Genomic DNA, 57,512 nt, shown 5'->3' on the forward strand with positions numbered 1-57,512 from the left:
CGACGACGTGACGGGGCACGCCGTCGACGCCGGCCACTTCCTGCCCGAGGAGGCCCCGGAGGAGGTCTCCCGGGCCCTCGACGCGTTCCTCGAACCGTGACGGGGGCGGTGCGGCCTACCGCCCGGCGAGGAACGCGAGCACGTCGGCGCGGCTGACGATGCCCGCCGGGCGCCCGTCGGAGATGACCAGCAGGCCGTCGCCGCCCTGCAGCTTGCCCATCGCGTCGGACAGCGCCTCGGAGATGCCGACGGTGGGGAGTGCCGGCGCCAGGTGGTCGGAGACCTTGTCGGTGAGCTGGGCCTTGCCGGTGAACAGCTTGTCCAGCAGGTCCCGCTCGGTGACCGCCCCGCGGACCTCGGCCATCATCACCGGCGGCTCGGCCTGCACGATCGGCATCTGCGAGACGCTGAACTCGCGCATGATCGAGACGATGTCCGAGACCGTCTCGTTCGGGTGCCCGTGCACGAGGTCGGGGATCGAGCCGTCCTTGAGCCGCAGCACGTCGCCGACGGTGTACTCCGTCGTGTCCGCGCCCAGGAAGCCGTAGGACTGCATCCACTGGTCGTTGAAGACCGTGTTCAGGTACCCGCGCCCGCCGTCGGGCAGGAGGACGACGATGACCTCGTCGGGTCCGAGCTCCTCGGCCAGCCGCGCCGCGGCCACCGTCGCCATCCCGCACGAGCCCCCGACGAGCAGGGCCTCCTCGCGACCGAGGCGCCGCGTCATGTGGAAGGAGTCGGCGTCGGAGACGGCGATGATGCGGTCGGCGATCCCGCGGTCGTAGGTCGCGGGCCAGAAGTCCTCGCCGACGCCCTCGACCAGGTAGGGCCGCCCGTCGCCGCCGGAGTACACCGAGCCCAGCGGGTCGGCGCCGACGACCTGCACCCGGCCGTCGGAGATCTCCTTGAGGTACTTCCCGGTCCCCGAGATCGTGCCGCCGGTGCCGACGCCGGCGACGAAGTGCGTGATGCGACCGCCGGTCTGCTCCCAGACCTCCGGGCCGGTCGACTCCACGTGCGACGCCGGGTTGGCCGGATTGGCGTACTGGTTGGGCTTCCAGCCGCCCTCCGTCTCGCGGGCGAGCCGGTCGGAGACCGAGTAGTAGGACTCGGGGTGCTCGGGCTCGACGGCCGCCGGGCAGACCACGACCTCCGCGCCGTACGCGCGCAGCGCGTCGCGCTTGGAGGGCGACACCTTGTCCGGGCACACGAAGATGCAGTGGTACCCGCGCTGCTGGGCGACGATCGCGAGGCCGATGCCGGTGTTGCCCGACGTCGGTTCGACGATCGTGCCGCCGGGCTTCAGCTCCCCCGAGGCCTCGGCCGCGTCGATCATCTTCTCGGCGATGCGGTCCTTCACGGACCCGCCCGGGTTGAAGTACTCGACCTTCGCCAGCACCAGCGGCGCGTCCGGCCCCGTCGGCACGACCTTGTTGAGCTTCACCAGCGGGGTGTGTCCGACGAGGTCGGCGATGTGCTCGGCGTACTGCATGGGCCCCATCCTGCCGAACGCGACCGACACGGACGTGGCTGTGCGGGGAATCACCGCCGTCCGGGGTGGGACCACCGGCCTATCGTGCTCGTCATGGCCACTCCCGACGCCGTGATCGTGTCCGCCGCCCGCTCCCCGATCGGCCGTGCCCGCAAGGGCACGCTCGCCGGCATGCGCCCCGACGACCTCGCCGCGCAGATGGTCCGCGCCGCCCTCGACCAGGTGCCGTCGCTGCCGCCCGGTGAGGTCGAGGACCTCATGCTCGGCTGCGGCCTGCCCGGCGGCGAGCAGGGCTACAACATGGGCCGCATCGTCGCGGTGCAGCTCGGCCTGGACACCGTCCCCGGCACCACGATCACCCGCTACTGCTCCTCGTCGCTGCAGACGGTGCGCATGGCGGCCCACGCGATCCGCGCCGGCGAGGGCGATGTCTTCGTCGCAGCCGGGGTGGAGACCGTCTCGCGCTTCGAGAAGGGCTCCTCGGACGGCCTGCCGGACACGCAGAACCCGCTGTACGACGAGGCCCAGGCCCGGACCGCACAGGCGGCCGCGGAGGGTGCCTCCGAGTGGCACGACCCCCGCGCCGACGGTCTGCTGCCCGACGCCTACATCGCGATGGGCCAGACCGCGGAGAACGTCGCCCTGGCCGAGGGCGTCTCGCGCGAGGCGATGGACCGGTTCGCCGTGCGCTCGCAGAACCTCGCCGAGCAGTCGGCCGCGGACGGCTTCTGGGCCCGCGAGATCACCCCGGTGACGCTGCCCGACGGGTCCGTGGTCGCCGCGGACGACTCCCCGCGCGCGGGCACCACCTACGAGGCCGTCGCCGACCTCAAGCCGGTCTTCCGGCCCGACGGTCGCATCACCGCCGGGAACGCGTGCCCGCTCAACGACGGCGCCGCGGCCCTCGTGGTCATGTCCTCGACCCGCGCCGCCGACCTCGGGATCACCCCGCTCGCCCGGGTCGTCTCCACCGGCGTCACCGGCCTGTCCCCGGAGATCATGGGGCTGGGGCCGATCGGGGCGTCGACGCAGGCGCTGGCGCGCGCCGGGCTCACGATCGACGACGTCGACCTCGTCGAGATCAACGAGGCCTTCGCCGCGCAGGTCATCCCGTCCGCACACGGCATCGGACTGTCGGACTCCGCGATGGAGGCCAAGCTCAACGTCCACGGCGGCTCGATCGCGGTCGGCCACCCGTTCGGCATGACCGGCGCCCGCATCGCGACCACGCTGCTCAACGGCCTGCGCACCAAGGACGCCACGATCGGTCTGGAGACGATGTGCGTCGGCGGCGGCCAGGGCATGGCGATGGTGCTCGAGCGGCTCTCCTGATCCTCCCCACGCACGACGAAGGGCCGCCCCGGGGTGATTCCGGGACGGCCCGTCGTGCGCGCCGCGACTACTCGCCGCGGAAGTAGCTCAGCAGCCGCAGGATCTCGATGTAGAGCCAGACCAGCGTCGTCATGAACCCGAACGCGAGGTACCAGGCGAACTTCGCCGGGACGCCCGCCTTCACGGCCTGGTCGGCCTGGTCGAAGTCCAGCAGCAGCATGAACGCGCCGACCGCGATGCAGACCAGCGAGAAGATGATCGCGAGCGGGCCGCCGTCGCGGAGCCCGATGCCGCCCGTGGTGAAGAACGACACCACGAGGTTGACCAGCATGAGCACGACGACGCCGATGGCGGCGCCGATGACCATCTTGGTCAGGCGCGGGGTCACCCGGATCGCGCCGGTCTTGTAGACCACGAGCATCCCGATGAACACGCCGACCACGCCGACGATGGCCTGGAAGCCGATGCCCGCGTAGCGGTTGCTCGACGCCTCGAAGAACCCGGTGATGGTGCCGAGCGCGAGGCCCTGCGACACCGAGTAGGTCAGGACGAGCGCCGGGTTGGTGCTCTGCTTGAAGATGATGATCAGGGAGACCACGAGACCGACGACGAAGCCGGCGATACCCAGGATCGGGCTCAGCAGCATCGCCGCGGCGATCCCCACCGCGATGGTGATGACGGCGTTCAGCGCGGTCTTCTGGACGACGTCGTCGACGGTCAGCGGCCGGTCCGAGACTCCTGCGGCCGGGGTCGGGCCCACGGGCCCGCCTCCGAAGGCACCGCCCAGGCCCGCCGGCGCGTCCCCGAACCGCGCGTACCCACCGGGTGACGTCGGCAGGTTGCGGAACGCCGGGTTGCTGCTGGTGCGCACTCGTCCTCCTCCACGTGCACCGAGGCGGCCACGTCGACCGCTCTCATCCGTCCCAACGCACGACCCGTGGACCGGGTTCCCGCGCGGGTAAAAGAATTTTTGCATCGAACGCGGCGATCCGGACACACCGGGCGGCGCACTGCGTGATCGGGTCCAGCGTACGGGGGAACGTGGGGGGCCCGATCGGCCCGGCGGTGCATGGATGACCGGGAACCGGGTCACTCTGCCGGGAGCAACAGGTCTCCGAGCACACCGGGAGGTTCGTCGTGGCAGGCCTCGGCGACATGGTGAACAAGGCCAAGGAATGGGCCGGGCAGAACCCCGACAAGGCCGACGGCTTCGTCGACAAGGGTTCCGACGCGGTCAAGGGCAAGTTCGCCGGTCATGATGAGCAGGTGGACCAGGCGTCCCAGAAGGCGAAGGACTTCCTGCACGGGCCGCAGGGCGAGCAGGCCCCGCCCCCGCCGCCGCAGGGCGAGCAGCCGCCGCCCCCGCCGCAGCAGTAGGAGCGACACCCAGCGACACCCACCGACGGCCGGCGTCCCCCACGGGGCGTCGGCCGTCGTCGTCTGCGGGGGGATCAGCTCAGGCGGATCGCGAGCAGCACCGCGTCGTCGCGCAGCCCCTCGGCGCCCATGACCTCGAGGATCCGGTCGCAGATGGCGTCCGCGTCGTCCACGTCGTCCTGCTCGGCGAGCGTCCGGACCAACAGGTCGGTGCGCTCGTCGGGGTCGAGCCCCGGGGCCTCGATCAGCCCGTCGGTGTGCAGGACGAGCAGGTCCCCCGCCTGCAGCAGCACCTCGGTGCAGTCCCGCTCGGCGGCTCGCGTCGCCCCGATGAGCGGCGAGAGGTTGCCGGTCAGGAGCTCGACGGACCCGTCGTTCCGACGCAGCAGGGGCGGGGGGTGCCCGGCGTTGCAGTACCCGAGGATCCAGCCCTCGCCGTCCGCCGGACGCTCGAGGCGACCGAAGACCGCCGTCGCCATCGCGGCCATGTGCATGCCCTGCACGAGGTCGTTGCAGCGGTCGATCACCGCGTCCGGCCCCAGCCCCTCCCACGCGTAGGAGCGCAGGACACCGCGCAGCTCGCCCATCGCCGCCGCGGCCCGCAGGTCGTGCCCCACGACGTCGCCGACCGCGATGCCGACCGCCCCGTCGGGCAGCGGCAGCAGGTCGTACCAGTCGCCGCCGACCTGGGCCCCGTCGGTCGCGGCCAGGTAGCGCGAGGCCACTGTGAGGCCGGGGACCTCCGGGACGGCCGGCAGCAGGCTGCGCTGGAGCGTCTCGGCCGCGCCGTGCTCGCGGGCGTAGAGACGGGCGTTGTCGACGGCGAGCCCGGCGCGGGCGGCGAGGTCGCTCGCCAGGTACAGGTCGCGCTGCGAGTAGCGCCGCCCGTACGGCAGTTCGGTCCCGAGCGTCAGGGCCCCGAGCACCTGCCCGCGGGCGCGCAGCGGCACCACGATCGCCGACCGGGGCCGGAGCTGCTCGTAGCGCTCCAGCAGGTCGCCGTCGTCGCGCAGCCCGTCCGGGCGCACCGGCAGTTCCGGCAGCAGCGACGGCGCCCCGCCGGCGAGGACCCGGTCGACGGGGTCGTCGCCGTCCTCGGTCGGGGTGATCCAGCGCCCGAGCGCGCCCACGGTGTCGGTCTTCGCGTCGTCGCGGTGGTTGACCGCCACCCGGTGCGCCGACGACGGGTCGCCGACCTCCTCGAGCAGGTCGACGCAGCAGTAGTCGGCCAGGGCCGGCACGACGATCCGTGCAAGCGCGCGGGCGGCGCCGCCCGAGTCCAGCGACGCGGTCATGGCGGCGGTGGAGTCGGTGAGCAGACGCAGCTGCTCCCGGGTCTCCTCGGCGGCCGCGAGCGCGGCCCGGCGCTCGTTCTCGACCATCACCCGCTCGGTGACGTCGGCCTGGACGCCGACGAAGTTGACCACGCGGCCGCCGCCGTCGAAGACCGGGGAGATCGACACCTGGTTCCAGAACGCGGTGCCGTCGCGGCGGTAGTTGAGCAGCACCTCGGTGATCGGCCGTTCGTCGGCCAGCGCGCTGCGGATGCGGGCGATCGACGTCGGGTCGGTGTTCGGCCCCTGCAGGAAGCGGCAGTTGCGGCCCAGGACCTCGTCCAGGTCGTACCCGGTGAGGCGGGTGAACGCGGGATTGACCCACACCAGCGGGTTCTGCGCGCGGTCCGGGTCGGAGATCGTGAAGGACAGCTCGGTGGCGACGACGGCGCGGTCGCGCATCATCTCGAGGTGGCGCTGGGCGCCCGCCCCGGAGAGCTGCAGGAAGACGACCAGCGCCAACCGGCGACGCTCGTCGTCCTCGGCCTCGGACAGCGGGAAGCCGGTCACCCAGAGCAGGCGCCCCTCGGCCTCCTCGCGTTCCTCGGCGGTGGCCTCGGACCCGCGGCGGGCCGCGTCGGCCACCGCGACCGGCTCCCCGGACACCGGCATGCCCTGGGCGACGCGGGAGAGCGGGGAGGCGGTGTCGCGCATCGGGCGGCCGGACAGGTCGGTCAGCCCCGCCGCCTCGCTCCAGGCGTCGATGTCCAGCGGCAGGCTCGCCTTGCCGCCGGTGAGGTCCTGCGCCGAGCCGTTGGCGTAGGTGACCGTGCCCGCGTCCAGGTCGATGAGCGCGACGGCGGCGGGGGCGGTGTGCAGCACCTGCGGCAGGTCACCGCCCCCCGCGTCCAGCGCGAGACCGTCGCGCACGGCGGCGGCCTCGTCGGCCATGTCGGCCATGCCCGCGGGCGCGGACGCCCCGTCACCCACTCCGAACGACGACGGGTCCACGGCGGCCGTCTCGACCGCCGACCCGCGCCACGCCCCGTCCCCCACGTCGTCGATCCCGAGTCCTCCCGTCGCGGTCCCGTCGCGGCCCCCGGCAGCACCCGCCGACGCGACCGCACCCTCGTCGGTGTGGCCGTCGCCGTTCGTCCTGCCCGTCACCCCGGGCAGCCTAGCCACCCGGAGCCCCGTCGGCCCGACACGCCCGCGTCGATACCCTCGGACCGGGCAGGTCGGGTGGGCGTCACACGAGGAAGACCTCGCGCGGGCCCGGGGCCCAGCCGTCGGGCAGCTCGGCGTCGTGCGCGGTCCGCCCGGCGCCACCGGCGGCGGAGAGGAACGCGGCGCTGGCCGCGTGCTTGCGGGCGATGACGGTGTCGGTGAGCAGCACCTGGCGGGCGCGCCGCCACGGCACCTCCGCCGAGTCCGGGCCGGCCCAGGTCCACGCCCGGTCCAGCCACCGCACCAGGCGCACCCGGTACGCGGCGGTGACCACCTCGGCCGCCCGGCCGGCGGCCTCGTGGTCGTCGTCGCCGTCCCCGGACCACGGCGCGAGCACGCACAGCCCGCCCGGATCGTCGGAGAACCCGACGATCTCGCTGATGGCGGCCACCACGTCCGACTCCGCCTGGGCCACCCCGCCGTCGGGCAGACCGAGCCGGTGCCGGCGCACGACCGAGAGGCCGAGCGCCCGGTAGGCGGCCTCGGCCGCCACCTCGTCCGGGTCGGCCTCGGGCTCGGCGTCCACCTCGTCGTCGGACACGTCGTCGTCCAGGGCGCCGGCCACGAGGTCGTCCAGGGTGAAGGCGGGGACGTCGGTGAGGTCGGTGGCGTCGGTGAGCCGACCGTCGGGCGCGGCGTCGGTGACCGGCGGGCAGCTCCACGTCGGCCGCTCGGTGAGGCTGAGCACGTCGACCTCCGCGTGCCGGGACCCGAGGCGGCGCAGCAGCCCGCCGGCGGCCCGGATCTCGTCCCGCGGGTGCGGGGCCACGACCACGATGCGCCGGCAGGAGCGCAGGGTCAGCGGCCGGAGGGCCTCGAGCGCGGACCACGGCCGGCGCATGTCACGACCGAGGACGTCCGGTCTCGACGCCGGGTCGGACCGCCCGTCGGAGTCAGCCACCTCGCTCACCTCCCGGACCCTGATTCTGGCGCACGGATCTCGCCCGTTCGGAGCAACAGCACGGTCGAACGCCGAGCGGTCCGGCGCGCGACGCGAGCGGTCACGACGCGCAGCGACCCGTGCACCCCCACCTCGACGATCCTGGCCCGCCCGGGTGAGATCGGTCCGACGGGGAGCGCACGCCGGAGCGACCATGCGACGTCCGGGGGATGTCGACGCGCCCGACACGGGGTCACCGGCGGATGAACACCCGGTGACCCACGTGCCCCCGGTGGGACTCGAACCCACACTGAAGCGATTTTAAGTCGCCTGCCTCTGCCGATTGGGCCACAGGGGCTCGGTGCCGGACCCTACTGCGCCGGGCCGGCCGCGTGGGCGGCGGCGGCCAGGACCTCCTCGACCATCGCCGGGGTGAGCCGGCCGGTGAACGTGTTCTGCTGGCTCACGTGGTAGCAGCCGAACAACTGCAGCGGCGGGTGGTCCGCGCGGCGGGAGGCCAGCTCGACCGTCACCCCGTGCCCGAAACGCGGGCGCGGCCGGGGCACGACCCACCCGTCTTCGAGCACCGGGAGGAGCGCCTGCCACCCGAAGGCCCCGAGCACGACGACCGACCGCACCCCGGTGAGCAGCGCGAACTCGCGCTCCAGGAACGGACGGCACGTGTCGCGCTCCGCGGGCGTCGGCTTGTTCTCCGGCGGCGCGCAGCGCACCGGCGCGACGATGCGCACGCCGAAGAGCTCCAGCCCGTCGCCCGGGCGGACCGCCGTCGGCTGCGAGGCGAGCCCCACCGCGTGCAGCGCGGCGTAGAGGACGTCGCCCGAGCGGTCGCCGGTGAACATCCGCCCGGTCCGGTTGGCCCCGTGCGCGGCCGGCGCGAGCCCGACGACGGCGACGCGGGCGTCCGCGGGCCCGAAGCCGGGGACCGGACGGCCCCAGTAGGTCTCGTCGCGGAACGCCGCGCGCTTCTCCCGCGCCACCTGCTCGCGCCAGGCCACCAGCCGGGGGCACGCCCGGCACTCGCTGATCTCCGTGTCGAGCGCGGCGAGGGCGCCCACCCGCGTCACTGGGCCCGGCTCGACCGCGCGCACTCCCGGGCGATGCCGTCGAGGATGTCGTGCTCGGAGACGACCAGCTCGGTGACGTCGGTGCGCTCCGCGAGCTCCTCGGCCAGGACGCGCACCACCAGCGAGCCGCCGCCGATGACGTCGACCCGCCCGGGGTGCATCGGCCCCAGCGCGGCGCGCTCGGACCGGGGCATCGCCTCCAGGCGCAGGCAGGTCTCGCGCACCTCGTCGAGCCCGAGCCGCGCCAGGTGGATCTTCTCCGGGGCGTAGCTCCGCAGGCCCATCGCGACCGCGGCGATCGTGGTCGCGGTCCCGGCCACCGCGACCCACGTCTGCACCTGCCCCACGTCCACCGCCTCGAACGCGGGCGCGAGCGTCTCGCGGGTGAACGCCTCGGCCTCGGCGACCTGCGCGGCCGACGGCGGGTCGTCGTGCAGGATCTTCTCGGACAGGCGCACGCACCCGACGTTCGCCGAGTACGCCGCCGCCACCTCGGCCGTCAGCGCGTCCCACGACCCGGTGACCAGCTCGGTCGAGCCGCCGCCGACGTCGGCGACGACGAACGGCCCCTCGTCCGGGTCGAGGTCGGCCACGGCGCCGGCGAAGGACAGCCGGGCCTCCTCCTCGCCCGTGACGACCTCGGCCTCCACGCCCAGGAGGTCGCGCACCATGGAGAAGAACTCGTCGCGGTTCTCGGCGTCCCGGGTGGCCGAGGTGGCGCACAGCCGGACGGTGGTGGTGGACGTGCGCCGCAGCATCTCGCCGTAGGCGAGCAGGGCCTCCTTCGTGCGCGCGAGCGACTCCGGGGCGATCCGGCGGGTCGCGTCCACGCCCTGCCCGAGGCGGTTGATCCGCATCTCCCGGTGGACGTCGACGAGCCACTGCGAGCCGTCCTCGCGGACGGTCACGTCGGCGACGAGCAGGCGGATCGAGTTGGTCCCGCAGTCGATGGCCGCGACGCGCGGCATGGGCACTCCCCGAGGTGGCGTGGACGACGCGCGAGAGGTTACGGCAGGAGCCCATGCCCGCCGTGCGGGAGGCGGGACGGGCTACCGGGCGGTGAGACGGCGGGTGTCGCCGCCCGGTAGCCGGTCCGTGCACCCGCGGGATCCGGCGGAGAATCCCGCGGTGTCCGGTGGGCCGTCCGCACCACCGGGAACCGTGGTCGTCATCACGACGACGGGTCCATCCTGGCCCCTGGAGCAGGTCGGGAGCAATCCGGGACCGGTTCCGACACCGGGCCGTGTCGTCGGATCACCGTGTCGTGCGCGCTCGCGACCCTGCGTGCGGTCCCGACTGTCCAACCGACCTGTCGAGAAGACACGGTCCGGTCACGAGCCGTCGTGGAGATTCACGCACCGCCCCGACGCCCACCAGTCCGGCAGCATCGCCAGGGTCTCGTCGCCGACCGGGTTCGCGCCCGGTCCGTGCGCGAGGGTGTGCGCGACGTGCACGTGCAGGCACTTCACCCGGTCCGGCATCCCGCCGGCGCTGACGTCGGTGCCGAGCGGCTCGATGGCGTCGCGCTCGGCGAGGTAGGCCTCGTGCGCCGCCCGGTACGCCGCGGCGAACTCCGGGTCGCGGTCCAGCCGCTCGGTCTGCTCGCGCATGACGCCCTCGGCCTCGAGGCTGCCGATCCGCGAGGTCAGGCGCGGGCAGGTCGCGTAGTACAGCGTCGGGAACGGCGTGCCGTCCTCGAGGCGGGGCGCGGTCTGCACCGTCGAGGGCAGCCCGCAGGGGCAGCGGTGCGCGATCGCGCGCAGACCGCGCGGCGCGCGGCCGATCTGCGCGGCGATCGCCTCGCGATCACCCTCCTGCACGGGTTCCATGGGTCAGGGCGCGCCCGCTCCGGTCCCCAGCGTCCCCCGGGCCACGCGGGTGTACCAGGGCAGCTCGGCCTCGGACGGCGCGAGCGTGGCGTCGGACGTGCTCGGCGTGCGGGCCGCGTCGCCGGGCAGCTCGACGCGGTAGGGCGTCTCCCCCGGGCGCGCGTAGCCCAGCCGCGCGCGGGCGAGGGCCTCGACGTGGGCCGGGTCCTCCATCGCCGCGCGCTCCCCGCGCAGCTGCGCCGCCTCGGCGTCGAGACGTCCCTGCTGGGCGGCGACCGCCGCGATCTCGTGGCGCTGCGAGACGTAGTTGCGCAGCGGCACGGCCACCGTCAGCGCGAGCGCGCAGACGACGACCGCGAGCAGCGCCGCCCGGCGCGCCGTCGACAGGCCGAGGGCGCCGCGGGTGGCGTGGACCGCCCGGGCCGCCGCCTGCGCCGCCGCCGGGGTGTTTCGTGAACGCCCGGACAGCGGGTGGCGCCGCAGCGCCGTCCGCTGTGGGTCCCGCCGCGGACCCTGGCGGGCCCGTTGCCGGCCCCGCGCACGCGACCCACCCGACGTCGGGACGGAGCCCGTCGTCGGCTGGTCGGGTGCGGGGGCGGCCATGCGCGGCTCAGGCCTCCGGGTCGAACCGGGGGAAGGCGAGGTCACCCGCGTAGCGGGCGGCGTCGCCGAGGTTCTCCTCGATCCGCAGGAGCTGGTTGTACTTCGCGACGCGCTCGGAGCGCGCCGGCGCCCCGGTCTTGATCTGGCCGCAGTTCGTGGCGACGGCGAGGTCCGCGATCGTGGTGTCCTCGGTCTCGCCGGACCGGTGGCTCATCATCGAGCGGTAGCCGTACTGACCGGCGAGGCTCATCGCGTCGAGGGTCTCCGACAGCGTGCCGATCTGGTTCACCTTGACCAGCAGCGCGTTCGCGGCGCGGCGCTCGATGCCCTCCTCGAGACGCTCGATGTTCGTCACGAAGAGGTCGTCGCCGACGATCTGCACGCGGTCGCCCACGTCGGCCGTCATGCGGGCCCAGCCCTCCCAGTCGTTCTCGTCGAGGGGGTCCTCGATCGACACGAGCGGGTAGGCGTCGAGCAGTTCGGCGTAGTACGAGCTCATCTGGGCGGAGGAGCGCTTCTGGCCCTCGAAGGTGTAGGTGCCGTCGCTGAACAGCTCGCTCGCGGCGACGTCGAGCGCCAGCACGACGTCGCGGCCGAGGGAGAGCCCGGCCTGGCCGACGGCCGTGGCGATGAGGTCGAGCGCCTCGCGGTTGTTCGGCAACGACGGCGCGAACCCGCCCTCGTCCCCGAGACCCGTCGAGAGCCCCTGGCGCTTGAGCACCGACTTCAGCGCCTGGTAGACCTCCGCGCCCCAGCGCAGCGCCTCGCGGAAGGTCTCGGCGCCGATCGGCGCGACCATGAACTCCTGGACGTCCACCCCGGAGTCGGCGTGCGCGCCGCCGTTGAGGATGTTCATCATCGGCACCGGCAGCACGTGGGCGTTCGGCCCGCCGACGTAGCGGAAGAGGTCCAGCTCGGCGGACTCGGCGGCCGCGCGGGCGACCGCGAGGCTCACGCCGAGGATCGCGTTCGCGCCGAGGCGCGACTTGTCCGGGGTGCCGTCCAGGTCGATCAGCTTCTGGTCGACGACGCGCTGCTCGGTCGCGTCCATCCCGACGATGCCGGGGCCGAGCTCGTCGAGCACGCCCGCGACGGCCCTCTCGACGCCCTTGCCCAGGTACCGGCCCTTGTCGCCGTCACGCAGCTCGACGGCCTCGTACTCGCCGGTGCTGGCCCCGCTCGGTACGGCCGCACGCGTCAGCGTGCCGTCGTCCAGCGCGACCTCCACCTCGACCGTCGGGGTTCCCCGGGAGTCGAGGATCTCCCGCGCGCCGACCTGCTCGATGACCGCCACGGAATTCCGCCTCCAGGATGTCGGGTTGGTCGCTGGCCGGGCGCCGATGCTAACCGCTCCGCGAGTGTGATCGAGGTGCGCCACGCAGCGTCACAGCGCGCGGCGGTCCGGGTGTCCGCTCTCGCGTCGGGGCCGATCGGGTCCTACCGTGCGGGAATGTCGTCGCCGAGCTCGTCCCAGGAGTCCGGAGTCGGTGCCTTCCGTCGGGCGGAGGAACTGCTCGAACGACGACGACCGCTCGACGCCCTGAAGGCCCTCGGCACGCTCCCCGAGACCGAGAGCGAGGCGGCCTCGGTGCAGCTGCTCGCCGCGCGGGCCTACCTCGCCTCCGCCCAGCTGCGCCGCGCCGAGGCGGGGTTCCTGCGGGTCCTCGAGATCGACCCGGCGGACCACTATGCGCGCTTCGCCCTCGGCCGTTGCCTGCAGCGCCAGTCGCGCCTCGAGGAGGCCCGCGCGCAGCTGCGCATGGCCGCCGCCATGGACCCGCGCCCGGAGTACCAGGAGGCGCTCGGGGAGGTCAGCGCGTCGATCGCGTACCGCCGCGGGGCGTAGCTCCCTACGGCGCGGTGCTGTTCGCGTACGCCTGCGCGGCCGCGTAGACCCGGCGGCCGTAGTCGTCGGAGTAGTTGTACGAGAGCACGGCGTCCCGCCAGCCCTCGCCGGTCGACAGGTCGCGGCCGCCCGCGCAGAGATAGCGCCCGGCGGCGAGGGCGGCGTCGAAGATGTTGTTCGGGTCGGCGCGGCCGTCGTCGTTGCCGTCCGAGCGCCACTTCGCCCACGTGGACGGGATGAACTGCAGCGGACCGACGGCCCGGTCGAGGGTGGGATCGCCGTCCAGGACCCCGCCGTCGGTGTCGGTGATCGTGCGGTTGCCGCTGGTGCCGTCCAGTGGCACGCCGACGATCCGCGGGGTGACATCGCCGCCGGGCGTCACCTGCGCGCCGCGGTAGCGCCCGTGGTTGGACTCGATGCGGGCGAGGCCGGCGATCGTCACCCAGCTCAGGTGGCAGCCGGGGTCGACCTTCTTCATCGCGAGGTCCGCCATGCCGTAGGCCTGCAGGGCGGCCGGCGGGACGTTCGTCCGCGACGCGAGGCCGTTCGCCCACGCCGAGATCGTCGGCGCGCGACCCGGCTGCGACGCGGAGGCCGTACCGGGGAGCAGCGCGGAGGGCGGGGCGAGGGCATCCGGCTGCCCGACCGTGTTCAGGTCGACCTGCGCCGGCGCCACCTCGAGCGCCGGGATCTCCTCCGCGCCGGCGTCGGTCCGCCCGAACTGGCTGCGCTGCTGGAGCACCACGACCGTCCCGACGACCGCCGCCACCAGCACCAGCACCAGCGCCAGCCGCCCGAGCGCCGCCGTGTGCTGCTTCGGCGGTTCCTTCGGCGTGCTCGGTGCGGGTGGCCCGCTGACGGGAGGGGTTCCCGACGTCGGGTCGGGCGCGGCGGCCGGGGTGGGTCGCGGACGCGGGGTCGGCGAGGGGCGTGCGGCTCCGGTGGCCGCAGCAGTGGTGGCAGCGGCGGTCGCGACGCCGTTCCGGTCGCCGTCCCGACCATGATCACCGGAACCAGGAGGATCCGAGGCCTGGGCGTCCGGATCCTCGTCGTTCCGGTGATCTTGGTGGTGCGGGCTCTCGGTGGCGCCGGGTGCGGCGGTCGGCACCCGCAGTCCGCGGGACCGACGGCGGGGCCGGGCAAGTTCGGCGGCCCGAGGCGCTGCAGCGTCATCGACGGGAGCGTCGGCCGGCGGCGCCTCCTCGACCCGGGACGCCGGGCCGGCGTCGAACCAACCGGCCGGACCCGCGCCCGACCTGTCGTCGGGAACGGGGAAGCGGTCGGTCGCCGTGTCCTCCGGCTCCGGACGACGCATCGGTGACGTGACGTCGTCGGGCTCGCCGTCCTCGCCGGACGGGCCCGCTCCGCGGTGGGAGTCGACGCTCGTGCTCATCGGTGGGGAAGGTTACGGGGCGGTCACCGCGCCCCTCCGCGGGCCCGAGGATGCGGTGTCCCGAGGGCGCTCAGGCCTCCAGCAGCGACTGACCCCAGTACGCGCCCTCGCCCAGCCCCGGCGGGCACGCGAACACCGCGGACCCGGTGTGCTCGATGTACTCCATCATCCGGTCGTACCGCGCGAGGGCGCTCTGCATCGGCACGAACTGGCGCTGCGGGTCGCGCATGAACGCGAGGAAGAACAGCCCTGCGTTCAGGTGGCCCGCCCCGTCGCTGCCGTCGACGAAGTTGTAGCCGCGGCGCAGGATCCGCACGCCGCCGAGGGCGGAGGCGGACGCGAGCCGGATGTGGGCGTCGTCGGCGATCAGCGGGGCGGTGAGGTCGATCGGGGCGAACTCGTCGGCGGCACCGATCGGGGCACCGGTGCCCTTCGTGCGGCCGGTGAGGGACTCCTGCTCGGTCAGCGAGGTGCGGTCCCAGGTCTCGACGTGCATCCGGATCCGGCGGGCGACGAGGTAGGTGCCGCCGGCCATCCACGGGGGCCCCTCGCTGCCGGGGACCCACACGTGCTGGTCGAGGGCCGCGGTGTCCTCGGCCTTGAGGTTGTTCGTGCCGTCCTTGAACCCGAACAGGTTGCGGTGGGTCTGCTGCGCGGTCGAGGTCGACGAGGTCCGCCCGAACCCGAGCTGGGACCAGCGCACGGCCGTCGTCCCGAACCCGCTGCGGACGAGGTTGCGCACGGCGTGCACGGCGACCTGCGGGTCGTCCGCGCAGGCCTGGATGCAGAGGTCGCCGCCGGAGAGCGCCGGGTCGAGCTGGTCGCGCTGGAACGGCGGCAGGTCGGCGAGGGCGCGCGGGCGCGGGATGCCGAGCTTGTCGAGCAGGGAGCCGCCGATGCCGAAGGTCAGGGTGAGCGACGCCGCCGGCAGGTCCAGCGCCTCCCCGGTGTCCAGCGGCGGGGCCTCCGGGTTCCGGTTGACCGCCCCGCCGGGAGCGGCCTCCGCACCCGCCGTCATGCGTTCGGCCGCCGACGTCCAGCGCTTGAGCAGGGCGACGACGGCCGGTCGCAGGATCGGACCGGTCGCGGTCACGTCGAGCGCGACGAAGTGCAGCCGGTCCTGCGCGGGCGTGACGATCCCGGCCTGGTGGACGCCGCGGAACGGCACGGTCGCCTGACCGGGGGCCGGGTCCTCGGCACCCGAGCTCCCGACCAGGTAGCCCCCGGCGACACCGGCGCCGACGAGGGCGGTCCCGGCGCCGGCTGCCCCGAGCAGCCGGCGCCGGGAGAAACCGCGCAGACTCATGCCGCGATGATCCCCGCGACCTGACTGACGGGCTCGCCGACGGCGTCCACGGCCTCGGTCATCTTCCTCGTGTCGTCGGGCGTGAGCTCGGTGTAGAGCTTGAACCCGTCGCCGGCCCGGTAGTTCTCGAGCAGCGCGTCGAGCGCGGCGAAGCGCTGATCGAGGGTCTGGCCGAGCACCGGGTCACGCTGGTCGATGATCGGGCGCAGCGCGGACACGGCGGCCTGCGAGCCGTCGACGTTCGCGCGGAAGTCCCACAGGTCGGTGTGCGAGTAGCGGTCCTCCTCGCCGGTGATCTTGCCGGTCGCGACCTCGTCGAGCAGCTCCTTCGCGCCGTTCGCGAGCTGGAGCGGCGTGAGCTGGACACCACCGACGCGGGACTGCAGGTCACGCACGTCGGCCATCAGGCGGTCCGCCATGGCGCCCGAGTCGGGCTGCAGCCCCGTCACCCAGAGGTCCTTCTCGAGGCGGTGGTAGCCGGTGAACTCGACGCCCGGGTCGCGCTCGTCGTCCTCGCGGCCGTCGATCTTCGGGTCGATGTCGCCGAAGGACTCGGCCACGGGCTCGATGCGCTCCCAGTAGGTCCGGCTGACCGGGAAGAGGGCCTGGGCGGCCGGCACGTCACCGCGCTTGACCGCGTCGGTGAACTCGCCGGTCTTCGTCACGAGGGCCTCGGTCTGCGAGGTCGTGTACCGCTGGTAGCCCGCGACCGCGGCGGCCAGGGCGGCGTCTCCCTCGACGGCGGCCGCGGCGTTGCCGGTGACGGTGAACGGGGCGCGGATGCCGTCGCCGACCATGCCCGGCTTGCAGGCGGTGGTGTACGTCCCGCCCTGCGGGATCTCCACGGTCAGCGGCCGGGTGAGACCCGGCCCGATGTTCTCGACCTCGCCGATGATCCGGTCGCCGGCGCCGTAGACGTAGAACTCGGTCACCTTCGCGCCCGCGTTGCGGATGCTGAACGAGACCGTGCCGGCCGGCGCGGAGGCCGCGGACAGGTCGCAGGCGGAGTCGCTCGCGGAGACCGAGATCGGTCCGGGCTGGCCCGGGGCGCCCTCCGGTGCGGCGGTGCTGGTGCAGCCGGCCACGGCGACGGCGGCGAGGGCCGCGGCGAGGGCGGCGAGAGCGGGACGTGCGGACACGGTTCTCCTGTCGGGGACGGCGGGTCGTGCGGGAGGGGGTGCGGTCAGGCCGGGCTGGAGGCCGCGGCCTCGCTGTCGGCGGGCGGCGTGGCCGCGCGCCGCGCCGGGAGGAGGAAGAGCGTGAGGACCACCGCGACGTAGGCGACCCAGACGACCGCCTCGAGCACCGTGGTCTGCGGGGAGAAGTTGAAGATCCCCTTGAGGAGCGTCCCGTACCAGGAGTCGGCGGGGACGGCGGCGCTCACGTCGAAGGCGAGCGTGTAGAGGCCCGGCAGGATGCGGGCCTCCTGCAGGTCGTGGACGCCGTAGGCGAGGATGCCGGCCGCCACGAAGACGAGCAGGACGCCCGTCACGGTGAAGAACTTCCCGAGGTTCAGGCTGAGCGCCCCGCGGTAGATCAGGTAGGCGATGACCACCGAGATCGCGATCCCGACGAGGAAGCCGATCAGGGGACCCGTCGTCGACCCCGCGGCCTGGACGGCGGCGAAGAAGAAGATCGCGGTCTCCAGCCCCTCGCGGCCCACGGCCAGGGCGGCCATGACGACCACCGCGGCGGGGCCCATCGCGATCGCCTTCTCCAGGCCGCCGCGCAGCTCGGCGGAGATCGAGCGGGCGGCCCGGCGCATCCAGAAGATCATCCAGGTGACGAAGCCGACGGCGACGATCGAGAGCCCGCCCCCGAACGCCTCCTGCGCCTCGAAGGTGAGGGCCTGCTCGGTCAGCGTCAGCACCAGGACGACGCCGATGCTCACCGCGATCGCGGCCCCGACGCCGAGCCAGACGCGCGGGAGCTCCCGCCGCCGGTCGGTCTGGACGAGGAAGGCCACCAGGATGCTGACGACCAGCGAGGCCTCGAGCCCCTCACGCAGGCCGATCAGGGCGTTGCCCAGCATGTTCCGTCCGTCCTCACCCTCGTAGGTGAGGTGAGGCTAGCCTTCGCCTCCCGGTGGCGGAAGCACCAGGGTTCACCGTTACTTCACGAGATCGACCTGTCGCGCAGCGCGACGCCAGAACTCCGCATCGCGGGGCGGATCGCCCGAATCCCCTGCTCCTGCCGCTTCCACGGCCCGGACGCGGTCGGCGAACTCCTGCGCCGCGGCGCGGAGGTCGCCCTCCGGGTCGCCCCCCGGTCCGGCCGCCGCGACGACCGCCCGGGCGACCGGCGAGTCCGTCACGGCGAGGGCGGCCAGCACGTCGTCGGGCACCCCGGCCCGGCGGGTGCGACTCACGTACTTGGCGAGCAGCGCGGCCGCGGGCTGGGCCTGCGCGACGCCGTCGAGGACCGATTCGCGACGCTTCTCGGTCGCCTTGAGCTCCTCCCAGCGGCGGTCCTGGTCGGAGGCGGTGACCACGTCCTCGGAGCCGGCGAACACGTGCGGGTGCCGGCCGACGAGCTTCGCCACCAGCTCCGCGGCCACGTCGTCCACGTCGTAGGCGGCACCGTCCTCGTGCTCGGCCGCGACCCGCGCGTGGAACAGCACCTGCAGCAGGACGTCGCCGAGCTCCTCGCGGGAGGCCTCGACGTCGCCCGCGGCCAGGGCGTCGTAGAGCTCGTAGGTCTCCTCGACGAGGTAGCGCAGCAGGCTCTCGTGGGTCTGCTCGGCGTCCCACGGGCATCCGCCCGGCGAGCGCAGCCGGTCCATCACGGCCACCGCCTCGAGCAGCTCGGCCCCGGCCGGCGCCTGCGGGTCGCGGGCGGCGACGAGCACCACCGCGCCCGCCGGCCCCGAGCCGTCGTCAGGAAGAGGAGAGGCGCCGAGGTCCGCGGCGAAGCGGGCGGCGACCGGCTCCGGGAGCGACGGGTCGAGCAGGACGACGGGCGCCGCCGCGACCGTCCGGACCGCGCTCGCGGGCAGGACGGCGCCGAGGCGGGGGTCGACGTGGACCGTGATCACGGCGCGGTCGGGGGGAACGCGACACCGGGGGCGAGCGGCGTGATCGAGCCGGCGGCGGCCGGCGGGGCGACCACCCGGACCTGCGTCGGGTCCCACGTGCCGTAGCGCGGGTTGACCTGCACCCCGATCTCGGCGGCGACCGGCTGGATCGCACGCAGGCCGAACTGGGTCATGGTGCGGTTGTCGACCAGCGCCGCGGGCACCGTGTTCCCGGAGGGCGGCGGGGCGGACAGCGACCGGTCGCGCACGCGCACGACCGTCCAGGGCTGGGTGGTCGGGTCCGGCTTCGGGGCGCCGGGCGCGGTCTCCTGCTGCGGAGCGGAGAGGCTGACGGTGCGCCCGGGCAGGCCGAACAGCAGCGAGGACGCGGTGCGCACCTGCTCGCCGGGCTGGGTGGTGCCGGGGCGCAGGGTCGCGCCGACGATGCGGCCGTCGGCGGGGAGGGCCGCGAGCGGGCCGATCCCGGGGTCGGCGGCGAGCTGGGTGGCCGCGCGCTGCGCCGTCGCCCGGTCGGGGAACGTCCCGACGTCGACGGTCGTGGTGAGCCGGTCGAACTGCCGGCGGCCGATCTCGGCGACCGCGATCTGGTCGAAGATCAGCTCGCGGAGGGTGTCCAGGTCGTAGCCGGCCTGGGCTGCGGTCTGCGGTCCGCCGGCGGCCTGGACGCGCTGCTCGACCAGGGCCGGGTCGATGACGATCCCCTCGCGGCGGGCCGCCTCGACGACCACCTGGTGCAGGATCGCCGTCGTCAGCAGGTCGCGGCTCTGGTCGGCGAGGGCGTTCGCGTCCACCCCGGAGCTCGGGCGGCCCTCCTGCTGGGCCTGCTGGTCGAGCGCCTGCGCGAGCGTGGGGGCGGCGGTCCGCAGCCGCTGGTCGACCAGGTCGCTCGAGATCGTCGCGTTCCCGACGACGGCCGCCGTCCCGGCCCCGACCTGCGGCCCGGCCGCGGTGGAGCAGGCGGTGAGGGCGGAGAGCGCGATCACGGCGATGAGGATCCGGCGCAGCACGCGCGACACCTTCTCACGGTCACGCGACCCCGACGCGCACCATCCACTCGTGGGCTGCCCCGATCGGGTCGTCGGGGTGCGCGGCCAGGGCGACCGCGAGCAACAGACGCGCCTGCCACGGGGACAGGTCCCCGGCGAACAAGGCCCCGGCGCGGGCCAGCTCCGCGCCACCGCCCGCGTAGAGCCCCTCCACCGCGCCCGACCCGGTGCGGCTCGCGACCGCCACCGGCACGCCCCGCTCGATCAACTCCCGGGCCTTCCCGACGACGGGTGGGGTCGCGTTGCCCGCGCCGAACGCGGCGATCACCACGCCCCGGGCGCCGTGCTCCGCCGCGGCGGTGATGGCGTGGTCGTCCGCCCCGACGTACTGGGCGACGACGTCGACGCGAGGCAGGGTGTCCGGCGGGTCGGCGAGGCCGGTGGGCGGGGCGACTGCGTGCTCGCGCACGTGCTGACCGACGCTCGCGAGCGCACCGCGGCCCGGGGCGGCGAAGGCGGTGAGCGCCTCGGCGTCGACCTTGCGGACCCCGATCGCCGGGTACACCTGCCCCGCGAACGTCACCGTGACCCCGGGACGGCCGTGACCGGCCCAGCGCAGGGCGGCGGCGAGGTTGGCCGGGCCGTCGGGCGCCGGGTCGTCGAACGGCCGCTGCGCCCCGGTGACCGTGACGGGCGTCGTGCCGTCGTGGGTCAGCGCCAGCAGGGCGGCGGTCTCCTCCAGGGTGTCCGTGCCGTGGGTGACGACGACGCCGTCGTAGCTCGCGCAGGTCTCCCGGACGGTGCGCGCGAGGGCGGCGAGCTCGTCGAGGGTCGCGGCGAAGGACAGGCGACCGGCCGCGTCGATCGGAGTGACGTCGGCGTCGGTCTCCGTCGTAACGAGCAGGTCCGCGGCGATCGCCGACACCGCCCGACCCTCGGTGGTGGCTCGGGTCGCGATGGTGCCGCCGGTGGCGAGCAGGGCGAGTCGGGTCACGGGTCCAGTGTGGCGGTGACCCGCCCGACGGGGTGCGTCACCGACGGCGTGGCCGGGAAGCCTGCCCCGTGAGCAACGACGACGGGAACGACCCCACCCTGTTCGAGAAGCGCCCCGGCGCCGGCGAGGACAAGCCGGGCGGGGGCCGCTCGAAGCTGCCCGTGGGGGCCATCCTGGGCGCGTTCCTCGCCCTGCTCGTGATCCTCGGCGTCATCCTCTTCATCGGCGCCTCGTGCGGCGCCGGCGGCGGCGGGAACGGCCAGACGACCGGGACGATCCTGCTGCTGACGTCCAGCTTCTGACTTCAGCGGCCGGCCGGCCGACGCGGCAGCGTCAGGACCACCTCGGCGTCGCTGATGGAGATGCCGAGCGTCGTGCCTGCGCTCTTCCTCAACAATCGGGCGATGCGAGGGATGCCGCTACCCGCGCGAGTGGCCAACCCGCTCGCCACGACCCTGCCGTAGATGTAGGGATTCCTCGGGACGTGGACCCCAGACCGCATCGCCTCGGCGTCGACGCTGTTGGGTGGACGGCCGGGAGAGTGGACCTCGACGCGGTCGGAGAAGACCAGCACCCGCGTCGGGGCTGGGATCGTGTAATCGCGGTGGGTCAGCGCGTTGACCACAGCCTCCCGGAGAGCCGCTGCCGGTACGTCCTCGACCCGCTCGGGCTCGAAGCCCTCGATGCGGTGACCCGTGCGCAGGTAGAGCCCGAGGAACTGCACGAGCTGGTCGACGAGGGCGAAGACGTTCCCGGTGAGGTCCTTGCGGTCAAGAAGGTCATCGCCGGGGTCCAGGCCTTCGTACACACCTGCGATCACCCCCGATGAGACGAGGTGGTCCTGCGGCCGCCGTCCGAACACGATCAGGCCACCGACCGTCGGGTGGTCACCGTCGCTCATCCGCCAAGCGCGCAGAATGCGGGCCGGGTCGTCCGACTCGTCCTCGAGCCCGACCTCGACCAGGTGCCGCCCGACCGACTCTGTGTCCAGGGTCGACAGACCGATCTGGCGGAGCGGGACCTCGTCGTAGAAAAGGTCCTGAGCTGCTTGGAACAGTCGCAGGAGCTCTTCGCGGCTCGCAGCCCGGCACCGGGCGCCCGAGCGGACGTAGTACTTCCCGTCTTTCGTCGAGTAGGGGCGTTGGTCGCCCCGCGCGACGTGCAGGACGACGACTCGCCGGCTGTCGATCTCGACGGTCTCAGGCACCACGGTTACGGGCGGGGAGCACCGCTGGAAGGCGACATCGTCGACCTGGAGCAACAACCTGTCGACGTCCGGGACACCGACCACCTCTCCGCCCTCCGCCACCCCGACCACGACCTGTCCACCGTCGGTGTTGGCGAAGCAGACGAAGTCCTTGGCGAGCTCCGCCGTGGCGCCGACCGCTTGCTTGAAGTCGGTGTGCGGGTCCTCCCAGCGAGCGATCTGCGCGCGCAGCTCGTCCGGTGTCATCGGTCGCCAACGTCGATGATCTTCAAGACCTCATCTCCATAGTGGTTGATCGCCTTGACGGCGATCCGACCCGTCGTGGGAGCTGGAAAGGTCCGCGATCGGGTCCCGTACAGCGTCGCCCAAGCCGCCTCGTCGATGTCTGCCCGCAGGGCCTTCTTCAAGCGGGCGTAGGGGTCCACACCGCCGCCCGAGAAGTAGCAGTGCCGGACGAAGAAGGACTCGCCATCGTAGTCGGTGTCGATCATCCACAGCGCGATCTCGTCCGGCTCGTTCGACCGAACCTCGCCCGTCGTCGGGTCGTAGACATCGAGACCTCGGATCTCGACCACCAGTCCCTCCTCACTGCGCTCGACCGCGACGTCCGGCTCGCCGAACACAGTGAACAGATTCGCTGCCTTGGTCTTCTTCAGGAGCTCGTCGCCCATAGCGAGATCTGGATTCATCCGCACCAGGAGAACCGGGAGACGACCCACCGTCCGCTCAGCCGCGACTGCTGCGAAGTCACCAGTTGCGGAGGGCCGGAACTCATCCACCGTCTCGAGTGCCATCGCGTCGAACGCGAACCCGAGGACCAGCAGCAGGTCGTAGCCCTGACCGCGCAGCGCCTCGCGAGCCGCTTCCTTGACCATCTGCGCACTGACTGTGCCGTACTCCGGCCCGAGGCAGACAGCGACCGACTGCGGACTTCCTCCATCGCCGGCCCCCTGTCGGACGCCGACGGCCTGCAGGTACTTGCCGGGGAAGGGCTCGAGTTCCTCGAACTCTAAACGTTCCTGACGGCGACCATTTTGGACACCCGCGGCGCGAAGGTTGTCGAGGATCGACTTCTCGTAGCTCGACGACGCATCCTCGGAGCGACCGGCGACCTCGCTGGCGGGAAGTTCGGACTCATAGGAGACCGACCGATGCGGTGAGAGCGATTCGACGGTGAACGGGCCGGACACCCGCACCTTCTTCTTGTCCTCGTACGGTCGGTCATACAGCAACTCGGTCTCCGCGTGCCGCGCGATCGCCGCGTTGATCTCGTCGCGGCTCATCCCCTCGACGATGTCGGGGTTGTTCGCGATCGACTTCAATGTCACGTGCGGCACCCGCTCGTAGACGAACCCTCGACGGACGTCCTTCCGAGTACTCGACGTCGCAGTGACTCCGTCCCCCCGAAGCGCCGCCTCCTTGCGCTGACCTTCGGGAGAGTCCAGAAGCAGGTAGTAAGGGAGCTGGACGCCCATGACTCGCTGACGGGCGAGCGCGAGTGAGACGCGGGAGGTATCGGTCGTAATCCAGCGACGGCCATGCTGCTCCGCAACGACGCTCGTCGTGCCAGACCCACAGGTCGGGTCCAAGACCAAGTCTCCCGGGTCGGTTGTCATCAGCAGGCAACGCTCGACAGCAGTCGTCGATGTTTGGACTACATACACCTTCGGGTCTGACCTGCTCTGAACGCCTCCGAGGTCCGCCCAGTTACTGGTCAAGCGATAGGCAGGAAAGTCGTCGTGATACCGAACATACGACAGCGTATTGCCGGTCGCAGCTACTCTATGAGCGAGGATCAGCCGATCCATCCCCGACTGATTGGTCTTCCACCTGCTCTGCATTGTCGGTCGAAATTCCTTGCCGTCAATAGTCACAGGAAACCAAGAAGCTGCGCCTTCACCCTTTGCTCGGCCCGCCCCTTGGCTCGTGATATTGTCGTATCGAAATGCCCGCCCCTCGCCCATGGGAACTCGCGACACAGGCACTCGCTCGCCCGAATCGAGCTCAACAGAAGTGTACTTTCCGCCTCCTGCCCCGGCGACCTCTCGCCGTGTAAATATGGGCTTATACTTGACTAACTTTTTGTCCCTTGAATACCACAAGATGTAATCAAGGGTCCCGGGCAGAAATTCGCTCGTTGCACTAGCGGTCTTGGCATAACTGATCTGCGAGATGAAGTTCTCCGAGCCGAATACCTCATCTAGTACCGATCTAACTAAGTGAACATTCTCGTCGCCGATCTGCAAAAAGACCGAACCTGACGTTGTAAGTAGGTCTCGAGACACGATCAGGCGATCACGCAGGTAAGCTAGATACGAGTGAATTCCCAGCTCCCACGTGTCGCGAAACGCCTTGATCTGCTCCACTTCACGCGATGCGTCCTCTAGCTTGCCATCCTTAACGTCGCGCTTCTGCGTCGAAACTTGCCAGTTCGAGCCGAACTTGATCCCATAGGGAGGGTCGAAGTAAATCATCTGAACCTTGCCGCGGAGATCCTCGCGCTCGGCGAGCGAAGCCATGACTTCTAACGAATCACCGAGGATCATGCGGTTCGACCAGTTGGCCGGGTGACGGTAGTACTCGACCGACTCCCAGTCGCTCAGGCCGTCGAAGGCGCCGAAAAGTGAATACTCCGGCTCGTCCTCCTCGCGCTGGGCGGTGCGACGGAGGTTCTCGACGAGCACCCGCGGATCGATCTTCTCCTGGATGTAGATCGGCGGCGCCGTGACGGCGAGGTCGACCGAGTCCTGCTCGTCCTTCCCCCGCCACACGAGCTGCGGGTCCAGCGAGGGGTCGCGGGGGTAGAGCAGCGTCGCGGGCTTCTCGACCTCGGGCGTCACCATCGCGTATCCGTCAGCGGTGGGCAGATTCGAACGCTTGTCGTCGTGCGTCAGCGCTTCAATCGGGGTCGGCGTCGAGGCACCGTTGCGGGAACGAGGGGGCATCGGACTCTCCTCAGCACGAACAGGTCAGGACGCAGAGCGCGCGGGGACGCGGTTGCGTCGTACCCCGGACGAGATGTCGACATCGGCGTACAGGTCGGCGATCGCCTGCGTGAGCTCGGACTTGGCGGTGGCGGGCTCGGTGATCTCGAGGAAGCCCCATCGCCCCCAGCCGCCGTGGTTGTTCAGCGCCGCACACCAGAGGTTCCGAGCGGTGTCGGCCTTCTCCTGCGTCATCGCTTTCGGCTTCTGTGTTCCGGAGACCTCGACCAGCAGGCTCCGTCGCACACCGTCGGCGGCCGGGACGAGGTCAACGAGGAAGTCCGGGAGGTACCGGTGCGAGCGCCCTGCGTGGGTGTAGGGGATCGCGAGTTCGAGGTGGTCGTTCTTGACGTAGCTGCGTACGGACGAGCTGAGCGATTCCAGGCTCTGAGCGACGATCTGCTCCCAAGTGTTTCCACCGATTCCGTCCAGAACGACGTAGTTGACCGGGCTACGGTCGGGCTCGGCTTCGTACACGACTTTCGTCGTGGTGAAGTCGACGTCGTCGCTGGAACCCTCAGGCTCAAACCTCCGGAAGATCGGCAGCACCGTCTCGGGTCCCTGTCCCCCTCCGACCACCGCGTGACTGATCCGCTCTGCGGCGAGGTGGTTCATCTCGCTGAGCATGAACAGCCCTGGGAAGGTTCCGCGATATTCGACGCACTCGTCAAGCCAACGGCGCGCCAACACCACCAGCTGGGGAAACAACCAACGCCGTGGTTCGTCGAGTCCGTCAGTGAAGTAGCGGTCGACCAGGCGCTGTGCGATCGAGAAGGCGACCCTCTGGGTGCGCTCGCGCGACAGTTCGTCGAGGGTATGGATCGCCTGCCGACCGACCACTCCCGCCGTCTCCGTGAGCGTCGGTACCGAAGCGAGGTCGAGAGTGAAACGGTGCGCGTCGGTGAAGGTGACATCGAGCGGACGTTCCGGGATTTCGACCCGATAGCCATCGAGCTTCGGGAAGGTGATGCGTAGATCTCCACGATCAAGCATGGCGCGCACCGGCACGGGCGGACGCGTGGGTGTCGGGTCCGGGGCTTCGCCGGGCTCGACGCGGACGAAGGAGAACGGGACTCCGTAGACCTCGGCGTACTCCGCGTCGAAGTACCCGTCGGAGTTCACGGCGTAGGAGCGCCTACGAAGCCCACGCCCGACCACCTGCTCGCAGAGAAGCTGAGAGCCGAAGGCACGTACTCCCAGCACGTGCGTGACGGTGTTGGCGTCCCAGCCCTCGGTCAGCATCGAGACCGACACGACACATCTGACGTTGCCACCCAGGCGCCCCGGCTTGCCGACAGTGTTCATGACTTCCCGTAGCAGTGCGGTGTCGTCGATCTCCTCGCTGCTTCGGCCGGTACGTGCCGCGAACTCCGCACGGTAGGCGTCGATCTCGTCGGCCGCGGCGGCCTTGAAGTCCTTGCTTATCCCCCCGCCTGACTCCAGCTGTGCCGAGTCGACCAGTATCGTCCGGGGACGACGGACCGGATGGCCGTCCTCGACGTTGGAGAAGAGGGGCAGGGCGCCACGCACGTGGACGTCGCCCACGTCGGTGTTCTTGGTGTAACCCGCGATCACGTCGAAGACCATCTTCGAGACCGTGGTGTTGTTGCAGACCACGATGAAGACCGGCGGCGCTTCGACCTCGACGTCAGCGGCCCGCGACCATCGCTCGTAGGCGTCCTCGTAGTGTCCGTACAAGCTGTGCAGGGCGGCGTCGAGCGTGTGCGGGAGTGCCGTGCCAGGTGCGAGGCCGCCGCGTGGGAGTCGCTTTGGGAGATCGTCGCCGATCCGCGCCCAGAGGTTCAGGTAGGTCACCTCGTCGTGGCTGGCGTTGTCGTCGACGGGAACCCGAGGGATCTTCACGATCCCTGACTCGATCGCGTCCATCAGCGAGAAGTCACTGACCACCCAGGGAAAGAGGAAGCCCTCGGGGTAACCGGACCCTTTGAGGAAGAACGGCGTCGCCGACAGGTCGTAGACCGCCTTGATGCCGATCTTGCTCTCCACCCGCTGCAGCCCGGTGAACCAGACCCCGGCGTCGGCATTGCGTCCGGCTGCCTCCGACTTCTCGGTGCCGGTGAGATCGGCCTCGGTCTGGCCGTCTTCGGCTGCGACGGTGCGGCCCTGGTAGCAATGGTGCGCCTCGTCGTTCAGGACCACGATCTCGCCCCGCTGTCGCGAGCCGGAGAACTCGCGGAGCACTCGGCTCACCATCTGGTCCGGCTTCTCGACGAAGGGGTCGACGTCAACTCGGGTCGTCGCGTAGGCCCGCGTCGTGGCCGAAGCCTGTTGTCCTTCCCGGGTCGTCCGGAGCAGGAAGGAGTGGAAGTTGGTGACGACGATCTGTGCCGAGCGCAGGTCCGGCCAGAGATCGGCCGGAACGAGGTCGCGGGCCCGGTAGTAGTTCTCGTCGTCGGAGGGCATCAGGACGCGGAGTCGGTCGCGGATGGTCACGCCCGGGGTGACTACGAGGAAGCGGCGTGCGAACCGAGCGTCGTGCGGCCGGGCCGCCTTATTGAGGGTCTGCCAGGCGATGAGCGCTGCCATGACGATGGTTTTCCCCGAGCCCGTAGCCATCTTGAGCGCCACGCGGGGAAGGCCGACGTTGTAACGATTGTTGATCTCGGCCAGCTCACCGGCGACCCACTGGCCGTCCCGCTTCGACGCCGCCTCGGCCAGGAAGATGGCAGTCTCGATCGCCTCGCGCTGGCAGAAGAGAACCTTATTCTCGCGTTCAGGATCCGACCAGTACTCCAGAAGCCGCTTGGTCGTTGGCGTGACATCGCCGTATCCCTGGCGACGCCAGCGATCGACCGCAGTTCTGATGTGGTCGACCTGCTCATTGCGGAGTCGACGCTCGCTGGTGTGGGCGAGGTCGAACTCCTGCTGGACCGCCGTCGAGCGCTTCTTCTTCGTCGGAGGTGGGATAGGGATCCATGACTCGCTTGGCCGGCGCCCCTCCTCGATCTCGGGAAGGATCACACCCCGGTCGTCGAAGCGCCAATGTCGCGCGGGCTGCTCGTAGGGACGGTTCAGAATCGGATTCTCGATTGCCTGCCGTGCCACGAGGCCCCTCCCGTCTCGCGCGGCCACGCTTGGCGGAGTGACCGTGCCGACCGCCGACTCACCGTACTGCGTCGCTGGATCTTCATGTCGACGCCTGGTCGTAGGACCCGCGTTCGCCCGTTCGGCACCCCGGTTGCGGCACCCGCCACCCTGACTGGTCCCCGACTTGGGAAGTCGCTGTAGCTCTCGCGCAGATCGGGAGCCGCCTGCACCCGCCGTCGGGAACTCGCTCCTAGACCGTCGCCGGGACCGGCGCCGCCGGGCGCTCGCCGTACAGCGCGACGAACAGCTGCTCGCACCAGGCGAGGAGCTCGAGGTCGCGCAGCGGCGCCGCACCCATCTTCACCGGGCCCTTCTGGCCCCCGGCGCCGGACTGGCCCTCGGTCGGCTTCGGCAGCGACAGCGTCTGCGACGCGGCCTTGAGCTGGGCGCGCGGGTGCAGGCGCTTGAGCCGCATCTGCGCGGACTCGGGCAGGTCCACCGGCGCGAACCGGATGAGGTTGCCCTGGCCCGCGACCTCGGTGATCCCGTACCGGCGGCACGCCTGCCGGAACGCGGCGACCGCGAGCAGGTTCGTCACCGGCACCGGCGGCTCGCCGTACCGGTCGACCAGCTCCTCCTTCACAGCGTCCAGCGCGGCGGCGTCGCCCGCCTCGGCGATCTTGCGGTACACGTCGAGGCGCAGCCGCTCGGTGTCCACGTAGTCGTGCGGCACGTGGGCGTCGATCGGCAGGTCGACCCGCACCTCGGCCAGCGGCTCGTCGGCGTCCGAGCCCGCGTCGGTGTGCGCCTTGAACGCCTCGACGGCCTCGCCGACCAGGCGCACGTAGAGGTCGAACCCGACACCGGCGATGTGCCCGGACTGCTCGGCGCCCAGGATGTTGCCGGCCCCGCGGATCTCGAGGTCCTTCATCGCGACGGCGGTGCCCGCGCCCAGCTCGGAGTGCTGCGCGATCGTTGCGAGCCGCTCGTGCGAGGTCTCGGTCAGCGGCTTGTCGGTGGGGTACAGGAAGTAGGCGTAGCCCCGCTCCCGGCCGCGGCCGACGCGCCCGCGCAGCTGGTGGAGCTGGGAGAGCCCGAGGGTGTCCGAGCGCTCCACGATCAGCGTGTTGGCGTTGGAGATGTCCAGGCCGTTCTCGACGATGGTCGTGCAGACCAGGACGTCGTGCTCCCGCTCCCAGAACTCGTTGACCGTGCGCTCCAGGCGCTCCTCGGCCATCTGCCCGTGCGCGGTCGCGATCCGCGCTTCCGGGACCAGCCGGCGCAGGCGCGCGGCGGTGTCGTCGATCGACTGCACCCGGTTGTGGATGTAGAAGACCTGCCCGTCGCGCAGCAGCTCGCGCCGGATCGCGGCGGCGACCTGCTTGTCGTCGTACGCGCCGACGTAGGTCAGCGTCGGGTGCCGCTCCTCGGGCGGGGTGAGGATCGTCGACATCTCCCGGATGCCGGCGAGGCTCATCTCCAGCGTGCGCGGGATCGGCGTCGCGGACATCGAGAGCATGTCGACGTGGGCGCGCAGGCCCGTGATGTGCTCCTTGTGCTCGACGCCGAAGCGCTGCTCCTCGTCGATGATCACCAGACCGAGGTCCTTCCAGGTGATCCCGGTCTGGAGCAGGCGGTGCGTCCCGACGACGACGTCGACGGCCCCGTCCGCCAGCCCCTTGATCGTCTGGTCGGCCTCCTTGTTCGGCGTGAACCGGGAGAGGCCGCGGACCGTCACCGGGAAGTTGCGCATCCGGTCGGTGAAGGTCTGCAGGTGCTGCTGGGCCAGCAGCGTCGTCGGGACGAGGACCGCGACCTGCTTGCCGTCCTGCACCGCCTTGAACGCCGCGCGCACCGCGATCTCGGTCTTGCCGTAGCCGACGTCGCCGGAGATCACGCGGTCCATCGGGACGGCCTTCTCCATGTCGGCCTTGACCTCGTCGATCGCGACCGCCTGGTCAGGCGTCTCGGTGTAGGGGAACGCGTCCTCCATCTCGCGCTGCCAGGGCGTGTCCTGGGCGAACGCGTGGCCGGGCGCGGCCTGCCGGGCGGCGTAGAGCTGGACCAGGCTCGCGGCGATGTCGCGGACCGCCTTGCGGGCCTTCGACTTCGTCTTCGACCAGTCCGACCCACCGAGCTTGTTCAGCGTCGGAAGCTCGCCGCCGACGTAGCGGCTGATCTGGTCGAGCTGGTCGGTCGGCACGAACAGCCGGTCGCTCTGCTGCCCGCGCTTGGAGCTGGAGTACTCCAGGACGAGGTACTCGCGGGTGGTCGCGGCCTTGCCGGTGCCGGTGGTCCGCTGGGTCATCTCGACGAACTTGCCGATGCCGTGCTGGGCGTGGACCACGAAGTCGCCCGGCTGCAGGGTCAACGGGTCGACCGCGTTGCGGCGCTTGACCGCCGCACGCTTGGTGGGCGCGTCGCCCCCGCCGGGGCGGGTGCCGGTGAGGTCGGCCTCGGTCACGACGACGAGGCGGCTCGCCTCCGCGACGAACCCGTCGCCGAGCCGGCCGCGGGTGACGACGATGCTGCCGGGCCGCGGCTCGGCGGTGCCCGCCACGACCGGCACCTCCTCCCCGACGAACTCCCGCAGCTGCTCGACCGTCCGCTCCGCGGTCCCGGCCGCCGGCACGACGACGAGCGCCGCGCCCCCGGAGGCCGCGTGGGCGCGCAGGTCGACCGCGGCCTTCTCCCAGTCACCGCGGTAGGAGTCGACGCCCGCGATCCCGGTGCGCAGGACGCGGACCCCGTCGCGCGTGTGCGTGTCGTCCTCGAGGTCCGGGTCGGTCGCGAGGCTGGAGAGCGTCCACCACGGCACGCCGGCGGACGCCGCGGAGGCCCGGACGGCGTCGAGGTCGCGGTAGGCGGAGCCGCCGAGGTCGATGGGGGCGCGGCCGTCGGTCGAGTCGGCGGCGACCAGCCAGCTCGCCTCGAGGAACTCCTGCCCGGTGCGCACCAGGTCGGCGGCGCGCCGCGCCACCCGCTCCGGGTGGCAGACGACGACCGACGAATCGTCGGGAAGGAGCTCCGGGAGGACCTGCAGCTTGCCGGGCAGCAGCGCCGGGATCAGCGACTCCATGCCCTCCGTGGGGATGCCCGCGGCGACCTTGCCGAGCAGCTCGGCCAGGGCCCCGTCGTGACCGGCCTGCAGGGTCGCGGCGCGCTCCCGGACCTCGGCGGTGAGCAGCAGCTCACGGCACGGCGGGGCGATCACCTCGGTGGGGCGGGCGTGCGAGGAGTCGGGCAGCGAGCGCTGGTCGGCCACGGAGAAGCAGCGCATCTCGGAGACCTCGTCGCCCCAGAACTCGATGCGCACCGGCGACTCGGCGGTCGGCGGGAAGAGGTCCACGATGCCGCCGCGCACCGCGAACTCGCCCCGCTTCTCGACCATCTCGACCCGCGCGTACGCGAGGCCGACCAGGCGCTCGGCGAGGTCACCCAGCTCGATCTCGACGCCCTCGCGCAGCACGACCGGCTCGAGGTCGCCCAGGCCGGGCACCAGCGGCTGGATCAGGCTGCGGGTGGCGGTGGTGACGACGCGGAGCGGCGCCTCGCCCGGGTGCGCCAGCCGCCGCAGGACGTCGACCCGGCGCCCGACGGTGTCCGCCCGCGGGGAGAGCCGCTCGTGGGGCAGCGTCTCCCAGCTCGGCAGGTACGCGACCGCGTCCGGGCCGAGCAGCTCGCCGATCGCGGCCGCGAGGTCGTCCGCCTCGCGCTCGGTGGCGCAGACCACGAGCACCGTCCGCCCGGCGCCCTGCTCCGGGTCGGCCAGCGCCGTCGCGAGCAGCGGGCGCAGCGCCGTCGGGCCCTCGACGGCGGCGTCGCGGCCGGCGGCGTCGACGACCGTGCGCAGGCCGGGATCGGCCAGCAGCGTCGTGGTCAGACCGGACAGCAGAGCGGGAGAAGACACCCGGGAACCCAACTCCTGAACAGGTGGGGAGGATCGACGACCAGTCTACGAGAACACCCCGACGATCACCGGCGTTCCCCGGGCGGACGAGACGTGGGCGACGATGGGACCCGTGGCCCGCTCCGACCCCGCCCCGGACCCCGACACCGGCCGTGCCGGCTGGTCGGCCGGGCAGCGACGGCGGGGCCGCGACCGGGACACCCGTCGTCGGGAAGACCCGGAGGACACGCGCGAGGAGCCGCCCCCGACCCGCCGGCTCACCGGGCAGGACGCCGACGATCCCGGGCCCCGCAAGATCACCGTCACCCGCGTCGCCGCGTGGCGGACGCGGAACCTGACCCGCGCAGGCGTCCGTGCCTTCCACCGCGCCGCGTCCGCCGATGGCGCCGACCGCTCCGGGCTCACCGCGCTGACCTACGCGTGGATGGCGAACTACGCCTCGGACGCCACGCTCGCGGTCGCGCTCGCGAACACGCTGTTCTTCTCCGCCGCCAGCGCGGAGTCCAAGGACAAGGTCGCGCTCTACCTGCTGATCACGGTGGCCCCGTTCGCCCTCATCGCCCCGGTGATCGGCCCGCTGCTCGACCGCATCCAGCGCGGCCGCCGCTGGGCCCTCGCGATCTCGACGGCGGGTCAGGGCGCGCTCGCCGTCGTGCTGGCCCTGTTCATGGACACGTGGGCGCTCTACCCGGCGGCCCTCGGGATCCTGGTGCTGTCGAAGTCGTTCGGCGTGCTGAAGGCGGCCGTCACCCCGCGGGTGCTGCCCCCGGGGATCACGCTGGTGACGACGAACTCGCGGCTGACGGTGTTCGGGCTGGTGGCCTCCGGGGTGTTCGGGGCGCTCGCGGCCGGGGTGTCGTACCTGTTCGGCTCGCCGGGGGCGGCGTGGCTGACGGCGGGGATCTGCGGGGTCGGGGTGTGGCTGTGTCTGCGCATCCCGCGGTGGGTCGAGGTGACCGAGGGTGAGATGGAGACGGTGCTCATCCCCCGCCCGGGTGCGCGCCGTCCGAAGGCGCGGATGAGCGGCCACGTCGTCACCGCGCTGTGGGCGAACGGGACCATCCGGGCGCTGACCGGCTTCCTGACGCTGTTCGCGGCGTTCGTCGTGAAGGCCGAGACCGAGGGGACGCCGGGGCGCCAGCTCCTGCTGCTCGGCGTCGTCGGCGCGGCCGCCGGGGCGGGCGGGTTCATCGGCAACGCGCTCGGGGCGCGGCGGCGGTTCGACCGGCCGGACGTGCTGCTGGTCACCGCGCTGTGCGCCGCCCTCGCCGCGACCGTGACCGCCGCGATCCTCGTCGGGCTCGTGACGGCGGCCGTGGTCGGCCTGGTCGGGGCCACCGCCTCCGCGCTGCTCAAGGTGTGCCTGGACGCGGTGGTGCAGCGCGACATGCCCGAGGCGGCCCGGGCGTCGGCGTTCGGGCGGTCGGAGACGATCCTGCAGCTCACGTGGGTCTTCGGCGGTGCGCTCGGGGTGCTGCTGCCGCCCACGTGGTGGATCGGCTTCACCGTGATCAGCGTGGTGATCGCGATCGGTACCGTGCAGACCGTGCTCATCTCGCGCGGCCGCTCGCTCCTGCCCCGCCGGTCCGCCTGATGGTGACCCGGCTGCGGGCGGTGCCCCGCTGGGTGTGGGTGGCCGTGGTGGCGATCGTCGTCGTAGTGGCCGCGGTCGTGACGGTGCTGATCGTCACCTCGGGTCCGGACGACCCCGGCGACGTGACCTTCACGGCGGGCGGGGTGTCGGTCGCGGCCGACCCGACCGTCTACTGCGACCTCATGGTCACCGACTGCGAGACCGCCCCGGACGACGTCGTCACCCTGCCCCTGCCGGCGGGGGTCACGGTCGACCTCACCGTGCCCGACGCCGTCCGCAGCACCCCGTGGCAGGTCGCGTTCGCCTACCTCGACGAGAACGGCGCACCGCAGAGCGGACGCAGCCAGGTGTTCGCCCCGAACGCGGCCGGCACGTTCCGACTGGCTCTGCCCGACCCGCGGTGGCGCCTCGAGCGCGTCGAGGTGCAGCAGTTCGGCGCGAGCGAGGTGCAGACGCCGCAGGGGAGCCTGTTCTCCACCCGCTCGACGTGGGTGCTGACCGGCTGACCCGGCCGCCCGCTCAGCCCTCGAGCTCGCGGGCGACCGCGCGCACGACCTCGGCGAGCCGCTTCGTGTTCCGCCGGTCGGGGTAGCGGCCGCGCCGCAGGTCGGGCTGCACCTTCGCCTCGAGCAGCTTGATCATGTCGTCGATGAGCCCGTGCAGCTCGTCGGGCGAACGGCGCTTGGCCTCGGCCACGCTCGGCAGCGGGTCGACCAGGCGGACCTGCAGGGCCTGCGGCCCGCGGCGCCCCTCGGCGATCCCGAACTCCACGCGCTGCCCCGACTTCAGGGCCTCCACCTCGCGCGGCAGCGACCCCTTGGGGACGTAGACGTCGGCCCCCTCCTCCTGGGAGAGGAACCCGAACCCCTTCTCGGCGTCGTACCACTTGACCTTGCCGGTCGGCACCGCGCTCACCCGTTCTCTCGTCGACGAGAACGCGCCCCGGCAGCGTGCCGGAGCGCGTCACACCATCGTATCCCGCACGGGTGATCGGGTCGCCGGAGATCAGGAGCGGCCCGTCGTTCCGAGCGAAGGGCCCCTCCGGTCGGGTAGACGGGCCGTGGGCGCCCACCGCCCACCGGCGCGCGAGCGACCCGTTCCGAGCGAAGGGCCCCATCGCTCGATCTACCCGACCGATGGGGCCCTTCGCTCGGTTCGGGTCACCAAGATCCCGAGCCGGAGCGCGGACCGATCGGTCCCCGCCCCACTTCGCGCGGCGGAACGAGATCTTCGCCTTCCCGACGGCGGGTCCGGTCCGGTCCGGACGCGGGGGGATCAGCCGTGCAGCGGGGCGTAGTGCCCGGAGAACAACGCGGCCTGCAGCTCCCCGCGGCCGGAGGCGCCGAACTTCGCGAGCACGGCCTTCACGTGGTCCTGCACCGTCCACTCCGAGAGCCCCAGCCGCCGGGCGATCTGCTTGTTCGGGCGACCCCGTGCCAGCTCGGCGAGCACGTCCTGCTCGCGGGCGGACAGGCCGCGGGCCCGCGCGACGACGTCCGCGAGCCGGGACGGCCGGATCGGGTCGACGACGACCGCCGTCATCGTCCCGAGGTCGGTCGGGGCGAACGTCAGCCAGCGACCCGACGGCGTCGGGGCCGAGATCGGGCCCGCGTGACCGGCTCCCCGGCGCGCCGCGATCAGGGCGGTCACCGCGGCCGGGAGCTCGGCCCCCTCCAGCAGGACGCGGGCCTCCGGGCTCACCTCCGACACCGTGCCGTCGGAGCCGCACAGCACCAGTCCCGACCCCTCGACGTCGTGCGCGGCGACCACCGCATCGTCGTCACCCCGGGCGCGGGCGTGGGTCATCGCGACGCGCAGGGCCAGGGCCGCGGGACGCCCGAGCTGGGACGCGGCGGCCACCTCGGTGCCGGTGAAGACCCCGCCGGCGCGCAGGAGGTCCACCACGCCCCACGCGGTGCGCCCGTCGTGCAGCACCAGCCGGAGGTGGTCGGTGAACCCGCGGGGGGCGAGCACCTCGCGGTGCCGCCGGCTGCGGGCGGGGTCGCCGCCGGTGGCGTCGTGGACCGTGCCGACCAGCGCCCCGTCGGCGAGGTCGGTGTAGCGCAGGACCTCCCGGTCGTCCGCGTACTCGGACGCCAGGACCTCGCCCTCGAACACCGGGTCGCGGTCGGCGCCGTAGAGCCGGCAGGAGGTCGTCATGACGGTCGTCGGGTCGACCGTGGCCCACACCGCGAGGTCGTGGCCGACGATCCGCGACAGGGCCGCCGCCGCGTAGTCGCGGACCGCCACGTGGCCCGCCGCGGGATCGAACGTCGTCACGGTGCGTCCCCCCTGGAACTGGGGATGGGGTCCCCGACCTCGTTCTTACTACGTTCGAGAGGTCAGCAACACACCACGAATCACACGGAGTACACGATGACCGAGACCTTTCCCCTGATGGGCGCTCGCGCCGTCGTCCTCGCGACCGCCGACGAGACGCACGGCGCCTGGGAGCAGTTCGAGCTCCGCCTCGGCCCCGGGGCCCGATCACCCCGTCACACGATCGCCGGGGACAAGCTCTTCCACGTCGTCGACGGCACCGTCACGGTCCTCGTGGGCGAGCAGGAGCGGTCGGTGAGCGACGGGCCGGTGTTCGTCCCCGCCGGCACCGCGCACTGCTACCGCAACGACTCCGGTGCGGACGCCCGCATGGTGGTCACCGTGACCGGCCGTGGGCAGATCGACTTCCTGCGCGGGATGAGTCGGCTCACCGCGGACGGCCCGCCGGACCAGGCCGCCCTCGCCGAGCACACCGCCGCGCACGGGGTGACGCTGCTGCCTCCGTCGTCCTGAGCGAGGGGGCCCTCCGGTCGGATAGACGGGCCGTGGGCGCCCACCGCCAACCGGCGCGCGAGCGACCGAAGGGCCCCATCGCTCGATCTACCCGACCGATGGGGCCCTTCGCTCAACACGGTGCCGCGCTACGCCGTCGGGCTCACGTTCCCCAGGCCGAGCAGCTCGACGGAGGTCTCCCGCATCTCGACCTTGCGGACCTTGCCGGTGACGGTCATCGGGAACTCGTCGACGACGTGCACGTAGCGCGGGATCTTGTAGTGGGCGAGCTTACCGGTGGCGAACTCGCGGACGGCCTCGACGGTCAGCTCGGCGACCCCGTCGCGCAGGCGCACCCACGCCATCAGTTCCTCGCCGTAGCGCTCGTCGGGGACCCCGATCACCTGCGCGTCGAGGATGTCCGGGTGGGTGTAGAGGAACTCCTCGATCTCGCGGGGGTACACGTTCTCACCGCCGCGGATCACCATGTCCTTGATGCGGCCGGTGATGTTGATGTAGCCCTCGTCGTCCATCACCCCGAGGTCGCCGGTGTGCATCCAGCGGGCGCGGTCGATCACCTCGGCGGTCTTCTCCGGCTGCTCCCAGTAGCCCAGCATCACCGAGTAGCCGCGGGTGCACAGCTCGCCCGGCGTCCCGCGCGGCACCGTCAGCCCGGTCTCCGGGTCGACGATCTTCGACTCCAGGTGCGGCCCGACCCGGCCGACCGTGGACACCCGCCGGTCCAGCGAGTCGTCGACCCGGGTCTGGGTGGACACCGGGGAGGTCTCGGTCATGCCGTAGCAGATCGACACCTCGCTCATCCCGAAGCGCTCCACGACCTGCTTCATCACCTCGATCGGGCACGGCGAGCCGGCCATGATCCCGGTGCGCAGGGCGGAGAGGTCGTAGGAGTCGGCGTCGGGCAGCGCGAGCTCGGCGATGAACATCGTCGGCACCCCGTAGAGCGACGTGCACCTCTCCTCGGCCGCCGCCTCGAGGGTCAGCTTCGGGTCGAAGCCCGGCGCCGGGATCACCATCGTCGCGCCGGAGCTGGTGCACGCGAGGTTGCCCATGACCATGCCGAAGCAGTGGTAGAAGGGCACCGGGATACAGACGCGGTCGACCTCGGTGTAGCCACACAGCCGGCCGACGGAGTAGCCGTTGTTGAGGATGTTGTGGTGCGAGAGCGTCGCGCCCTTCGGGAACCCGGTGGTGCCCGACGTGTACTGGATGTTGATCGGGTCATCGGCGGACAGCTCCGCCTGCCGCGCCCGCACCCGCGAGACGTCCCCGGACACGAACAGCGCCGTCCACGCGTCCGAGTCGGTGATGATCACCGTCTCCAGGCCCGCGCAGTTCGGGCGGACCGTCTCGATCATCTCGGCGTACTGCGAGGTCTTGAACGACCGTGCCGCCACCAGCATCCGCACCCCGGACTGGTTGAGCACGAACTCCAGCTCGTGGGTCCGGTAGGCCGGGTTGATGTTCACCAGGATCGCGCCGACCTTGGCCGTCGCGTACTGCAGCAGCGTCCACTGCGCGCAGTTCGGCGCCCAGATGCCCACCCGGTCGCCGATCGCGATCCCCAGGTCCAGCAGCCCCAGCGCCAGCGCGTCGACCTCGGCCACGAACTCCGCCCACGTGTAGCGCAGCCCCTGGGCCCGGTCGACCAGCGCCTCGCCGTCCGGGACGCGGGCGGCCGTGCGGTCCAGGTTGTCGCCGATGGTGTCGCCGAGCAGGGGCTCGTCGGAGATGCCGGACGCGTACGACGGCACGGTGGGGACGGCGGGGGCGCTCACCGGAGGTGACCTCCATGACGGGTTCGATCGTGGTCCGCCTCACGATCGCACCCCGCACCCGATCGCGGGAACCCTCCGACCCGCCGTCGGGAACCCGCTGGGACCATCGGGGACCGTGACCGCCACCCACCCGCAGACGACGGCGAGCGCCGACGGCGCGACCCTCGACGACGCCGACGCGGCCGTGACCCACCTGGTGGACACGCTCGCCGCCATCGACGACGACGGCTGGTACTCGACGATCGAGGTCGTGCGCCCGTGGTCGTCGGTGAATCCGCGGCTGACCGGCGAGTTCTCCCGCACGACGGCGATCCGGCGCTACCTGTGCCGCGAGCTCGCGGCGCTGCTGCGGGCCGGCGCGCGCATCACGGTGCGCCCGGCGCGGCCCGCGCTCGCCTTCGACGACCCGGCGTTCTTCGACGCCCTGGACGAGGACCGCGTCGACGCCCGCTCGAAGAAGCTGTTCCTGTTCGGCCCGGAGCGCATGCAGCTCTCCGTCGACCGGCTGGGCCACTACACCGGCACCTCCGCCGAGGCCTTCCAGCGGCACGTGCTGTTCACGAACTACGCGATGCACGTCGAGGCGTTCCTGGAGCGCTGGCCGGACGCGATCCGCCCGGATCACGACGTCCAGATGCCCGCCTACCACCACACCCGCCCCGAGGGCGACGGCGTCTCGTTGGTCAACATCGGTGTCGGCCCCGCGAACGCGAAGACCGCGACCGACCACGTCTCGGTCCTGCGCCCGGACACCATGATCATGATCGGGCACTGCGGGGGCCTGCGGAACCACCAGCAGAAGGGCGACTTCGTCCTCGCGACCGGCTACCAGCGCTTCGACCACGTCCTCGACGAGGTGCTGCCGCTGAACGTCCCGGTGATCCCGAACCACCGACTGAACACCTTCCTGCTGGAGGCCCTCGAGGACGCCGGCGCCGAGTACCGGATCGGCACCGTGCACACCACGGACAACCGCAACTGGGAGCTCAACCAGAAGCTGACGCTCGCGGCGATGCAGGCCAGCCGCAGCGTCGCGGTGGACATGGAGTCGGCGACGATCGCGGCGAACGGCTTCCGCTACCGCGTGCCGAACGCGACGTTGCTCTGCGTCTCGGACAAGCCGCTGCACGGCTCGCCGAAGCTCTCCGCGGACGCCCAGTCGTTCTACGAGACCTCCAAGCGCCAACACCTCGGGATCGCGCTCGCCGCGCTGGACCGGGTGCGCCGCGAGCACCCGGGCGGCCTCCCCGGCCAGGAGATCCGCTCGGTCGACGAGCCGCTGTTCGGCGGTCCGTCCGACACCTGAGAGCCAGCCCGCGGACCGCTCCGCCGCGGGACGACGGCCACCGGGGCCACCCCGGAGCATCGTCGGCCATGACCGCTCTGCTGCTCCTGCCCCGGTCCGCCGCCGACCTCACCCGCGGACGCGGGCCCCTCGCCGCCCTGCTCGGGATCGGGCTCGGCGCCTGGGCGTGGTTCGTGGCGTTCCTCGTGGTCCTCGGCTTCCTGCGCGGGCCGCTGTACGGCGTCGTGGACCCCGGCCCCTACGACGACGCCTGGGGAGGCCCGTCGCTAGCCGGCGCGTGGACCGTGCACGCGCTGGTCTGGGTCGGGGTCCTGGCGGTCGCGCTCGGGATGTGGCGGGCCCTGGCGCGGCTGCACGCGGCGGTCGTCGAGCACCTCGCGGGTTCCCGACGTCGGGTGTGGCCGGTTCCCGTCGCGGTGCTGCTCCTGGTCCTCGCCGGGGGGTTCGTCGTGCTGTGGACGCGTCAGCTCGGCTGATCGGCGTACCGCCCCTCCGGAACGAACGGCACTCTCGCAGCTTCTACGCGCACGAGAGTGCCGCTCGATCAGGAACGCGGGGGGCTCACCGACCGGCGGGGTGCACCTCGACCTCCGCGGCCTTCACCGCGAACCACACCTCGTCGCCGGGCTCCACGCCGAGCTGGGCGACGGCGGCCGGGGTGACGTCCGCGGCGAGGCCCTCGACCCAGCCCGGCCCGCCGTCGGGAACCCCGGCGCGCAGCCGCACCAGCTCCCCGTGCGGCTCCATCGCGGCCAGGCGCACCGGGACGGTCGTGCGCGGGGAACCCTTCGGCGGCTCGCGGAACACCGACACCGCCGCCGGCGCGAACAGGGCGACGGCCGCCTCGCCGTCGTCGAGGGTCTCCGGGTGCATCCCGCCGACGACGGTGCCGTCGGTCGTCCGCAGCCCCTCGGGACACGAGCGCCCCGGGACCAGGTCCAGCCCGGCGATGCGCGCGGCGAACGCGGAGCGCGGGCGGCGCAGGACCTCGGCCGTCGGCCCGGACTCCACCACCCGCCCCGCGTCCAGCACGACGAGGCGGTCGGCGAGGACGACGGCGTCCAGGACGTCGTGGGTGACCATCAGCGTGGTCACGCCGGTGGCGCGGACGACCCGCCGCAGCAGCGAGCGCACCGCGGGGGTCACGTCGACGTCGAGCGCCGCGAACGGCTCGTCGAGCAGCAGCAGCTCCGGCTCGCACGCCAGCGCGCGGGCGATCGCGATCCGCTGGGCCTGGCCCCCGGAGAGCTCCGCGGGGCGCCGGTCGGCCAGGGCGGTCGCGTCCACCATCGCGAGCCAGCGGTCCGCGGTCTCCCGGGCGGCCCGTCGTCCGGCGCCGGACGACCGCGGGCCGAACGCGACGTTGTCGCGCGCGGTCAGGTGCGGGAACAGCAGTGCCTGCTGGCTGAGGAGGCCGACCCGCCGCCGGTGCACCGGCACGCCGCCGAGCTCCCGCCCGTCGAGCGTGATCGCGCCGCGGTCCGGGGCGTGCAGGCCTGCCAACGCCCCCAGGAACGTCGACTTCCCGGCTCCGTTCGAGCCCAGGACCGCGACGACCTCGCCGGACCCCACCGTCACGGACACGTCCAGCGTGAAGGACCCGCGGGTGACCGCGACGTCGACCTCGAGCCGGCTCACCTCAGGTCCCGCGTCCGGCTCACGACGATCACGCCGATCGCCACCACGACCAGGACCAACGACATCGCCACGGCCCCGTCGAGGTCGTCCTGGGACTGCAGGTAGATCAGCAGCGGCAGCGTCCGCGTCGTGCCCTCGAGCGACCCGGCGAACGTGATCGTCGCGCCGAACTCACCGAGCGCCCGGGCGAAGGCGAGCACCGACCCGGAGAGCAGGCCCGGCAGCACGACCGGGACGGTCACCCGCCACAGCGTCGTGAACGGCGACGCCCCGAGCGTCGCGGCGACCGCCTCGTACCGCTGCCCCGCCGTGCGCAGCGCGCCCTCGAGGGACACCACGAGGAACGGCATCGCGACGAAGGTCTGGGCCAGGACCACCGCCGTCGTCGAGAACGGGACGGTGACGCCGAACTCGCGGTCGAGCCAGCCGCCGACCGGGCCGGTCCGCCCGAACAGGAACAGCAGCGTCAGGCCCCCGACGACGGGTGGCAGCACCAGCGGCAGGAGCACGACGGACCGCACGAACGCGAGCCCCGGGAGCGAGGACCGGGCCAGGACCACGGCGAGCGGCCCGCCGAGGACGAGGCACAGCACCATCGTCGCGAGCCCCGTCTTCAGCGAGAGCCACAACGCGGCGAGCGCCGACGGCGACGTGACCAGGCCGAGGAAGTTCGGCCAGTCCACCCGGACGACGAGCCCCGCGACGGGGATCGCGACCAGGAGCCACGCCAGGGCCGCCGGCGCCCAGAGGAACCGCGGGACCGTGGTCCTCACGAGCGAGGCGTCACTTGGTGACGAACCCCGCCTGCTGCAGCGCGGCCGCGCCCTGCGGGCCCCGGACGAAGTTGATCCAGTTCTGCGCCAGGTCGGCGTTCTGCGAGCCGGTCACGACGCCGATCGGGTAGGACTGCACCGCACCCTGGGCCGAGGCCTGCGGGAAGTCGACGCCGGTGACCTTGCCCTGCGTGGACTTCACGTCGGTGACGTAGACCAGGCCCGCGTCGGCGTTGCCGGTCTGGACGCGGTTGAGCACGCCCTTGACGTCCTGCTCCTCGCTCGCCGGCGTCAGCGTCACGCCCGCGGCCTTCTCCGCGGCCTCGGCGGCAGCACCGCACGGGACGGCCGGGGCACAGACCACGGAGATGACCCCGGGCCGCGCCATCGCGGCGAGGTCGGTGATCTGCTTGGGGTTGTTCGGGGCGACCGCGATCTGCAGCGAGTTGGTCGCGTAGACCACCGGCTCGCCCTGGATCTTCCCGGCCTGCACCGCGGTCTGCATCGTCTTCGAGCTCGCGGTCGCGAGGACGTCCGCGGGCGCACCCTGGACGACCTGCTGGGCCAGCGCGTCCGACCCGCCGAAGTTGAACTTCACGGTGGTGCCGGGGTTCGCGGCCTGGAACTCGTTGCCGAGCTGCTGGTAGGCGCCGGTGAGCGACGCGGCCGCGGACACCGTGAGCGTCCGGGCGGGGGCCTGTGCCTGCTGGCCGGACCCGGAGTCGGATCCGCCGCACGCCGTCAGGGCCAGCCCGAGGACGGCAGCGGCGCCGGCCATGAGCGCGGAACGGAATCGGGTGCTCACGCGGTCCCTCCAGGGGTCTCGACGATGATGTGGGTGGCCTTGACGACGGCCACCGCGAGGGAGCCCACCTCGAGGGAGAGCTCGTGGACGGCCTCGGTACTCATGAGCGACACCACGCGGTGGGGACCGCACTGGATCTCCACCTGCGACATGACCTTGTCGCTCTGGATGTCGGTCACGAGCCCGACGAACCGGTTGCGCGCGGACCGCCCGACCCCCGACGGATCGGGGGTGGCGTGGGCCGAGGCCCGCGCGAACGACGCCAGATCGGCCCCGGCGATGACCTTGCGGCCGCTGGAGTCGGTCTCGACCGGGAGGGACCCGCCGTCGGTCCACCGCCGCACGGTGTCGTCGCTGACACCGAGCAGGCGGGCTGCCTCGGCGATCCGGAAGTGCGTCACGGAGCGGCAGTGTAGGGCCGCACGTACGGTCGCGCTCCCCCGGTCGAGGGGCATTTCCCGAAGCGGCGGGTCCGCGCGGCCACTGCGGGTCGATCACCACTCTCGCGGTCGGCCGACGGCGGTGGGAGAGTCGGGCGCGTGGACTTCGCACCCAGCGCCGCGGCGGCCGACTACACGAAGAGGATGCGCGCCTTCCTGGAGGAGTCGATCCTCCCGGCCGAGGCCGAGTACGACGCGTTCCGGGAGGAGCGCCGCGGCACCCCCGCGGAGCACGAGCTCCCGCCCGTCGTCGAGAACCTGAAGGCCGAGGCCCGCGACCGCGGGCTGTGGAACCTCTTCCTGCCCTCCGAGTCGGGCCTGACCAACCTCGAGTACGCCGCGGTCGCGGAGGTGACCGGCTGGTCCCCGGTGATCGCCCCGGAGGCGATCAACTGCCAGGCCCCGGACACCGGGAACATGGAGACCCTGCACCTGTTCGGCACCGCCGAGCAGAAGCAGGACTGGCTGGCACCGCTGCTCGCCGGCGAGATCCGCTCGGCGTTCGCGATGACCGAGCCGGCCGTCGCCTCGTCGGACGCCACGAACATCGAGACGCAGATCCGCCGCGAGGGCGACGAGTACGTCATCAACGGCAAGAAGTGGTGGTGCTCGGGCGCCGCCGACTCGCGCTGCGCGATCTTCATCGTCATGGGCAAGACCGACCCCGAGGCCTCGAAGCACCGTCAGCAGTCGATGGTGCTGGTCCCACGCGACACCCCCGGCGTGCACATCACCCGCGCCCTGCCGGTGTTCGGCTACCAGGACCAGCACGGGCACTGCGAGATCGAGTTCCACGACGTCCGCGTGCCGGTCTCGAACCTGCTCGGCGAGGAGGGCGGCGGCTTCGCCATCTCCCAGGCGCGTCTCGGCCCGGGTCGCATCCACCACTGCATGCGCCTGATCGGGATGGCCGAGCGCGCCCTGGACGCGATGGTCCGGCGCGCCAACGAGCGCATCGCGTTCGGCGGACCGCTGGCCGACCAGGGCGTGGTGCAGCAGCAGATCGCCGAGAGCCGCATCGAGATCGACCAGGCGCGGCTCTACGTCCAGAAGGCCGCGGACCTGATCGACAAGGTGGGGTCCCGGGGCGCCGCGAGCGAGATCGCGGCCATCAAGGTCGTGTGCCCGCGCATGGCCTGCGGGGTCATCGACCGCGCCATCCAGGTGCACGGTGGCGGCGGGGTCTCCGACGACTTCCCGCTCGCCTCGGCCTACGCCTGGGCCCGCGCCCTGCGCCTGGCCGACGGGCCCGACGAGGTCCACCTGCGCTCCGTGGCGCGCGTGGAGATCAAGGCCCGAGCCTGAACAGCTGCAGCCGCCAGGCGCGGCCGACCGCCTCCGCGCGGTCGGTCGCGCCGAGCTTGCGGAACAGCCGGGCGACGTGGGTCTTCACCGTCGCCGAGGACAGGTAGAGCCGCCGGCCGATGTCGGCGTTCGTCATCCCCCGGCTCATCCCGACCAGCACCTGCAGCTCGCGCACGGACAGCTCCAGGGCGCGCTGCGCGGTGAGGTCGACCCGGACGCCGTCGTCCGAGGGCACGAGCAGGTCCTCGTCCGACGAGGCCCCGGCCGCGGCGGCGGCGAGGACGCGGGTCAGGGCGCGCGGGGCGTCCCAGCGCAGGTAGCCGACCGCGCCGGCCGCCAGGGCCTCCGCGACGACCGCGGGCGCGTCCGACGGCCCGGCGACGAGGACCGGGACGTCCGGGGCCGCCGAGCGCACGTCGGCGACGTCCTGCCCGACCGTCCCCCCACGGGACACTCCCAGCACGACGACGTCCGCGGTGCCCGCCGCGGCGCGCGCGAGGACGTCGTCGAGGTCGCTCGCGACCACGACCTCGTCGGCCTCCCCCGCGGCCGCCAGGAGCAGTTCCAGGCGATGGCGCGCCTGTTCCCGCTCGTCGTGCACCACGCAGGTGCCCCCCATCGCGCGGCTCCTTCACACGATCGTGTCCTCCCGTAGCTCTACCGGGCGACAAGGGACGCAGCCGTTCGCCACACCGAAGATCACGACATCGGTGTAATTCACCCGCTCGGTCATCACTCACGTGCGTTACGCCGACTACGTATTGCGCACACCCGACCCGCGTCGCTCTCATGATCGTCGTGCGCCAACTGATGCGGTTCGCGGTCGTCGTGGTGGCCGCCGCGGTGCTCGTGGCCGTCCCGCTCGTCCCGACGACGGCGCGGGCGGTCCCCTCCGGCGAGACCTGGGGCGCCGAGCTGGCCGTGGCAGGCGGGGACGACGTCGACGTCGTCGCGGGCGACGGCGCGATCCGCCTCGCGGACACCGCGCCCCGCCGGACCACCTCGGGCCCGTCCCCCGCCGAGGGCACGCTGCTGCTCGCGCCGCGGCGCCTCGGCGCGGTCGCCGACCGGGTCTCCGCCGCGGTCACCGCCGACACCCCGGCCGGCTCCGAGGTGCTGGTCGCGGTGCGGGGCCTGCGCGACGACGGGTCCTGGTCGGAGTGGTCCGCGAGCGGCCCCGAGGGTCCGGCCCAGCTGCCCGGCCCGACGCTCCAGGTGCAGGTCCGCGTCACCCTCGTGGCGGGCGGGAACGGTGAGAGCCCGTCCCTGCGCCGCCTCTGGCTCACCGCGGACGCGACCCCCGCACCCCGGCGGCTGTCCGCACCCGCCGTCGCCACCCCGTTCGGCGCCCGGGTGTTCGCCACCCGGATCGGCCTGGTCGGCAACACCACCGCGAACGGCCACCGGATCGTCTCCGACGACCGCTTCGTCGCCCTGCCCTCCCGCCGCGGCCTCTCCCCCGAGGACACCGGGGACTACACGGTGCGGGTCTGCGCCGACAACGGCCGGTGCACCTGGGCCCCGGTGTGGGACGTCGGCCCGTGGAACGTCAAGGACGACTACTGGGGCACCGACCGGGAGTCGTTCCGGGACCTCCCCCGCGGCGTCCCGCAGGCCCAGGCCGCCCGGGACGGCTACGCCGGCGGCCGGGACGGCCTCGGCCGCCGGGTCGCGAACCCCGCCGGCATCGACCTCGCGGACGGCACCTTCCGCGACGACCTCCGGCTGGCGGACAACTCCTGGGTCGACGTCGCCTACCTCTGGACCGGCACCGGACCGGCCGGGACCGCGCGCGACGGGGACGTGCTGACCGTGCGGTCCGCACCCTCCCCGGACGCGCCCGACGTCGGGACGGTCGCCCCGCGCTCCCGGGTGCCGGTCGAGTGCGCCACCGGGTCCGGGTCTGGCGCGCAGGCCCTGGCACGGGTTCCCGACGACGGCCGCTGGCTGCGGCTCGCACCCGACCGCTACGTCCCAGCGACCGACCTGGAGGTCCCCGATGTCCCCGCGTGCTGACCGCTCGTCCCGCAGCGGCGGGGAGGCCGGGACCGCGCCGGGCCATGATCATCGAGCACCTGGGGTGGTCACCCCGCCCGCGCGGGCACCGAGGGTGCTCGCTCGTCGGCGGGCCGCCGTCACCAGCGCGGTCCTCGCCTCCCTGCTGCTCGCGGGCGCCACGGTCGCGGTCGCGGAACCGGCGATCGTCGTCCCCGAGCCGGGTGGCGAGAGCTGGGCCGCGGAGCTCGCCCTCGAGGGCGGCGACGACACCGGGGTCCTCCTCGCCGACGGCGCCGTCCGGCCGCTCCCGACGCCGGGCGTCCGTCCCGAGGGCATCCTGACCGTCGCACCCCGCCGCCTGCTCCGCCCCACCCGCGAGCTCGCCGGGACCGTCACCGCGGACCGGCCGCCCGGCACCGAGGTCGACCTCGAGGCCCGCGGCCTCGACCCCGACGGCCGCTGGGGTCCGTGGCAGGCGGTGCGCGACCGGGCGCCCGCGCAGTTCGCCGCACCCACCTCCGAGGTGCAGGTCCGGCTCGTCCTGCGCGGCACCGCCGACGGCTCCGCGGTGCCCGCCGCGCGCGGGGCGTGGCTGACCGCCTCGTCGACCTCGCCGGGAACGACGAGCACCACGAGCCCGTCGTCGAGCACGACGTCCTCGACGGCGACCTCGACGCGCCCGCACCACCCCGACCGGCCGGACCACCCGTCGAGGCCGACCACGACCGGGCCGACCACCACGACGCCGACCACGACCACCCCACCGCCGTCGACGACGACGCCGACCACCACGACCACCCCACCCACGACGACCACCGAGCCGACGACCACCACCACCGGGCCGACGACCACCACCACCGGGCCGACGACCACCACCACCGGGCCGACGACCACCACGACCACCACCACGTCCCGGCCGAGCGACCCCTCGTGCCTGCCGGTGCCGTCCGGCCTGCCCGTGCCGCTCCCGACCGTCTGCGTCCGCCCCCCGACGATCCCGACCGACCGGCCGCAGGCCCTCCGGGCCGCCGACGCGACCACGACGTCGACCACCCCGACGACCTCTTCCACCGCCTCGACCACCGGCCTGATCTGGGACGGCGCGATCGCCACGAAGGGCCTCGGCGGGTTCAAGGACACGCCCTGGAACATCACGGACGACTCCACGGTGACCGTCGTCGACGGCCCCGCGAAGACCATCCGCTTCACCGTTCCCGCGGGCTCGCAGCGCGCGGAGGTCGAGCCGGACGTCGACGAGTTCGGCGAGGGCCAGACGCGGTTCTTCCGCCTGACCTACACGCTGCCCCCGTCGTTCCCGCTGGACCCGGGCGGCTTCCAGCTCGCCACCCAGTGGAAGAACGACGGGACCGGGTCGCCACCGCTGGAGCTACGGATCGAGGACGGGAAGTTCCGCCTCGGCGGCGGGTTCGGCCGGCCCGGCGGGTCCCGGCTGTTCTCCACCGACATCGCGCCCGCGGTCACGGGGCGCCCGGTCGACATCGTCGTCGGGATCGTCTTCTCCTCCGACCCGGAGAAGGGTCGCGTCGACGTGTGGCTCGACGGGCAACAGCGCGTCGCCGGGTTCCGCCCGCCGGGCGGCACGCTCTACGAGGGCAAGCAGGACTACTGGAAGGTCGGCCTCTACCGCGACACCTCGAACCAGGGCACCGCCACCGCCGACCTGGGGGTCGCGCGGGTGGGCGAGACCTACGGATCGGTGGCGGGCACCCCGACCCCGGCTCCTGCCCCCGCGCCGCCGAGCACGACCACGTCGCCCTCCCCGACGCCGTCGACGACCTCGACCCCGTCGTCGCCGACGAGCCCGAGCCGCACCGTCGTCGCCACCGCCCCGCCCGGACCCTGACCCCGCTGCACCAGGACGGTCGCCATCCCCGGCGTCGGCCCGGGACGCAGCGCGGCCGGCGGCAGCACGAGCACGCCGTCGCGGCGGGCGAGCACGACCTCGGCGTCGACGGGGAGCCCGATCCGCGCGGAGTCGGGCAGCGGGGCGGCGATCGCAACCGCATAGCGCCCGTCCGCCCCAGGCGCCGGGGCGATGTCGACGACCTCGCCCCTCTGCCGTGTGCCGGCGGGGGCGCCCGGGGTGTCCGCGGCCGGCGTCACGAAGGCCGTGCGCCCCGTGAGCACGGAGGCGACCTGGGCGGGGTCGAGGCCGACGCGGACCACGAGCCCGGTCAGGTCGGCGATCTCGACGGCGGGTGGGGAGTCCGCCGTGACCCGGTCGCCGACCTGCACGCGCACCGTCGTCACCGTCCCGTCCTGCGCGGCACGCAGCACCCCGCCGTCGAGGACGCGACGGGCCTCGGCGAGCGCCGCCCGGTCGGCGGAGACCGTCGCGTCGAGGCGGGCCAGGGCGACCGGGTCCGGCAGCGGCGCCACCCCGGCCGCGGAACGCGCCCGCTCGTCGGCCGCCAGCGCGGCCTCGGCCGCCTCCACCCGGGGCCGGGCGGCCCGGTCGTCGAGGGTCGCCAGCACGTCGCCCGTGCTCACCACGCCGCCGGCGAGCACGTCGACCGACGCGACCACGCCGTCGACCGGGAAGGACGCGGACGACGACGCCCGGCTGACCACCGTCCCGCCCACCCGGGCCTGCGCGACGACGCTGCCGCGCTCGACCGCCGCGGTCTGCGGCCGGACCGGCGTGTCCGCGGCCAGGGCGAGCCCGCCGACCACGACGACGGCCGCGAGCAGCACCAGCGTCAGGACCACCGCGCGCCCGCGGCCGCGTCCCCGGCGCGGAGGGCCGGACGACGGGCGCACAGGGGTCCCGATGACGGCCACGCCCGGCACGCTAGTGACCGTCGGGGCCGGGACGGTGCACGCGGACGACACTCGGCGTGTCACCCGGGTGGGGGATGCGGCGGGACGCGGGTGACGGCCGGGTACCTGTCCGTTCGCACGGTTCCCGCGTCCCCGTCCCGCAGCTGCGTAGAGCGCACGATCACGGGTGCCGCATCTGCGGATCATCGCCCGGACCTGCGGAGATGCTCCTCACGCGCACTCCGCGACGCGGTTATCGTGGCGGGCGATGACCATCCTCGACCTCGGCGTGCCCACCGTCCCGGGGACGTCGGACACCACCGGGACCACCACCCCCGCCGACCGCCCCGACGACGCGCGGCTCACCGACCGCTACGGCCGGGTCGCCACCGACCTGCGCGTGTCCCTGACCGACCGCTGCAACCTGCGGTGCACCTACTGCATGCCCGCCGAGGGCCTGGACTGGATGCCGACCGAGGAGGCCCTCACCGACGACGAGGTCGTCCGGCTCGTGCGGGTCGCGGTCGAGCACCTCGGGGTCCAGGAGATCCGCTTCACCGGCGGTGAACCGCTCCTGCGCCGCGGGCTCGAGGACATCGTCGCCGCGACGGCCGCGCTCGACCCGCGCCCGGACACGTCGGTGACCACGAACGGTCTCGGCCTGACGAAGCGCGCCGGCCGGCTCGCCGCCGCGGGGCTCGACCGCGTGAACGTCTCGCTCGACACCCTGCGCCCGGAGCGGTTCGCCGAGATCACCCGGCGGGACCGGCTCGGCGACGTCCTCGACGGCCTCGCCGCCGCGCGGGACGCGGGCCTCGGTCCGATCAAGATCAACACGGTGCTCATGCCGGGCCTGAACGACGACGAGGCCCCCGACCTGCTCGGGTGGGCCCTCGCCGAGGGCTACGAACTGCGGATCATCGAGCAGATGCCGCTCGACGCGGGCCACTCCTGGCAGCGCGACCGCATGATCACCGCGGAACAGATCCTGGACTCGCTGCGCACGCGGTTCTCGCTGCGCCCCGACCCCGCCGAGCGCGGCGGGGCCCCGGCCGAGCGGTTCCTGGTCGACGGGTGGGAGCGCCCGGGCGGCGGGCCCGCCCGCGTGGGCGTCATCGCCTCGGTCACCCGGCCGTTCTGCGGCACCTGCGACCGCACCCGACTGACCGCCGACGGCCAGGTGCGCACCTGCCTCTTCGCCCGCAGCGAGAACGACCTCCGGTCGTTGCTGCGCGGTGGCGGCACCGACGACGAGATCGCGACCGCCTGGCGGGTCGCGATGTGGGGCAAGAAGCCCGGGCACGGCATCGACGACCCGGGGTTCCTGCAGCCCGACCGACCCATGAGCGCGATCGGAGGATGATGACGAGCTCCGTCGACACCCGCACCGTCACCGTCACGGTCCGGTACTTCGCCGGCGCGAAGGCCGCGGCCGGCCGTGCCTCCGAGCCGATGACGGTGCCCGCCGGCACGACGATCGCCGCGCTGGTCGAGGCGGTCGCCGCCGACCACGGCGAGGCCCTCGTCAAGGTGCTGGCGGCCTCGTCGTTCCTGCTCGACGGCACCGCCGTGCACGCGCGCGACGAGGCCCTGGCCGACGGTGCCGTCCTCGACGTGCTGCCGCCCTTCGCCGGAGGCTGACCACCCGCTGGGCCGAACGGGTGGCATCCTCGCCGGGATCGATCACGCACTGCTACCACTACGGGTATGCGCCGCGTCGCACCCGCCGTCCTGATCGCCCTCGTCGTCCTGTTCGGCACGGCGTGCTCCGGGAGCGCCGAACCACCGCCGGTCTCCGCTCTCGGACCGGTGGCGATGACGGGCGATCCGCGGACGGCGGACGCGTGCGCGCTGCTGGACCCGCAGCTGTTCACGGGGACGATCCCGCCGTCGCCCTACCCCGGAGTCGGTGACGCGGTCGGTTCCTGTCGACTGATCGGGCAGGCGGAGCCCTACCGCCCGCAGAGCGCCGAGGCGTCGTTCGCCCACGAGCGCTCGATGACGATCACCTCGGCCGAGCCGCCCGAGCCGGCCGGGAGCGCCACGATCCTGCGCCCGCTGCCGACCTACGACGTGTGCCGCCGCGTCGTCCGGCTCGTCGACGGCACGTTGGTGATGTTCGCCGGACGGACGATCTCCGAGCAGGCCCGCATCGGCGCGGACGGCGGACCGCCTCCGGTCGCGGACTGCCAGGTGGCCGAGCGGGCCCTGCGGTTCGGACTCGCGCGGCTCGCGGGCACCGGCATCACCCACGGGCCGAGCCACCAGCCGGAGTCGGTGCTCGAACGCGGGGACGCGTGTGCCGCGCTGGGCGACCCGTCCGCCCGCCTCGGACTCACCGACCCCCCGCGCTACGTCGGGTTCGCCGACCGGCACTGCTTCGTCGGGACCCCGGCCCCGGGACAGCCGGTGGCGTGGCTCGACTTCGTGGCCATGGACACGCTGCCGCCGTACCCCACGCCGAGGGACCTGCGGCCGGAGATCCGCCCCGGGCGCGAGGGTCAGGTCTCGAGCTACCCGGGCCAGTTCGGGTCCGCCTGCCAGGTGCTCGTCCCGTGGAACATCACGAACTACTACGTGCGCCCGGGCCCGAAGCAGTGGGAGGTCGTGCGGGTCGTCGTCGAGCTGCCCGTCGACGTCCTGCGCGCGTGCGACCTGGCCGTGCAGCTCGCGCGCGAGTCCGTCCCGCGGCTGCCGGCGCCTCCGGCCTGACCACCTCGCGGGCTCAGAGGTCCGCGGTGAGGTAGCGCTGGAGGGTCGGCCCGTAGGCGGCGACCAGCGTGGCGGTGTCCGCCGCCCGCAGCTCCGGCAGCTCCACCACCTCGCGGGCCACCAGGATGCCGACCACCTGCGAGGCGCAGAGCTCCGCCCGCAGGCGCGGGCGATCGGCCCGGACGGCGGAGGCCACCGGGTCGAGCACGGCCCCCGTCAGGAACTCCCGGAGCATCTGGGCCGCCGGCGGGTGCCCGACGGCGGAGCGGAGCAGGGCGATCATCGGGTTGGCCGGCCCGAGCCGGGCGAAGGTGACGAGCAGGGTCCGGACGAGGCGCTCGCCGAGGCCGTCCACACCCTGCGCGAGCAGCCCCGCCACCATGTCGGCCGGGTTGAACGGGAAGGCCATCGCGGTCGCGAACAGCCCCTCCTTGCTCCCGAAGAAGTGGTGGACCAGGGCGGGATCGACGTCGGCCGCGGCGGCGACCGACCGCATCGTCGTCTCCCGGAACCCCTGCTCGGTGAACCGGGCCCGCGCCGCGGCGAGGATCGCCTCGCGGGTCCCGGAGTCCCCGGGGCGCCGTCCTGCCGCCCGCCTGGCCATGCCGTCACCCTATCCGAACTCACCTGCCGTTGAATTCCACGCGGCGAGGCCGTACCGTTCGGGACGGAGGAATTCATCGATCAGTGAGTTGAGGTGGGCGCGATGGAGCGCACGACGTGCTGCGTGGTCGGGGGCGGGCCGGCCGGGATGATGCTCGGCCTGCTGCTGGCCCGGGCGGGCGTGGAGGTCACGGTGCTCGAGAAGCACGCGGACTTCCTGCGCGACTTCCGCGGCGACACGGTCCACCCGACGACGCTGGACCTACTCGACGACCTCGGGCTCGGCGAGCGGTTCGCCGCGCTGCCCCAGAGCCGGGTCGACGAGGTCGCCTTCCCCACGGAGCCGATGCGGCCCGGCGCCGCCGTCGGCCACGGACCGATGCTGCGGGTCGGGGACTTCACCCGGCTCGCGGCGCTCGGGGTCCGGCACCCGTACGTCGCGATGGTGCCGCAGTGGGACCTGCTGGATCTCCTCGCCGACGCGGCCGGCCGGGAGCCGTCCTTCACGCTGCGGATGAACACCGAGGTGACCGGGCTGCGCCGCGACGGCGAGCGCGTCACCGGGGTGCGGTACCGGACCGCCGACGGTGTCGAGGGCGAGATCGGGGCCACGCTGGTCGTCGCGGGCGACGGCCGGACGTCGACGGCCCGCACCGGGGTCGACCTGCCGATCACGGAGTACGCCTGCCCGATGGACGTCTGGTGGTTCCGCCTGCCCCGGCACGCCGACGACACGATGACCGCGCTCTCCCCGCGCATGGGCGACCGGCGCTTCGGCCTGCTCATCCCGCGCGAGGGCTACTACCAGGTCGCCTACATGACGCCGCCGGGCTCGGACGCGGCGCTGCGGGAGCGGGGGCTCGAGGCGTTCCGCGCGGACGTCGCCGAGCTCATCCCGGAGTTCGCCGACCGCATGGACACGATCACCTCGCTGGACGAGGTCAAGCTGCTGTCGGTGCAGCTGAACCGGCTGCGGCGCTGGCACGTCGACGGACTGCTGTGCCTCGGCGACGCGGCCCACGCGATGTCCCCGCTCGGCGGGGTCGGCATCAACCTCGCGATCCAGGACGCGGTCGCCGCGGCCACCCTGCTCGCCGAGCCGTTGCTCCGGGGACAGGTCACCCCGGAGGAGCTCGCGGCCGTCCGACGCCGGCGGGTGCTGCCCACGGTGCTCGTGCAGACGCTCCAGCGCGTCATGCACCGTGCGATCCTGCGCCCGGTCCTCGAGGGCCGACGCAGCGGTCCCCCGGCCGCCGTGCGGCGCCTCATGGCCGCCGTCCCGCCGGCGACGATCCTGCCCGCCTACCTGATCGGCGTCGGGTTCCGCCCGGAGCGGGCCCCGGCGTTCGCCCGGCGCGAGCCGGAGCCGGTGCCGGCCGGCGCGCAACACCCGTCGTCGTGACGGTGTTCTCCCGGGCATGACGCTGGTGCACGAGACACGGATCGGACCGCTTCACCTGGAGGCGTCCGGGGTCGGGCTCACGCTGGTCGGGTTCACCGGGCCGGAGTCGCCCGGCCCCGACGACGCGGCGGTGCTCGACCTCGCCCGTCGCGAGATCGACGCCTACCTCGACGGCCGGCTGCGGGAGTTCACCGTGCCGGTCGACCTGTCGGGCATCTCCGAGGCCCACCGTCGGGTGCTGCGGGGGCTGGACGACGTCGGGTGGGGCTCGACGATCACCTACGGCGGGCTCGCGACGAAGGTCGGGCTGCCGCTGTCCGACTCGCGGCGCGTCGGCGGGGCGATGGCGCGCAACCCGGTGGCGATCGTCGTCCCCTGCCACCGTGTGGTGGGCTCGGACGGCTCGCTCACCGGCTACGCGGGCGGGCTGGACGTCAAGCGTTCGCTGCTCGACCTCGAGGCCGTGGAGTCGATGCTCTTCTGACGCCTCGAGCGGGCAAGATCCCGTTCCGCCGAGCGGAGAGGGGCGGGGACCGATCGGTCCGCTCGGCGGAACCGGATCTCGGCCTCAGACCGGCATCGTGTTGACGGCGTGGTCGAGGGCGGCCCAGAGGTACTGCGTCGCGTAGGCGCGGTAGGGCCGCCACGCCTCGGCACGGGTGACGAGGTCACGGTCGCGCTCCGGGAGCCCCAGCTGCTTCGCGGCGACGCGGATGCCGAGGTCGGAGGGCAGGAACGCGTCCGGGTCGGCGAGCGCACGCATCGCGACCGAGTCGACGGTCCACGGCCCGATGCCGCGCAGCGCGCCGAGCTGGTCGCGCGCGTGCGGGCCGCGCAGGTCGACCGACCCGTCGGCGAGGGCGGCGACCAGCCCGTGCAGCGTGCGCTTGCGGCTGGCCGGCATCCCGAGCTCGTCGTCGGTCAGGGCGGTGAGCTGGTGCGGGGTCGGGAAGAGATGGGTGAGCGACGAGCCTTCCGGGGCCAGACCGTCGGGCAGCGGGGTGCCGTGGGCGCGGACCAGCCGGGCGGCGTGCGTCCGGGCGGCGGCGGTGCTGACCTGCTGCCCCAGCACGGCGCGGACCGCGAACTCGTCGGGGTCGGGGCTGCCCGGCACGCGGCGACCCGGAGCGGCGTCGACGAGCGGACGCAGGACCGGGTCCGCGCGCAGTGCCCCGTCGACCGCGGCCGGGTCGGCGTCCAGGTCGAGCAGGCGCCGCGCGAGCCGGACGGCCTCCGCCCGGTCGTCGGGATCGCACTGGAGCTCGGCCTCGACGACGCCGCCGAGCGGCGGGAGCAGGCTCACGACGGCGGGTCCGTGCGGCAGCCGCAGCGTGCGGCGGTAGGCGCCGTCGAACCACTCCTCGACGCCGGGGACGGCGGTCGCGACGAGGTGCCCGTAGAGGTTGTCCGGGCGCAGCGGTGCGGTGAAGTCGAGGGCGACTGTCCGATGGATCCACGACCCCGACGCCGTCACCGGCCTAGCCTCCCACGCCATGAAGCTCCAGCCGTCCGCCGTCGGGATCGTCGTCGCCGACATGGCCGCCTCGCTCGCCTTCTACCGCTCGCTGGGCCTGGCCGTGCCCGACGAGCCCGCGCCGCACGTGGAGGTCCCGTTCGGCGCCCTGCGCCTGCTCCTGGACACCGAGGAGACCGTGGCGTCGTTCGACCCGTCGTTCACGCCGCCGACCGGCGAGGGCCGGGTGGGCCTCGCGCTGGAGTGCGACTCCCCCGCCGATGTCGACACCGCCTACGAGCGACTGGTGGGTGAGGGGTACCGCGGGCACCTCGCGCCGTTCGACGCGGTGTGGGGTCAGCGGTACGCCTCGGTGCTCGATCCGGACGGTGTGGGGGTCGACCTGTTCGCGGCCTCGTCCTGACGCCCCGCGCCGAGAAGCACACCAGGCACCTTCCCGAGCCGCGCGAGGTGCCTGATGTACCTCTCGCGAACGCCTCGGCGCTGCTCCGTCCGCGAGTGCTAAGTCAGGCATGCCGGCGGGCTCCGGAAGTTGCCAGGTGTAGCACTCGGCGGGGCGATCGCGCTCACCCGAGCGCCGTGGGCGCCCGTCCCGTCAGCGCCCGCGCCTCGCGGGAGAGGTGCTGCTGGTCGACGTAGCCCACCGCGGCCGCCGTGTCCGCCCAGGAGATCCCTTCCCGACGACGGGTCAGGGCCCGCTGGAGCCGCAGCACGCGGTGGAGGTGCTGCGGCCCGTAGCCGAACCGCGCCCGGCACCGTCGTTGCAGCGTCCGCGCGGAGAGCCCGACCTCGTCGGCGATCGCCGCCACCGGCACGCCGCGCGCGGACGCGTCGAACACGACCTGGGCCCACGGCCCGTCGTCGGGGAGGTCGGCCAGCCGCCGGCGCAGCCAGGACCCGGCGTCGGGAACCCGCCCGACGACGTCGTCCAGCGGCACCGTCCGCCCGACCAGCTCCTCGGCGGGCACCCCGAGCACCAACGCACCGACGCCGTGCGAGAACCGCACGCCACGGAACCGGCCGTCGCCCTCGGCCTCGCGGGCCACCGCGTCCGGGCCGGCGACGACCACCTGGCCGTCCGGACGGACGATCACGTCCAGGCAGCCGTCCGGGAGGATCAGCGAGGGCCCGGCCGCGTCGCGGACCCACGGGTGCGCCACCGTCACGCGACCACCTCCAGGTCCACCAGGATGCCGTGGTGGTCCGACGGCCACACCCCGTCGGTGCCCGGACCGTCGCCGAAGACCGCCGTCCCGGCCACCCGCAGCGGCACGCTCCCCCGCCCGGCGCCGAGGAGCACGTGGTCGATCCGCGACGGCGGGGAGCCGCTGGGGGCCACGTACGGGTTGGTCGGGGTCCAGGTCGGCTCGTCCGGGTCGGCGGCCCAGCGCCGGGCGTTGACCATGACCAGGCCGGGCTCCGCGGGCGCGGTCAGGTGCCCCTCGACCAGGCGCATCTCGTCGGAGGCGGCCTCGGCGTTGAAGTCGCCGAGCACCAGGGGCGGCAGGTCGGTCGGCGGGGCCGTGACGACGTGCCGGGCGATCACCCGGACCTGCTCGCAGCGCTGCGCGGACCCGGTGACCGACGACGTCAGGTGCGCGGACTGCACGTGCCACGAGCCGACCGGGGTGTCGACGGTGGTCCCGAGCAGCACCCGGCCGGTCCCGGTCAGACCCTCGAGGTGCAGCGGGTGGACCGGCCAGCGGGCGAGGACGGCGTTGCCGATGCCGTGGTCCGTCGGAACCCGCGAGGTCCACGACGACGGGTCCGGCGACGCCCCGAACACCGCGTGCATCCCGAGTTCCGCGGCCAGCTCGGTCGCGAGGTCGGTGTCGCCGCGCGACCACACCTCCTGCAGGCCGATCACGTCCGCGTCCAGGGCACGCAGGGTCTCCAGGATCGCCGGGCGTCGCCGGTCCGGGTCGCCGAAGCGCCACCACAAATTCCAGGTGGCCACGCGCAGCCGCATCAGCCCAGCACCACCTCGGTGTAGCTCCGGAAGCCGCCGACCGACTCCGCCGCGAGCACCGCGTTGCCCACCGCCCGGGTCACCGCGTCCGCCCCCGCCGTCAGGAGGGCCTGTACGCCCCCGAGGTCCGGCGCCGGACGATCGCACGTCGCGAGACCGAACAAGGTGTCGCCGTCGGTCATGCCGTGCACCGGGCGGATCGCGCGGGCGAGCCCGTCGTGGCCGACCGCGGCGAGCTTGGAGCACTGGGCGACCGACAGCGTCGCGTCCGTCCAGACCACGCCGATCGTGGTGTTCAGCGTCGGCGGCGCGGCCGCCGCGGACAGCCGCTCGA

At 73.2% G+C, this 57,512-nt stretch carries 52 protein-coding genes and 1 tRNA gene (2 of these 53 cut by a window edge); 19 read left to right on the forward strand and 34 right to left on the reverse strand.

The annotated features are described in order from the left end of the window. A protein-coding gene (locus QRT03_RS15885; protein WP_286053875.1) for an alpha/beta fold hydrolase crosses the window boundary here: on the forward strand, positions 1–100 show its 3' end. Its footprint begins 749 nt before the window's first position; 100 of the gene's 849 nt are visible here — the last part of the coding sequence; its start codon lies off the left edge, out of view; the stop codon is at positions 98–100. Between the two features lie 15 nt (positions 101–115). Here the strand turns inward: QRT03_RS15885 and QRT03_RS15890 are convergent, their stop codons facing one another. Continuing rightward, positions 116–1,492, reverse strand: a complete 1,377-nt coding sequence (locus QRT03_RS15890; RefSeq protein ID WP_286053876.1) for a cystathionine beta-synthase — start codon at positions 1,490–1,492, stop codon at positions 116–118. Positions 1,493–1,585: 93 nt separating this feature from the next. Here QRT03_RS15890 and QRT03_RS15895 point away from each other — a divergent pair, with 93 nt between their 5' ends. After that, complete coding sequence (locus QRT03_RS15895) at positions 1,586–2,824, forward strand: acetyl-CoA C-acetyltransferase (RefSeq protein ID WP_286053877.1); 1,239 nt, start codon at positions 1,586–1,588, stop codon at positions 2,822–2,824. A gap of 67 nt (positions 2,825–2,891) precedes the next feature. Here the strand turns inward: QRT03_RS15895 and QRT03_RS15900 are convergent, their stop codons facing one another. Next, positions 2,892–3,695 (reverse strand): Bax inhibitor-1/YccA family protein, encoded by an 804-nt coding sequence (locus QRT03_RS15900; protein ID WP_286053878.1) that lies wholly within the window; start codon positions 3,693–3,695, stop codon positions 2,892–2,894. Positions 3,696–3,961: 266 nt separating this feature from the next. Between QRT03_RS15900 and QRT03_RS15905 the strand changes: the two genes are divergently transcribed. Beyond that, positions 3,962–4,201 carry an antitoxin gene (locus QRT03_RS15905; protein ID WP_286053879.1) on the forward strand — a complete coding sequence of 80 codons (240 nt, stop codon included), beginning with the start codon at positions 3,962–3,964 and terminating at the stop codon, positions 4,199–4,201. 74 nt (positions 4,202–4,275) lie between these two features. Here the strand turns inward: QRT03_RS15905 and QRT03_RS15910 are convergent, their stop codons facing one another. From QRT03_RS15910 to eno, 8 genes are all read right to left on the reverse strand, one after another. Beyond that, a complete protein-coding gene (locus QRT03_RS15910; protein WP_286053880.1) occupies positions 4,276–6,642 on the reverse strand; it encodes a SpoIIE family protein phosphatase in 2,367 nt (788 codons plus the stop codon). A gap of 82 nt (positions 6,643–6,724) precedes the next feature. Further along, positions 6,725–7,612 (reverse strand): PIG-L deacetylase family protein, encoded by an 888-nt coding sequence (locus QRT03_RS15915; RefSeq protein WP_286053882.1) that lies wholly within the window; start codon positions 7,610–7,612, stop codon positions 6,725–6,727. A gap of 254 nt (positions 7,613–7,866) precedes the next feature. Further along, positions 7,867–7,940, reverse strand: a tRNA-Leu gene (locus tag QRT03_RS15920). A 13-nt stretch (positions 7,941–7,953) separates the two neighbouring features. Continuing rightward, entirely contained in the window at positions 7,954–8,658 is a 705-nt protein-coding gene (locus QRT03_RS15925; protein WP_286053883.1) for a uracil-DNA glycosylase, read from the reverse strand. A gap of 5 nt (positions 8,659–8,663) precedes the next feature. Further along, positions 8,664–9,635, reverse strand: a complete 972-nt coding sequence (locus tag QRT03_RS15930) for a Ppx/GppA phosphatase family protein (protein WP_286053884.1) — start codon at positions 9,633–9,635, stop codon at positions 8,664–8,666. A 363-nt stretch (positions 9,636–9,998) separates the two neighbouring features. Continuing rightward, positions 9,999–10,496, reverse strand: coding sequence for a DUF501 domain-containing protein (locus QRT03_RS15935; protein WP_286053885.1), 498 nt, complete (start codon positions 10,494–10,496; stop codon positions 9,999–10,001). A gap of 3 nt (positions 10,497–10,499) precedes the next feature. Further along, a complete protein-coding gene (locus tag QRT03_RS15940) occupies positions 10,500–11,099 on the reverse strand; it encodes an FtsB family cell division protein (protein WP_286053886.1) in 600 nt (199 codons plus the stop codon). A gap of 7 nt (positions 11,100–11,106) precedes the next feature. Then, on the reverse strand, positions 11,107–12,393 hold the full coding sequence (gene eno / locus QRT03_RS15945) for a phosphopyruvate hydratase (protein WP_286053887.1): 1,287 nt from the start codon (positions 12,391–12,393) through the stop codon (positions 11,107–11,109). A gap of 156 nt (positions 12,394–12,549) precedes the next feature. Here eno and QRT03_RS15950 point away from each other — a divergent pair, with 156 nt between their 5' ends. Next, positions 12,550–12,945, forward strand: a complete 396-nt coding sequence (locus QRT03_RS15950) for a tetratricopeptide repeat protein (RefSeq protein ID WP_286053888.1) — start codon at positions 12,550–12,552, stop codon at positions 12,943–12,945. 4 nt (positions 12,946–12,949) lie between these two features. Here QRT03_RS15950 and QRT03_RS15955 read toward each other — a convergent pair whose 3' ends face one another. The 7 genes from QRT03_RS15955 to QRT03_RS15985 all read right to left on the reverse strand — a co-directional run bounded on the left by QRT03_RS15955 (position 12,950) and on the right by QRT03_RS15985 (position 20,658). After that, positions 12,950–14,338, reverse strand: a complete 1,389-nt coding sequence (locus QRT03_RS15955; protein ID WP_286053889.1) for a lytic transglycosylase domain-containing protein — start codon at positions 14,336–14,338, stop codon at positions 12,950–12,952. Between the two features lie 70 nt (positions 14,339–14,408). After that, the gene (gene efeB, locus QRT03_RS15960) at positions 14,409–15,644 is read right to left on the reverse strand and encodes an iron uptake transporter deferrochelatase/peroxidase subunit (RefSeq protein WP_286053890.1); all 1,236 of its coding nucleotides are present in this window, start codon (positions 15,642–15,644) and stop codon (positions 14,409–14,411) included. Then, a complete protein-coding gene (efeO, locus tag QRT03_RS15965) occupies positions 15,641–16,783 on the reverse strand; it encodes an iron uptake system protein EfeO (protein WP_286053891.1) in 1,143 nt (380 codons plus the stop codon). Before efeO ends, efeB begins: the two co-directional genes overlap by 4 nt. Positions 16,784–16,827: 44 nt before the next feature. Next, on the reverse strand, positions 16,828–17,676 hold the full coding sequence (gene efeU, locus QRT03_RS15970) for an iron uptake transporter permease EfeU (protein WP_286053892.1): 849 nt from the start codon (positions 17,674–17,676) through the stop codon (positions 16,828–16,830). A 78-nt stretch (positions 17,677–17,754) separates the two neighbouring features. Then, positions 17,755–18,678 carry a nucleoside triphosphate pyrophosphohydrolase gene (locus tag QRT03_RS15975; RefSeq protein ID WP_286053893.1) on the reverse strand — a complete coding sequence of 308 codons (924 nt, stop codon included), beginning with the start codon at positions 18,676–18,678 and terminating at the stop codon, positions 17,755–17,757. After that, positions 18,675–19,685 carry a hypothetical protein gene (locus tag QRT03_RS15980; protein WP_286053894.1) on the reverse strand — a complete coding sequence of 337 codons (1,011 nt, stop codon included), beginning with the start codon at positions 19,683–19,685 and terminating at the stop codon, positions 18,675–18,677. Before QRT03_RS15980 ends, QRT03_RS15975 begins: the two co-directional genes overlap by 4 nt. Before the next feature lie 19 nt (positions 19,686–19,704). After that, positions 19,705–20,658, reverse strand: coding sequence for an asparaginase (locus QRT03_RS15985; protein ID WP_286053895.1), 954 nt, complete (start codon positions 20,656–20,658; stop codon positions 19,705–19,707). Between the two features lie 68 nt (positions 20,659–20,726). Between QRT03_RS15985 and QRT03_RS15990 the strand changes: the two genes are divergently transcribed. Further along, positions 20,727–20,960 (forward strand): hypothetical protein, encoded by a 234-nt coding sequence (locus tag QRT03_RS15990; protein ID WP_286053896.1) that lies wholly within the window; start codon positions 20,727–20,729, stop codon positions 20,958–20,960. A gap of 2 nt (positions 20,961–20,962) precedes the next feature. On the opposite strand, the gene QRT03_RS15995 is transcribed toward QRT03_RS15990, so the two are convergent. The 4 genes from QRT03_RS15995 to mfd form a co-directional block, all read right to left on the reverse strand. Next, entirely contained in the window at positions 20,963–22,111 is a 1,149-nt protein-coding gene (locus QRT03_RS15995; protein ID WP_286053897.1) for an RNA-binding domain-containing protein, read from the reverse strand. Then, positions 22,108–24,708: a site-specific DNA-methyltransferase gene (locus QRT03_RS16000; protein WP_286053898.1), complete on the reverse strand. Its 2,601-nt coding sequence runs from the start codon at positions 24,706–24,708 to the stop codon at positions 22,108–22,110. Before QRT03_RS16000 ends, QRT03_RS15995 begins: the two co-directional genes overlap by 4 nt. 126 nt (positions 24,709–24,834) lie before the next feature. After that, the gene (locus tag QRT03_RS16005; protein ID WP_286053899.1) at positions 24,835–27,915 is read right to left on the reverse strand and encodes a BPTD_3080 family restriction endonuclease; all 3,081 of its coding nucleotides are present in this window, start codon (positions 27,913–27,915) and stop codon (positions 24,835–24,837) included. A gap of 232 nt (positions 27,916–28,147) precedes the next feature. Then, complete coding sequence (mfd, locus tag QRT03_RS16010; protein ID WP_286053900.1) at positions 28,148–31,807, reverse strand: transcription-repair coupling factor; 3,660 nt, start codon at positions 31,805–31,807, stop codon at positions 28,148–28,150. A gap of 103 nt (positions 31,808–31,910) precedes the next feature. Here mfd and QRT03_RS16015 point away from each other — a divergent pair, with 103 nt between their 5' ends. After that, a complete protein-coding gene (locus QRT03_RS16015; RefSeq protein ID WP_286053901.1) occupies positions 31,911–33,401 on the forward strand; it encodes an MFS transporter in 1,491 nt (496 codons plus the stop codon). After that, on the forward strand, positions 33,401–33,907 hold the full coding sequence (locus tag QRT03_RS16020) for a DUF2771 family protein (protein ID WP_286053902.1): 507 nt from the start codon (positions 33,401–33,403) through the stop codon (positions 33,905–33,907). The genes QRT03_RS16015 and QRT03_RS16020 overlap by 1 nt, the downstream gene beginning before the upstream one ends. Before the next feature lie 13 nt (positions 33,908–33,920). On the opposite strand, the gene QRT03_RS16025 is transcribed toward QRT03_RS16020, so the two are convergent. Both QRT03_RS16025 and QRT03_RS16030 read right to left on the reverse strand, forming a co-directional pair. Further along, positions 33,921–34,307, reverse strand: coding sequence for a cold-shock protein (locus QRT03_RS16025; RefSeq protein ID WP_169182663.1), 387 nt, complete (start codon positions 34,305–34,307; stop codon positions 33,921–33,923). Positions 34,308–34,676: 369 nt separating this feature from the next. Further along, on the reverse strand, positions 34,677–35,681 hold the full coding sequence (locus tag QRT03_RS16030; RefSeq protein WP_286053903.1) for a helix-turn-helix transcriptional regulator: 1,005 nt from the start codon (positions 35,679–35,681) through the stop codon (positions 34,677–34,679). Between the two features lie 96 nt (positions 35,682–35,777). On the opposite strand from QRT03_RS16030, the gene QRT03_RS16035 reads away from it, so the two are divergent. Further along, positions 35,778–36,194 carry a cupin domain-containing protein gene (locus tag QRT03_RS16035; protein ID WP_286053904.1) on the forward strand — a complete coding sequence of 139 codons (417 nt, stop codon included), beginning with the start codon at positions 35,778–35,780 and terminating at the stop codon, positions 36,192–36,194. 128 nt (positions 36,195–36,322) lie between these two features. Here QRT03_RS16035 and QRT03_RS16040 read toward each other — a convergent pair whose 3' ends face one another. Continuing rightward, complete coding sequence (locus QRT03_RS16040; RefSeq protein ID WP_286053905.1) at positions 36,323–37,972, reverse strand: AMP-binding protein; 1,650 nt, start codon at positions 37,970–37,972, stop codon at positions 36,323–36,325. A gap of 115 nt (positions 37,973–38,087) precedes the next feature. Between QRT03_RS16040 and QRT03_RS16045 the strand changes: the two genes are divergently transcribed. Then, positions 38,088–39,278 (forward strand): phosphorylase family protein, encoded by a 1,191-nt coding sequence (locus QRT03_RS16045; protein WP_286053906.1) that lies wholly within the window; start codon positions 38,088–38,090, stop codon positions 39,276–39,278. A gap of 68 nt (positions 39,279–39,346) precedes the next feature. Next, positions 39,347–39,754 carry a hypothetical protein gene (locus QRT03_RS16050; protein ID WP_286053907.1) on the forward strand — a complete coding sequence of 136 codons (408 nt, stop codon included), beginning with the start codon at positions 39,347–39,349 and terminating at the stop codon, positions 39,752–39,754. A gap of 85 nt (positions 39,755–39,839) precedes the next feature. On the opposite strand, the gene QRT03_RS16055 is transcribed toward QRT03_RS16050, so the two are convergent. The 4 genes from QRT03_RS16055 to QRT03_RS16070 are packed head-to-tail and all read right to left on the reverse strand — an operon-like array spanning position 39,840 to position 42,895. Then, entirely contained in the window at positions 39,840–40,916 is a 1,077-nt protein-coding gene (locus QRT03_RS16055; protein ID WP_286053909.1) for a sulfate/molybdate ABC transporter ATP-binding protein, read from the reverse strand. Beyond that, complete coding sequence (locus tag QRT03_RS16060) at positions 40,913–41,689, reverse strand: ABC transporter permease (protein WP_286053910.1); 777 nt, start codon at positions 41,687–41,689, stop codon at positions 40,913–40,915. Before QRT03_RS16060 ends, QRT03_RS16055 begins: the two co-directional genes overlap by 4 nt. A gap of 10 nt (positions 41,690–41,699) precedes the next feature. Further along, complete coding sequence (gene modA, locus QRT03_RS16065) at positions 41,700–42,467, reverse strand: molybdate ABC transporter substrate-binding protein (RefSeq protein ID WP_425604858.1); 768 nt, start codon at positions 42,465–42,467, stop codon at positions 41,700–41,702. Positions 42,468–42,490: 23 nt separating this feature from the next. Continuing rightward, positions 42,491–42,895, reverse strand: coding sequence for a TOBE domain-containing protein (locus tag QRT03_RS16070; RefSeq protein ID WP_286053912.1), 405 nt, complete (start codon positions 42,893–42,895; stop codon positions 42,491–42,493). Positions 42,896–43,033: 138 nt separating this feature from the next. Here QRT03_RS16070 and QRT03_RS16075 point away from each other — a divergent pair, with 138 nt between their 5' ends. After that, positions 43,034–44,239: an acyl-CoA dehydrogenase family protein gene (locus QRT03_RS16075; protein WP_286053913.1), complete on the forward strand. Its 1,206-nt coding sequence runs from the start codon at positions 43,034–43,036 to the stop codon at positions 44,237–44,239. On the opposite strand, the gene QRT03_RS16080 is transcribed toward QRT03_RS16075, so the two are convergent. Beyond that, positions 44,223–44,858, reverse strand: a complete 636-nt coding sequence (locus QRT03_RS16080; protein ID WP_286053914.1) for a LuxR family transcriptional regulator — start codon at positions 44,856–44,858, stop codon at positions 44,223–44,225. The genes QRT03_RS16075 and QRT03_RS16080 overlap by 17 nt on opposite strands. A 179-nt stretch (positions 44,859–45,037) precedes the next feature. Here QRT03_RS16080 and QRT03_RS16085 point away from each other — a divergent pair, with 179 nt between their 5' ends. From QRT03_RS16085 to QRT03_RS16110, 5 genes are all read left to right on the forward strand, one after another. Further along, positions 45,038–46,255, forward strand: a complete 1,218-nt coding sequence (locus QRT03_RS16085) for a hypothetical protein (RefSeq protein WP_286053915.1) — start codon at positions 45,038–45,040, stop codon at positions 46,253–46,255. 64 nt (positions 46,256–46,319) lie between these two features. After that, entirely contained in the window at positions 46,320–48,101 is a 1,782-nt protein-coding gene (locus QRT03_RS16090; protein WP_286053916.1) for a heparin lyase I family protein, read from the forward strand. 1,185 nt (positions 48,102–49,286) lie between these two features. Beyond that, complete coding sequence (gene moaA, locus QRT03_RS16100) at positions 49,287–50,381, forward strand: GTP 3',8-cyclase MoaA (RefSeq protein WP_286053917.1); 1,095 nt, start codon at positions 49,287–49,289, stop codon at positions 50,379–50,381. Next, positions 50,381–50,659, forward strand: a complete 279-nt coding sequence (locus QRT03_RS16105) for a MoaD/ThiS family protein (RefSeq protein WP_286053918.1) — start codon at positions 50,381–50,383, stop codon at positions 50,657–50,659. The genes moaA and QRT03_RS16105 overlap by 1 nt, the downstream gene beginning before the upstream one ends. A 66-nt stretch (positions 50,660–50,725) precedes the next feature. Beyond that, a complete protein-coding gene (locus QRT03_RS16110; RefSeq protein WP_286053919.1) occupies positions 50,726–51,730 on the forward strand; it encodes a hypothetical protein in 1,005 nt (334 codons plus the stop codon). Positions 51,731–51,743: 13 nt separating this feature from the next. On the opposite strand, the gene QRT03_RS16115 is transcribed toward QRT03_RS16110, so the two are convergent. Further along, positions 51,744–52,334, reverse strand: coding sequence for a TetR/AcrR family transcriptional regulator (locus QRT03_RS16115; protein ID WP_286053920.1), 591 nt, complete (start codon positions 52,332–52,334; stop codon positions 51,744–51,746). A gap of 102 nt (positions 52,335–52,436) precedes the next feature. Here QRT03_RS16115 and QRT03_RS16120 point away from each other — a divergent pair, with 102 nt between their 5' ends. Both QRT03_RS16120 and QRT03_RS16125 read left to right on the forward strand, forming a co-directional pair. Next, the gene (locus tag QRT03_RS16120) at positions 52,437–53,735 is read left to right on the forward strand and encodes an FAD-dependent oxidoreductase (RefSeq protein WP_286053921.1); all 1,299 of its coding nucleotides are present in this window, start codon (positions 52,437–52,439) and stop codon (positions 53,733–53,735) included. Between the two features lie 16 nt (positions 53,736–53,751). Continuing rightward, the gene (locus QRT03_RS16125; RefSeq protein WP_286053923.1) at positions 53,752–54,219 is read left to right on the forward strand and encodes a methylated-DNA--[protein]-cysteine S-methyltransferase; all 468 of its coding nucleotides are present in this window, start codon (positions 53,752–53,754) and stop codon (positions 54,217–54,219) included. Positions 54,220–54,303: 84 nt separating this feature from the next. On the opposite strand, the gene QRT03_RS16130 is transcribed toward QRT03_RS16125, so the two are convergent. Further along, the gene (locus tag QRT03_RS16130) at positions 54,304–55,209 is read right to left on the reverse strand and encodes a DNA-3-methyladenine glycosylase family protein (RefSeq protein WP_286053924.1); all 906 of its coding nucleotides are present in this window, start codon (positions 55,207–55,209) and stop codon (positions 54,304–54,306) included. Positions 55,210–55,228: 19 nt separating this feature from the next. Here QRT03_RS16130 and QRT03_RS16135 point away from each other — a divergent pair, with 19 nt between their 5' ends. Further along, entirely contained in the window at positions 55,229–55,612 is a 384-nt protein-coding gene (locus QRT03_RS16135; protein WP_286053925.1) for a VOC family protein, read from the forward strand. A gap of 163 nt (positions 55,613–55,775) precedes the next feature. Here QRT03_RS16135 and QRT03_RS16140 read toward each other — a convergent pair whose 3' ends face one another. The 3 genes in view from QRT03_RS16140 to QRT03_RS16150 are tightly spaced (each overlapping or abutting the next) and all read right to left on the reverse strand, a layout consistent with a single transcriptional unit that may run on beyond the window. After that, on the reverse strand, positions 55,776–56,375 hold the full coding sequence (locus QRT03_RS16140) for a helix-turn-helix domain-containing protein (protein WP_286053926.1): 600 nt from the start codon (positions 56,373–56,375) through the stop codon (positions 55,776–55,778). Further along, on the reverse strand, positions 56,372–57,178 hold the full coding sequence (locus QRT03_RS16145; protein WP_286053927.1) for an endonuclease/exonuclease/phosphatase family protein: 807 nt from the start codon (positions 57,176–57,178) through the stop codon (positions 56,372–56,374). Before QRT03_RS16145 ends, QRT03_RS16140 begins: the two co-directional genes overlap by 4 nt. Continuing rightward, positions 57,178–57,512, reverse strand: partial view of a P1 family peptidase gene (locus tag QRT03_RS16150; RefSeq protein WP_286053928.1) — the 3' portion only. Its footprint extends 625 nt past the window's final position; only the last 335 of its 960 coding nucleotides appear in the window; its start codon lies beyond the right edge, outside the window — the gene reads right to left on this strand; it ends in the stop codon at positions 57,178–57,180. Before QRT03_RS16150 ends, QRT03_RS16145 begins: the two co-directional genes overlap by 1 nt.

Source organism: Actinomycetospora termitidis (assembly GCF_030286555.1).
In the GTDB taxonomy this organism is placed as follows: domain Bacteria; phylum Actinomycetota; class Actinomycetes; order Mycobacteriales; family Pseudonocardiaceae; genus Actinomycetospora; species Actinomycetospora termitidis.

Bases quoted from the DNA above. Each gene is read 5' to 3' on its own strand.
- QRT03_RS15890 (WP_286053876.1), bottom strand. From the start codon at position 1,492: ATGCAGTACGCCGAGCACATCGCCGACCTCGTCGGACACACCCCGCTG.
- QRT03_RS15895 (WP_286053877.1), top strand. From the start codon at position 1,586: ATGGCCACTCCCGACGCCGTGATCGTGTCCGCCGCCCGCTCCCCGATC.
- QRT03_RS15930 (WP_286053884.1), bottom strand. From the start codon at position 9,635: ATGCCGCGCGTCGCGGCCATCGACTGCGGGACCAACTCGATCCGCCTG.
- QRT03_RS15935 (WP_286053885.1), bottom strand. From the start codon at position 10,496: ATGGAACCCGTGCAGGAGGGTGATCGCGAGGCGATCGCCGCGCAGATC.
- QRT03_RS15940 (WP_286053886.1), bottom strand. From the start codon at position 11,099: ATGGCCGCCCCCGCACCCGACCAGCCGACGACGGGCTCCGTCCCGACG.
- QRT03_RS15950 (WP_286053888.1), top strand. From the start codon at position 12,550: ATGTCGTCGCCGAGCTCGTCCCAGGAGTCCGGAGTCGGTGCCTTCCGT.
- QRT03_RS15955 (WP_286053889.1), bottom strand. From the start codon at position 14,338: ATGAGCACGAGCGTCGACTCCCACCGCGGAGCGGGCCCGTCCGGCGAG.
- efeB (WP_286053890.1), bottom strand. From the start codon at position 15,644: ATGAGTCTGCGCGGTTTCTCCCGGCGCCGGCTGCTCGGGGCAGCCGGC.
- efeU (WP_286053892.1), bottom strand. From the start codon at position 17,676: ATGCTGGGCAACGCCCTGATCGGCCTGCGTGAGGGGCTCGAGGCCTCG.
- QRT03_RS15995 (WP_286053897.1), bottom strand. From the start codon at position 22,111: ATGACACCGGACGAGCTGCGCGCGCAGATCGCTCGCTGGGAGGACCCG.
- QRT03_RS16000 (WP_286053898.1), bottom strand. From the start codon at position 24,708: ATGGTGACGCCCGAGGTCGAGAAGCCCGCGACGCTGCTCTACCCCCGC.
- QRT03_RS16015 (WP_286053901.1), top strand. From the start codon at position 31,911: ATGGGACCCGTGGCCCGCTCCGACCCCGCCCCGGACCCCGACACCGGC.
- QRT03_RS16020 (WP_286053902.1), top strand. From the start codon at position 33,401: ATGGTGACCCGGCTGCGGGCGGTGCCCCGCTGGGTGTGGGTGGCCGTG.
- QRT03_RS16035 (WP_286053904.1), top strand. From the start codon at position 35,778: ATGACCGAGACCTTTCCCCTGATGGGCGCTCGCGCCGTCGTCCTCGCG.
- QRT03_RS16050 (WP_286053907.1), top strand. From the start codon at position 39,347: ATGACCGCTCTGCTGCTCCTGCCCCGGTCCGCCGCCGACCTCACCCGC.
- modA (WP_425604858.1), bottom strand. From the start codon at position 42,467: ATGGCCGGCGCCGCTGCCGTCCTCGGGCTGGCCCTGACGGCGTGCGGC.
- QRT03_RS16080 (WP_286053914.1), bottom strand. From the start codon at position 44,858: ATGGGGGGCACCTGCGTGGTGCACGACGAGCGGGAACAGGCGCGCCAT.
- moaA (WP_286053917.1), top strand. From the start codon at position 49,287: ATGACCATCCTCGACCTCGGCGTGCCCACCGTCCCGGGGACGTCGGAC.
- QRT03_RS16105 (WP_286053918.1), top strand. From the start codon at position 50,381: ATGACGAGCTCCGTCGACACCCGCACCGTCACCGTCACGGTCCGGTAC.
- QRT03_RS16110 (WP_286053919.1), top strand. From the start codon at position 50,726: ATGCGCCGCGTCGCACCCGCCGTCCTGATCGCCCTCGTCGTCCTGTTC.
- QRT03_RS16115 (WP_286053920.1), bottom strand. From the start codon at position 52,334: ATGGCCAGGCGGGCGGCAGGACGGCGCCCCGGGGACTCCGGGACCCGC.
- QRT03_RS16120 (WP_286053921.1), top strand. From the start codon at position 52,437: ATGGAGCGCACGACGTGCTGCGTGGTCGGGGGCGGGCCGGCCGGGATG.
- QRT03_RS16125 (WP_286053923.1), top strand. From the start codon at position 53,752: ATGACGCTGGTGCACGAGACACGGATCGGACCGCTTCACCTGGAGGCG.
- QRT03_RS16135 (WP_286053925.1), top strand. From the start codon at position 55,229: ATGAAGCTCCAGCCGTCCGCCGTCGGGATCGTCGTCGCCGACATGGCC.
- QRT03_RS16145 (WP_286053927.1), bottom strand. From the start codon at position 57,178: ATGCGGCTGCGCGTGGCCACCTGGAATTTGTGGTGGCGCTTCGGCGAC.